At 71.4% G+C, this 48,623-nt stretch carries 43 protein-coding genes and 3 pseudogenes (1 of these 46 cut by a window edge); 27 read left to right on the forward strand and 19 right to left on the reverse strand.

Going from position 1 to position 48,623, the window contains the following annotated elements; genetic code table 11:
- The 10 genes from AMK24_RS26530 to AMK24_RS26575 all read right to left on the reverse strand — a co-directional run.
- On the reverse strand, positions 1-496 hold the 5' portion of the coding sequence (locus tag AMK24_RS26530; RefSeq protein ID WP_073771413.1) for a GvpL/GvpF family gas vesicle protein. Its footprint begins 335 nt before the window's first position; 496 of the gene's 831 nt are visible here — the first part of the coding sequence; it begins with the start codon at positions 494-496; its stop codon lies off the left edge, out of view.
- Positions 493-912: a gas vesicle protein gene (locus tag AMK24_RS26535; RefSeq protein WP_073771414.1), complete on the reverse strand. Its 420-nt coding sequence runs from the start codon at positions 910-912 to the stop codon at positions 493-495. Before AMK24_RS26535 ends, AMK24_RS26530 begins: the two co-directional genes overlap by 4 nt.
- The gene (locus AMK24_RS26540) at positions 909-2,048 is read right to left on the reverse strand and encodes an SRPBCC family protein (protein ID WP_073771415.1); all 1,140 of its coding nucleotides are present in this window, start codon (positions 2,046-2,048) and stop codon (positions 909-911) included. Before AMK24_RS26540 ends, AMK24_RS26535 begins: the two co-directional genes overlap by 4 nt.
- A 5-nt stretch (positions 2,049-2,053) precedes the next feature.
- Positions 2,054-2,929: a histone protein gene (locus AMK24_RS26545; protein WP_073771416.1), complete on the reverse strand. Its 876-nt coding sequence runs from the start codon at positions 2,927-2,929 to the stop codon at positions 2,054-2,056.
- A gap of 5 nt (positions 2,930-2,934) precedes the next feature.
- Positions 2,935-3,189, reverse strand: coding sequence for a gas vesicle protein GvpG (locus AMK24_RS26550; RefSeq protein ID WP_073771417.1), 255 nt, complete (start codon positions 3,187-3,189; stop codon positions 2,935-2,937).
- Between the two features lie 2 nt (positions 3,190-3,191).
- Entirely contained in the window at positions 3,192-3,950 is a 759-nt protein-coding gene (locus AMK24_RS26555; protein ID WP_073771418.1) for a GvpL/GvpF family gas vesicle protein, read from the reverse strand.
- A 3-nt stretch (positions 3,951-3,953) separates the two neighbouring features.
- A complete protein-coding gene (gene gvpJ, locus AMK24_RS26560) occupies positions 3,954-4,418 on the reverse strand; it encodes a gas vesicle protein GvpJ (RefSeq protein WP_073771419.1) in 465 nt (154 codons plus the stop codon).
- 37 nt (positions 4,419-4,455) lie between these two features.
- Positions 4,456-4,776: a gas vesicle protein GvpO gene (locus AMK24_RS26565; protein WP_073771420.1), complete on the reverse strand. Its 321-nt coding sequence runs from the start codon at positions 4,774-4,776 to the stop codon at positions 4,456-4,458.
- A gap of 246 nt (positions 4,777-5,022) precedes the next feature.
- The gene (locus AMK24_RS26570) at positions 5,023-5,730 is read right to left on the reverse strand and encodes a class F sortase (RefSeq protein WP_073771421.1); all 708 of its coding nucleotides are present in this window, start codon (positions 5,728-5,730) and stop codon (positions 5,023-5,025) included.
- A 58-nt stretch (positions 5,731-5,788) separates the two neighbouring features.
- On the reverse strand, positions 5,789-6,382 hold the full coding sequence (locus AMK24_RS26575) for a hypothetical protein (RefSeq protein ID WP_073771422.1): 594 nt from the start codon (positions 6,380-6,382) through the stop codon (positions 5,789-5,791).
- 228 nt (positions 6,383-6,610) lie between these two features.
- On the opposite strand from AMK24_RS26575, the gene AMK24_RS26580 reads away from it, so the two are divergent.
- Positions 6,611-7,765: a YihY/virulence factor BrkB family protein gene (locus AMK24_RS26580; protein WP_079190647.1), complete on the forward strand. Its 1,155-nt coding sequence runs from the start codon at positions 6,611-6,613 to the stop codon at positions 7,763-7,765.
- A 24-nt stretch (positions 7,766-7,789) separates the two neighbouring features.
- Here the strand turns inward: AMK24_RS26580 and AMK24_RS26585 are convergent, their stop codons facing one another.
- Positions 7,790-8,077, reverse strand: a complete 288-nt coding sequence (locus tag AMK24_RS26585) for a hypothetical protein (RefSeq protein WP_073771423.1) — start codon at positions 8,075-8,077, stop codon at positions 7,790-7,792.
- Between the two features lie 246 nt (positions 8,078-8,323).
- On the opposite strand from AMK24_RS26585, the gene AMK24_RS26590 reads away from it, so the two are divergent.
- From AMK24_RS26590 to AMK24_RS26680, 19 genes are all read left to right on the forward strand, one after another.
- The gene (locus AMK24_RS26590) at positions 8,324-8,623 is read left to right on the forward strand and encodes a gas vesicle protein GvpO (RefSeq protein WP_073771424.1); all 300 of its coding nucleotides are present in this window, start codon (positions 8,324-8,326) and stop codon (positions 8,621-8,623) included.
- A gap of 71 nt (positions 8,624-8,694) precedes the next feature.
- A complete protein-coding gene (locus tag AMK24_RS26595) occupies positions 8,695-9,135 on the forward strand; it encodes a gas vesicle structural protein GvpA (RefSeq protein ID WP_073771425.1) in 441 nt (146 codons plus the stop codon).
- Positions 9,136-9,137: 2 nt separating this feature from the next.
- The gene (locus tag AMK24_RS26600) at positions 9,138-9,848 is read left to right on the forward strand and encodes a GvpL/GvpF family gas vesicle protein (RefSeq protein WP_073771426.1); all 711 of its coding nucleotides are present in this window, start codon (positions 9,138-9,140) and stop codon (positions 9,846-9,848) included.
- A 54-nt stretch (positions 9,849-9,902) separates the two neighbouring features.
- The gene (locus AMK24_RS26605) at positions 9,903-10,160 is read left to right on the forward strand and encodes a gas vesicle protein GvpG (protein ID WP_073771427.1); all 258 of its coding nucleotides are present in this window, start codon (positions 9,903-9,905) and stop codon (positions 10,158-10,160) included.
- Between the two features lie 50 nt (positions 10,161-10,210).
- Positions 10,211-10,801, forward strand: coding sequence for a hypothetical protein (locus tag AMK24_RS26610; protein ID WP_073771428.1), 591 nt, complete (start codon positions 10,211-10,213; stop codon positions 10,799-10,801).
- Positions 10,794-12,053 (forward strand): SRPBCC family protein, encoded by a 1,260-nt coding sequence (locus AMK24_RS26615; protein WP_073771429.1) that lies wholly within the window; start codon positions 10,794-10,796, stop codon positions 12,051-12,053. Before AMK24_RS26610 ends, AMK24_RS26615 begins: the two co-directional genes overlap by 8 nt.
- A 119-nt stretch (positions 12,054-12,172) precedes the next feature.
- Positions 12,173-12,652 (forward strand): gas vesicle protein, encoded by a 480-nt coding sequence (locus AMK24_RS26620; protein ID WP_073771430.1) that lies wholly within the window; start codon positions 12,173-12,175, stop codon positions 12,650-12,652.
- Positions 12,649-13,506, forward strand: a complete 858-nt coding sequence (locus tag AMK24_RS26625; RefSeq protein WP_073771431.1) for a GvpL/GvpF family gas vesicle protein — start codon at positions 12,649-12,651, stop codon at positions 13,504-13,506. Before AMK24_RS26620 ends, AMK24_RS26625 begins: the two co-directional genes overlap by 4 nt.
- Positions 13,503-13,715, forward strand: a complete 213-nt coding sequence (locus AMK24_RS26630) for a gas vesicle protein (protein WP_053622820.1) — start codon at positions 13,503-13,505, stop codon at positions 13,713-13,715. Before AMK24_RS26625 ends, AMK24_RS26630 begins: the two co-directional genes overlap by 4 nt.
- A gap of 59 nt (positions 13,716-13,774) precedes the next feature.
- Positions 13,775-14,188 (forward strand): gas vesicle protein K, encoded by a 414-nt coding sequence (locus AMK24_RS26635; protein ID WP_073771464.1) that lies wholly within the window; start codon positions 13,775-13,777, stop codon positions 14,186-14,188.
- Between the two features lie 50 nt (positions 14,189-14,238).
- Positions 14,239-14,694 (forward strand): hypothetical protein, encoded by a 456-nt coding sequence (locus tag AMK24_RS26640; RefSeq protein WP_073771432.1) that lies wholly within the window; start codon positions 14,239-14,241, stop codon positions 14,692-14,694.
- 563 nt (positions 14,695-15,257) lie between these two features.
- Positions 15,258-16,622: a lysine N(6)-hydroxylase/L-ornithine N(5)-oxygenase family protein gene (locus tag AMK24_RS26645; protein ID WP_073771433.1), complete on the forward strand. Its 1,365-nt coding sequence runs from the start codon at positions 15,258-15,260 to the stop codon at positions 16,620-16,622.
- Between the two features lie 90 nt (positions 16,623-16,712).
- A complete protein-coding gene (locus AMK24_RS26650) occupies positions 16,713-17,774 on the forward strand; it encodes a FecCD family ABC transporter permease (RefSeq protein ID WP_073771434.1) in 1,062 nt (353 codons plus the stop codon).
- A gap of 14 nt (positions 17,775-17,788) precedes the next feature.
- The gene (locus tag AMK24_RS26655; protein ID WP_073771435.1) at positions 17,789-18,874 is read left to right on the forward strand and encodes a FecCD family ABC transporter permease; all 1,086 of its coding nucleotides are present in this window, start codon (positions 17,789-17,791) and stop codon (positions 18,872-18,874) included.
- Between the two features lie 37 nt (positions 18,875-18,911).
- Positions 18,912-19,790 (forward strand): ABC transporter ATP-binding protein, encoded by an 879-nt coding sequence (locus tag AMK24_RS26660; protein WP_073771436.1) that lies wholly within the window; start codon positions 18,912-18,914, stop codon positions 19,788-19,790.
- Positions 19,791-19,927: 137 nt separating this feature from the next.
- The gene (locus tag AMK24_RS26665; protein WP_073771437.1) at positions 19,928-20,980 is read left to right on the forward strand and encodes an iron-siderophore ABC transporter substrate-binding protein; all 1,053 of its coding nucleotides are present in this window, start codon (positions 19,928-19,930) and stop codon (positions 20,978-20,980) included.
- Between the two features lie 46 nt (positions 20,981-21,026).
- The gene (locus AMK24_RS26670) at positions 21,027-22,820 is read left to right on the forward strand and encodes an ABC transporter ATP-binding protein (protein WP_073771438.1); all 1,794 of its coding nucleotides are present in this window, start codon (positions 21,027-21,029) and stop codon (positions 22,818-22,820) included.
- A gap of 54 nt (positions 22,821-22,874) precedes the next feature.
- Positions 22,875-33,791: a non-ribosomal peptide synthetase gene (locus AMK24_RS26675; RefSeq protein WP_073771439.1), complete on the forward strand. Its 10,917-nt coding sequence runs from the start codon at positions 22,875-22,877 to the stop codon at positions 33,789-33,791.
- 4 nt (positions 33,792-33,795) lie between these two features.
- Entirely contained in the window at positions 33,796-35,496 is a 1,701-nt protein-coding gene (locus AMK24_RS26680; protein ID WP_073771440.1) for an ABC transporter ATP-binding protein, read from the forward strand.
- Between the two features lie 66 nt (positions 35,497-35,562).
- Here the strand turns inward: AMK24_RS26680 and AMK24_RS26685 are convergent, their stop codons facing one another.
- Together AMK24_RS26685 and AMK24_RS26690 are read right to left on the reverse strand one after the other, a co-directional pair.
- Entirely contained in the window at positions 35,563-36,666 is a 1,104-nt protein-coding gene (locus AMK24_RS26685; RefSeq protein ID WP_073771441.1) for an alpha/beta hydrolase-fold protein, read from the reverse strand.
- 165 nt (positions 36,667-36,831) lie between these two features.
- A protein-coding gene (locus AMK24_RS26690) for an IS5 family transposase (protein WP_392291321.1) occupies positions 36,832-37,679 on the reverse strand; the annotation gives its coding sequence in 2 pieces (ribosomal slippage) (positions 36,832-37,316 and positions 37,316-37,679; 849 coding nt in all).
- A 475-nt stretch (positions 37,680-38,154) separates the two neighbouring features.
- Between AMK24_RS26690 and AMK24_RS26700 the strand changes: the two genes are divergently transcribed.
- Together AMK24_RS26700 and AMK24_RS32755 are read left to right on the forward strand one after the other, a co-directional pair.
- Positions 38,155-38,709, forward strand: coding sequence for a hypothetical protein (locus AMK24_RS26700; RefSeq protein WP_073771466.1), 555 nt, complete (start codon positions 38,155-38,157; stop codon positions 38,707-38,709).
- Positions 38,710-38,841: 132 nt separating this feature from the next.
- Positions 38,842-39,063: pseudogene (locus tag AMK24_RS32755) on the forward strand (IS701 family transposase); the annotation flags it as partial.
- A gap of 146 nt (positions 39,064-39,209) precedes the next feature.
- On the opposite strand, the gene AMK24_RS26710 reads toward AMK24_RS32755, so the two are convergent.
- Positions 39,210-39,980: an SAM-dependent methyltransferase gene (locus tag AMK24_RS26710; protein ID WP_073771443.1), complete on the reverse strand. Its 771-nt coding sequence runs from the start codon at positions 39,978-39,980 to the stop codon at positions 39,210-39,212.
- A gap of 600 nt (positions 39,981-40,580) precedes the next feature.
- Here AMK24_RS26710 and AMK24_RS34925 point away from each other — a divergent pair.
- Positions 40,581-40,802 (forward strand): hypothetical protein, encoded by a 222-nt coding sequence (locus AMK24_RS34925; RefSeq protein WP_073771445.1) that lies wholly within the window; start codon positions 40,581-40,583, stop codon positions 40,800-40,802.
- 38 nt (positions 40,803-40,840) lie between these two features.
- On the opposite strand, the gene AMK24_RS26725 is transcribed toward AMK24_RS34925, so the two are convergent.
- Positions 40,841-41,254 carry a MerR family transcriptional regulator gene (locus AMK24_RS26725; protein ID WP_199876507.1) on the reverse strand — a complete coding sequence of 138 codons (414 nt, stop codon included), beginning with the start codon at positions 41,252-41,254 and terminating at the stop codon, positions 40,841-40,843.
- Between the two features lie 413 nt (positions 41,255-41,667).
- Between AMK24_RS26725 and AMK24_RS26730 the strand changes: the two genes are divergently transcribed.
- Positions 41,668-43,155, forward strand: a complete 1,488-nt coding sequence (locus tag AMK24_RS26730) for a SulP family inorganic anion transporter (protein WP_242435260.1) — start codon at positions 41,668-41,670, stop codon at positions 43,153-43,155.
- A gap of 183 nt (positions 43,156-43,338) precedes the next feature.
- Here AMK24_RS26730 and AMK24_RS26735 read toward each other — a convergent pair whose 3' ends face one another.
- Complete coding sequence (locus tag AMK24_RS26735; RefSeq protein ID WP_384579327.1) at positions 43,339-43,527, reverse strand: hypothetical protein; 189 nt, start codon at positions 43,525-43,527, stop codon at positions 43,339-43,341.
- Positions 43,528-43,533: 6 nt separating this feature from the next.
- Here AMK24_RS26735 and AMK24_RS34930 point away from each other — a divergent pair.
- Positions 43,534-43,719: pseudogene (locus AMK24_RS34930) on the forward strand (TetR family transcriptional regulator); the annotation flags it as partial.
- A gap of 402 nt (positions 43,720-44,121) precedes the next feature.
- Here AMK24_RS34930 and AMK24_RS26745 read toward each other — a convergent pair.
- On the reverse strand, positions 44,122-44,526 hold the full coding sequence (locus AMK24_RS26745) for a DUF1622 domain-containing protein (RefSeq protein ID WP_073771447.1): 405 nt from the start codon (positions 44,524-44,526) through the stop codon (positions 44,122-44,124).
- Positions 44,527-44,661: 135 nt separating this feature from the next.
- Between AMK24_RS26745 and AMK24_RS26750 the strand changes: the two genes are divergently transcribed.
- Together AMK24_RS26750 and AMK24_RS26755 are read left to right on the forward strand one after the other, a co-directional pair.
- Complete coding sequence (locus tag AMK24_RS26750) at positions 44,662-45,663, forward strand: magnesium and cobalt transport protein CorA (RefSeq protein WP_073771448.1); 1,002 nt, start codon at positions 44,662-44,664, stop codon at positions 45,661-45,663.
- Between the two features lie 63 nt (positions 45,664-45,726).
- Positions 45,727-46,164: pseudogene (locus AMK24_RS26755) on the forward strand (transposase family protein); the annotation flags it as partial.
- Between the two features lie 25 nt (positions 46,165-46,189).
- On the opposite strand, the gene AMK24_RS26760 reads toward AMK24_RS26755, so the two are convergent.
- Complete coding sequence (locus AMK24_RS26760; protein WP_073771449.1) at positions 46,190-46,984, reverse strand: nuclease-related domain-containing protein; 795 nt, start codon at positions 46,982-46,984, stop codon at positions 46,190-46,192.
- A gap of 936 nt (positions 46,985-47,920) precedes the next feature.
- Positions 47,921-48,623 (reverse strand): RICIN domain-containing protein (locus tag AMK24_RS26770; RefSeq protein WP_206780348.1); only part of this gene is annotated, 703 nt, incomplete at its 5' end.

Consider the following 48,623-nt stretch of genomic DNA (forward strand, 5'->3'; position numbering starts at 1 on the left):
CCGTCTCCGGCAGCGGTTCGCCGGTCTCGGGGCCAGGCTCCGGAGCCACGGGCCGGTACACCTTGACCCCCCATTCGGCGTGGTGTGCGACGCGCTTGAGCGCGGCATGGAAGCGGTCCGTCTCCTGGATCAGGCGGCTGCGGGCCCGTTCGTCGTCATGGTAGAGAGTGGCGAGCGGGAGGGGAACGACCGGACCGTGCGCGGACACGTTCGAGACCACCGTGTGGTGGGCCCGTGCGTACCGCTCGATCTGCGTCCGGTCGGACAGCCGTCGCTGCCAGACCTCGTCCGTGAAGTCGGCGGCGGGGACGGTCTGCACCACGGCGGTCAGCAGGCCCGCCGGGATCAGCCGGACCGCTCCGCCGCCGGGCATGCCGGCCTCCTCGTCGAGATCCAGCGCGCTCGCGGCGCGCGTGGCGCGGCAGACGGCGAACACATAGGTGGCCCCGTCGTCCGCGTCCGGGGGCGGCACCCGGGGGGCCGAAGGCTGGGTCATCTCCGCTCGCTCTCCTTCTTCCGGCCGGTCCGCTCTTCCGTTTCCGCCCGCTCCCCGCGGTCCGCGTTCCGAGGCGTCGGGCCCGCGGACGGCGTTCCGTCCTCGGCGGACGGTTCGTGTTCCCGCAGACGCTCCCTCAGCTCACGGTTCTCCTCCTCCAGAGCGTTGCGCGACGCCCGGGAGCTCAGCGCGGGGTCGGTCTCCCACCAGTCGATGCCCGCCTTCTTCGCGGTATCGACCGAGGCGACGAACAGACGGAGCCGGATGGTGAGCAACTCGATGTCGAGGAGATCGATCTTGATGTCCCCGGCGATGACGATGCCCTTGTCCAGGACGCGTTCGAGGATGTCGGCGAGGCTGGAGTTCGGAGGCCCCGGGACGGGCCGGCCGTCCTGCCGGAAGTCGAGGTCCGTCACCGTGAACCCTTCGCGCGACGCCTACGATCACGGCGGCTCGGGACGGGAGGCTCCTCTTCCTCTTCCTCTTCCTCTTCCTCATCCTCATCCTCGGACTCGTCCTCCTCATCCTCGGACTCGTCTTCTTCCGGCTCGTCCTCCCCCTCGTACTCGTCGTCCCCCGGCTCCTCGTCGTATTCGTCGCCGTCGTCGTCGCCGTCCTCGCCGTCCTCGCCGTATTCGTCGTCCTCGTCCTCGCCGTCCTCGCTCTCCCCGTCGTCCTCGTACTCCTCCTCCGGCTCGTCCTCGCCCTCCTGCTGCTCCGCTTCCTCGCGCTCGACGGCCTCCTCGTGGGAGACCACCACCTCACCGTCGCGGATCTCACCGCGCCAGCCTTCCGGCTCCTCCTCGGTGAGGGTCACGTAGCGCTGGAAGTGCTTGAAGTCGAGTCGCATCCGACGCCCCTGCGCGCGCCAGAGGTTGCCCGTCTTCTCGAAGAACCCCGAGGGGTAGTACTCCACCACCAGGATGATCCGGGTCAGCGTGGGCCCGAGTTCGTGGAAGCTGACCGCTCCGTTGACCGTTCCCTTGGCGCCTTCCGAGGACCACACGATCCTGTCGTCCGGCACCTGCTCCAGGACCGTGGCCTTGAAGCTGCGGGAGGAGGGACCGATCTTCACCTTCCAGTCGCTCTCCACCTCGTCACTCTTGGAGACGTCGCGGACCCCCTTCGCGAAGCTGCTGAACTCCTCGTACTGCGTCCACGCGTCATAGGCCGTACGCAGCGGCACACCCACATCGAGCACCTCGATGATGTTCATGACCTTGCTGCCGCTGGACTTGCGCTTGCTCCTGCCGCCACCGCCGAAGGTGTCCTTGGCCTTGTCCACCACGGCGTCCTTCGCTCCCTTGGCCTTCTCCGAGACGAAGGCCTTCACCGGGGACTCCCCCTGGAGCACGCGGGAGCCGATGGCGGGCAAGGAGCCGCCGTTCTCCGCGACGTCGTTCAACTGGCCGGTGAGGTCGGTGAGCTTGTCACCGGCTCTCTCGGCGAGCTTCTTCACCTGGGCGCCGGCGTACTTCGACAGCTCCTCCTTCAGGCGGTCGACCCCCGACTCCTGCGCCTCTTCCGGCTCGTCCCTGTCCGTCTTCACCATGACGTCTACCTCCCGCTACCGGAGCGCTTGGACGGGGTCCGCTTGGAGGGGGCCTTCTTCGACGAGGCCGACTTGGCGGACCGCTGCTTCGTCGTCGCCTTCTTCGCCGCCGTCTTCTTGGCCGGGGCCTTCTTGGCCGGGGCCTTCTGGGCGGGAGCGGACTTCTTCGTCTTCTCGGCGGGGGCCTTCTTCGCGGGGGCCGCCTTCTTGGCAGCGCCGGTCTTCTTGGCCGCCGTCTTCTTGGCCGGGGCCGCCTTCTTCGCGGCGGTCTTCTTGGCCGTCGCCTTCTTCGCCGGGGCAGCGGACTTCTTCGCCGAAGCGGAACTACGCGACGGAGCCCGCTTCGCGGGGGCGGTGGGCTCCTTTCCACGCCGGGGCCTCGGAGCGGGGGCCTCCTCCTCCGGTTCCTCGTCCTCGTCGTCGTCCTCGCCCTCGTCGTCCTCGCCCTCGTCGTCTTCGGGTTCTTCGTCCTCCTCGGATTCCTCCTCGTCCGGCCCCTCCTCCCCGTACTCCTCGTCCTCGTACTCCTCGTCCTCGTACTTCTCGCCCTCGCCCTCGCCCTCGTCCGTCGCGCCGAGACGCAGCGTGCGGTCGCCGATGGCGTCCGCCAGCGAGGCCATACCGCGGTTGGCGGCCGCTGTCACGGCCTGGCGCCCGGCGTCGAGTACCTCCCCCCTCAACTGCTCCTGCAACTCCGCCACCTGGGGCACCTGCCCGAGCCGGCGCACCCCCTCGGCCGCCAGTTGGCGGGGTTCGAGTCCGAAGCGTCGCCCTGCCAGGTAGGTCGCTACGCTCAGGGCCAGCCGGCCCTTCTTCGTCCGGCCCAGCACGTACCCGCCCACTACGGCGGCCGCCAAGGCCGCCTTGGCCTGGTCATCCATGTCTGTCACCTTCTGTGGTCGACGTCGCAGCGCATCTGAGCGGCGTGAAGCCGGTCGAGCAGCCGTTCCTCCTCGGCCTCGAACGTTTCGAGGTCGATGAGTCCTTCGTCCAGTTCGCGGTTGAGCCCGGCGAGTTGCGCACGGAGCACGCCGGGGTCGTACAGCTCGCGCTCGGCGGTCTCCTGGAGCTTCTCCGCGACCCAGACCACCCCCCGCGCCGGGGCGAGGGGCAGGAGCAGGAGTCCGGAGATCAGCCCCATCGTCAGCCTCCGGCCATCGCGCCCGGCCGGCCCGGGGCGTCCGCGTCACCGACGAAGCTGTAACAGGGCAGGGGGCCCGCGAAGCGGATCTCGACGCGGCTCCGGCGCGCTTCGGCCAGTCGCTCGGCCGCCGTACGGAATCGTTCGCTGTGGCCGCGCGGGACCAGGAAGGACGTGTTCAGCGCGCACCCCTGGACCTCGGGCCCGGGGACGGCCGCACGGGCCAGCGGGGCGAGTTCGCGCAGCACCTCCCGGCCCGCCTCGGCCGCGCGGCGTGTCAGTGCCGAGGCCACCGCTTCGCCCAGCCGGACGCTGGCCTCGTATCCGGGCCGGCGGCGCGCCTCGTCCCGCAGCCGCCGTACGACGGCGTCCTCGACCACCACTTCGGCCAGGGAGTCGGGAGCCGGCAGGGCCTTGACGTTGACCTCGACGTGTCCGTCCAACTGCTCCAGGGTGGCGAGGTGGCTCCTCCGCGCCCCGGCCAGGCGGGCGAGCAGGGTGTCCTCGTCCGGGGCCACCATCCCGAAACGCATCGGCAGCACGGGGCCGCCCTCCGCCAGGCCCATCAGGAGGTTCTGATGGGCCAGCAGGTCCCGCCGCCGGGCACGCAGGCGCGCGGGGGCGTCACTGACCACCGCGGCGATCCCGCCCGTGGTGACGGTGCGCGGAACACCGGGCGGGTCGCCCACGCCGCCCGTCCCCGCGGGCAGGGGGGTCCCGCGGCGCACCACGGCGTAGACGTACAGTCCGGCGCCGGCCACGGCTCACGCCTCCGCTCGGCGGCGCCGGCTCGCGCCGCCGCCGCTGCGGGCGGGGGCCCGGCGCTTCTTTGGACGCGGTTCCTCTTCCTCTTCCTCCACCTCGTCGGACGCGTCGTCCTGCCCCACCGCTCTGCGTACGGTGTCGCCCACCGTCTCCGCGGCCTTGCGCACCTTGCGCTTGCCGATGGACTTCGCAGCGCTGCCGCTGAGCAGTTCGGGGACGGTCGTGCTGCCGGAGTCCCGCTCCAGGTCCAGCCGGTTGCACGCCTCGGCGAAGCGGAGGTAGGTGTCCACGCTGGCCACGACGATACGGGCGTCGATCTTGATGATCTCGATGCCGACCAGGGAGATCCGGACGAACACGTCGATGACCATGCCCCGGTCCAGGATGAGTTCCAGAACGTCGTACAGGGTGCCGGCGCGAGGCGGACACGGAGCTATCTCGTCGGCGTAGGTCGTGGCCGTCATGAGGGTGGGTCCTTCCAGCTGATCGGACGGTCGGGGATCACTCGTCTGCGGAGCCGCGCCGGTAGCGACGGACCCGGCGGTACTCCTGGAGCTCTCCGGCTCCGTCCAGACGCACCTCGTAGGAGGCGAGCAGGCTCGTCGTGTCGGGGATCCGAGGCACCTCGAGGACGTCCACGACCACGCACCAGCCGTCGTCGTCCGAGCGCCGGACCGCGGAGACGCCTTCGGCGGGGTGGTCGATCAGCCCCTCCAGGCTCCGGCAGGCGGCCCGAGCGGCGTGCTCGGGCCCCTTGGTGGACGCCGGCTTCTTCCGGGTCCTGGCCGGGCCGGTGGCCCGTGCCGAACGTTGGTCTGCCATAGCGCCCAGTCTCGTCACATTCGGGCATTCCGCATCTCGGGCGGGCCGATGGTGCGGGACGTCTCCGCGCCGTGGGCGGGTCGCGGTTCTCCTTTGCGGCCCCCGGTCGGTCCTCCCGCCCGTGCGGACCGGCGGCCGGCCGTGCCCGGGGCGGCTTCGCCGGGCGCGGCCCCCCGGGAGAGTGAATCCCGCGGGGGCGTCCACGGTGGTCCCCGTGTGCGAGGCGGGCTCCGAGGGGCGCCCGCCTCATGCCTTCGCGACGCCGGTGAGATGCGCGAAGACGACGACGTTGGCCGCATAGCCGGCCTTCTTGTCGAAGCGTCCGCCGCAGGTGATCAGCCGCAGTTCCGGCCGTCCCCGCTCTCCGTAGACCTCTTTGTCGGGGAAGGACGCCTTCTGGTACGTGCGGACCGCGTCGACGGTGAAGACCGCCGTACGCCGGTCGGCCCGGGTGACCCGGACGGTGTTGCCGGGGCGCAGCATGCTGATGTTGAGGAACACGGCGGGCCCGGTCAGGGTGTCCCGGTGTCCGATCGCCAGCGCGGTCCCCTTCTCGCCCGGCGTCGGCCCGTCGCGGTGCCAGCCGACCAGCTTCGGCTTGCTGATGGGCGGGGTCCCCGGGTGGCCGGCCGGGTCGAGGGGGAGCCCCACGACCGGCGCCTCCAGCGACAGGGCGGGGATCGACAGTTTCGTCGCCGGCGACCGGGGGAGCGGCGACGGCGGGGGAGCGGATCTCGTCGGCTTCGCCGCCCGCTTCCCCGCCGCCCTGCTCCCGTCCGGGTGCCCGGGGTGCGCCGCCGGGGAGGAGGAGGGGCCCGCCTCCCGTCCCGGCGGCGCCTGCTGGGACACCTTTCCGTCGCCGGGGGCCGACGCGGTCGCGGCTCCGTGGTCAGGGGAGGCGCCGCACCCCTGGACCACGGTGGCCACGATCGAGAAGGTGACGCTCAGCGTCATGGTGAGACGGGTGGCGCGGCTCGGTCCGCGCCGCCGTCGCCGACGACGGTGAACCGTGTTACGCGGCGCCATGCGTGCGGCGGCGGGCGGAGCGGCGGGCGAGGAAGAGACCGAGGACGCCCACGCCCCCGGCGGCCAGCGCCGAGGTGGCGCCGAGCGACATGCCGCCGTCCCCGGCGGTGCTGCTCTCGACGGTCGGGACACCGCCGCCGCCCGCGGGCACGCCCCCGGTGGGACGGCAGTCGACGGTGAAGAGCTTCTCCTTGGGCGTGCCGCCCGGGAACGTCCAGGTCACCTTGTACTGGCCGTTGGGCAGCGAGTACTCCTGCGTGTTGCCGAGCCCCGCGGTCAGGGCGACGGCCGCGGTGAGCGTGGGACGGGTCGGGGTGGCCGGCTGGGGGGTGACGGTGACGTTGACCAGGGGCACGGTCTCGAAGTTGACGGCTGCCAGGGTGAAACGGCAGATCTTGATCTCGTCACGCGGGTCGCTGTTGGGCGTGCCCGGCTTGTGGATCTTGATCTCGCCGAGGTCGCCGGGGGCGGCGGAAGCGGTGGACGCGCCGGAGAGGGAGAGACCGGTGACGGCGACGGCGGTGACCGCGGCGGCGCCGAGGCGTCGGACGGAGGTGCGCGAGAGGGTGAACGACGACATGACGACTCCTGAGTGGTGAGATTGTCGTACTAATCGGGGTGCAGTTACAGAAATGCCACACGCATCCGATGACGAGACGTCACCGAGCCGACACGCGCCCGCATTTGCCCCGAAAGGAGCACACCGGTCAACGTCCGGGGCCGGGAACCGCGTGAGCCGAGGGTGCTCGCGCCTGCGGTGAAAGGCCCCACGCCTGCATAACGGCGCTGGTCGGGGTAGCCGCCGTTCATGGCAGACGAACAGCGCACCCAGCAGGGCTCCCGGTACGGAAAGGTCCCGGAGAGCCGCGACGGAACGGGACGGACGGAGGAGGGGCGCCTGCGTGGGCCGGCCGGCCCCGACGACGGGGCGGAGCGCGACACGCCGGACGCGGCGGCCGGCCCCGACGACCGGGTGAAGCGTGACGCGCCGGACACGCCGACCGACCTGCACAGGGCGTCCTGGTGGGCGGTCCTCAAGCGAACGGTGAAGGAGACCCAGCGGGACGAACTGACCGACCGGGCTGCGGGGCTCACCTACTACGGAATCCTCTCGCTCTTCCCGGCCCTCCTCGTCCTGGTCTCCCTCCTCGGGATCGCGGGCGAGTCGACCACGCGGAAGGCGCTGGAGCACGTCGAGAAGCTGGCCCCGGGAGCCGCCAAGGACGTGATCAAGAGCGCGATCACCCAGCTGGAGGGGAGCGGCGGCACCGGCTCGGTGCTGGCGGTCGTCGGTCTGCTGGGGTCGCTGTGGGTCGCCTCCGGCTATGTGGCGGCCTTCATGCGGGCGGCGAACGCGGTCTACGACCTGCCGGAGGGCCGCCCGCTGTGGAAGGTACTCCCGGTGCGCGTGGGGCTCACCCTGGTGCTCATGGTGCTGGCCGCCGTCTGCGCCCTGATGGTGGTGCTGAGCGGAGGAATCGCCCGTGAACTCGGCTCGCTGCTGGGCGTCGGCGACACCGCCCTGCTGGTCTGGTCGATCGCCAAGTGGCCCGTCCTGGTCGTCTTCGTGGCCGCCATGCTGGCGCTCCTGTACTGGGCGGCGCCGAACGCCAAGGGGCGGGGCTTCGCCTTCGGCTCCCTGGGCAGCGTGCTGGCGCTGCTGATCTGGATGGCGGCCTCCGCCGGGTTCGCGTTCTACGTCGCCAACTTCGGCTCGTACAACAAGACCTACGGTGCGCTGGCCGGCGTCATCGTCTTCCTGGTCTGGCTGTGGATCACCAACCTGGCGATCCTGCTGGGGCTGGAGTTCGACGCGGAGATGGCGCGCGAGCGCGCCATCCTGGGCGGTCTGCCTCCGTACGAGGAGCCCTACGTCGAGCCCCGCGACACCCGCTCCTGGTCCGAGGAGGACCGCCGGGCCATGGGCGAGACGGGCCCCTCCAGCGACCTGCGGTCCGGCTGAACGGCGCGCCCCGCCCCGCCGGCCTCACTCGCGCAGGCGCGGCTTCCGCTCGGTTCCGGCCAGCGCGCGGTCGAGGGCGGCCACGCCGAGGCCGGCCAGGACGATCTGGAGGAGCCACTCGATCCAGTCGACGCCCCGGGTGGCCGCCACTCCCGACAAGGACGCCAGCAGGGAGCCCAGGAGCGCGGCGGCGACGCCGACGACGAACGTCCACAGCACGCCGATGTGCTGGCGGCCGGGCAGGACGAGGCGCCCCAGCAGACCGACCGCCGCACCGATGAACACGGCGCTGACGACTCCGGAGATTTCCATGGCTGACCACTCCTTCGGGGACGGCGTGTCCGCCTCGCCTACCCCGCGCGGCGGCGAGAACCCCCGCCGCGCACGGGACGCGAACCCCCCTGCCGCCAGGGGGAGAGGAACCGGCGGCCGGATTCGGAAATCGCGGTTATCGATCGCTCCGTTCGCGCATATGTCCGGATCGCAGGGGCAGGCGGATGTCAGCCAAGGACGACGGAGACCGGTCAGTGAGCGGTCATCCCCGGCGACAGGTGAAGGATGAGCACCGAGAAGAAGACCGATGAAGAGCACGACGGAAAGCGCGTCGACGTTCCTACCGCCATGCGGCAGGCGTCCGCACAGCTCACGGAATTGCTCCAGTGCGAGCCCGGTTCTGTTTCCTCGGTGAAGGCCACCGAGAGCGGCTGGTCGGCGGACGTGGAGGTCGTCGAGCTGGAGCGGGTGCCGGACACCATGAGTGTGATGGCCTCGTACCGGGTCGAACTCGATCCCCAGGGAACGCTTTTGTCCTACGAGCGGCTGCGCCGGTATGCCCGCGGCCAGATCGATCGACGCTGACATTCCGTCGTCAGATGCAACGGAGATCGCCGAAAGGCGGTCTCGCGGAAGATCACCGAAAGGAGTTCCCCATGTCCCTCGTTCAACAGAGCAATGCGACGTCCGGTGGGAGCGGCTCGGGAAATCTCTACGACGTTCTTGAACTCATACTCGACCGCGGACTCGTCATCGACGCATTCGTCCGTGTCTCCCTGGTCGGTATCGAAATCCTCAAAATCGACGTACGGGTGGTCGTCGCGAGTGTCGACACCTACCTGAGGTTCGCCGAAGCCTGCAACCGCCTCGACCTGGAATCCGGCCGCAAGGCGCCGAGCCAGCTCACCGACCTGGTCGGCGACATGACCGAGAGCGGCGCCAAGGGCAAGTCGAAGGGCGCGCTCTCCGGCGCCGTGGAGGCCTTCACCGAATCGTTGCAGAGCAAGAACGGCGAGTCGGAGGAAGAGGAGCAGCCGCGCAAGCGCACTGCCCGTAAGACCACGTCCACCCGTCAGTCCCAGCGACGCGAGGAGTAGCGGTGCCCACCTACATCTACGCCATCACCGGAGCCGACCACCCCATGCCGCTGGAGGGCCTGCACGGCGTGGGCGACCCGCCCTCGGAGCTGCGTACCGTCCGCACCGGCCGACTGGCCGCCGTGGTCGGCGACGCGCCCGCCGGACTCCGCGCCAAGCGACGCGATGTGATGGCCCATCAGAACGTGCTGGAAGCGCTGATGGCGGGCGGCGCGACCCTGCCGATGAGGTTCGGCCTGGTGGGCCCCGGCGACGACGAGGTCACCGCGGCGCTGGAGCGGGAGGCCGACGCGTACGAGGAGCGGCTGGCGGAGCTGGACGGCCAGGTGGAGTACAACCTCAAGGCCGGCCGGGAGGAGGACGACCTCCTCCGGGAGATCATGACCGAGTCCGACGAGATCCGGCAGCTCAACGAGCGGGTCCGGGCCCAGGGCAGCCACGACGACCGGATCGCCCTGGGAGAGCTGGTGGCGCGCGAGGTGACCGCCCGCGGGCAGCGGGAGGCGGAGGACGTCGCGCAGCGACTGGCGGACGCCGCCACCCGCAGCTCGCACGCGGAACCGGCCCCGCAGCAGTTCCTCAACCTGTCCTTCCTGGTGCCCCGCGCGGAGACCGAGGGCTTCGTGGCGGCGGTCCAGAAGGAGGCCGACCGGCGCGGCGACGCCTACACGTTCACGCTGACGGGCCCGCTGCCGCCGTACAGCTTCGTCTGACCGCCGCGGCCCGCCCGTCCGTCCGGTCCCGGGAGCGGAGGTGAGACGTCCGCCATGGGCCTCATCAGCAGCATCCTGACCCTGCCGCTGGCCCCCGTACGGGGGACGGCCTGGGTACTCGACCAGGTCGTCCAGGCGGCCGAGCAGGAGTACTACGACCCGGAGCCGGTACGCGCCCAGCTGGCGCAACTGGAGCAGGACCTGAAGAACGGCCTCATCGACGACGAGGAGTTCGACCGGCTCGAGGACGAACTGCTCGACCGGCTGGACGAGATCGAGGCGTACCGGAACAGCACGCGGCAGGGGCCGTGAACGTCAGACGCCACCACACGTGACCGGGGGAGATCAGAGGTGCATCGCACATGACGAAGAACGCCAAGATAGGCGCGGCCCTGGTAGGGGGATACCTGCTGGGGCGTACGAAGAAGGCCAAACTCGCCCTGGGGTTCGGGATGTTCCTCCTCGGCAAGAAGATGGACCTCGACCCGCGGCAGCTCGGCAGAATGCTGGCCGACTCGCCGGTCCTGGGCTCGCTCAACGACCAGGTGCGCAAGGAACTGGTGGACGCCACCAAGACGGCCGCCACCAAGGCCCTCACCCAGCGGGCCGGCAGCCTCGCGGACTCTCTGCAGCAGCGCACGCAGGCGCTGGGGGCGGGATCCGCGGCCGAGGACGAGGAGACCGGCGAGGACGACGAGCCGGCCGAGGACGAGGAGCCGAAGAAGGACGCCCGCGCGGACCGGGACGAGGACACCGGCGGGAGCGGGAAGCGCAAGCGCGCCCCCCGCAAGACCGCCTCCTCCGAATCCTCCTCCAGGAGCGGTTCCTCGTCCGGCGCCGGCCGGTCGGGAAGCGGAAGCAAGTCGGCCGCCCCCGCCCGCAAGCGCGGCAGCGCCGCCCGCAAGACCGCGTCCTCCGGCGCCCGCAAGGCCCGGGGAGGCGACGATGCCTGAATCCGCGCTCAGCGGCATCAAGGACGACGTGGTCAAGAACCCGGCCACCGACCGTCTCAAGGACGAGCTGCAGAACTACCTCCGGGCCCGCGCCGAGCACGCCGTGACCCAGCTGGGGCACCGTCTCGGCGACTCGGTGTCCAAGCTCGCGGAGCCGGGTGGCGGGAGCGGCGCCCTGAAGAGCCTGGCCAAGGGCGGTCAGGCGCTCGGCGAGGGGAAGTCGCCCGGCCAGGCCGCCTTCAGCGCGGGCGCCTCCCACCTCAAGGACACCGTCAAGGACAAGGTCAAGGGCCTGTTCGGCAAGGGGCGCAAGTCCGGTGGGGGCAAGTCCAAGAGCGTCACCATCGTGGAGGACATCGACGTCGGTGTGCCGGTCCGCGAGGCGTACGACCAGTGGACCCAGTTCCAGGAGTTCAGCTCGTTCGCCAAGGGCGTCGTGAGCGTGGAGAAGGCGGACGACACCACCAGCAACTGGAAGGTGAAGGTCGCCAAGTCCACCCGCAGCTGGAAGGCGAACGTCACCGAGCAGGTGCCCGACGAACGGATCACCTGGACCACCGAGGGCGCCAAGGGCACCGTCAAGGGCGTGGTCACCTTCCACGCCCTCACCGACGACCTCACCCGCGTCCTGCTGGTCCTGGAGTACTTCCCCAAGGGGCTGTTCGAGAAGACCGGCAACATCTGGCGGGCCCAGGGCCGCCGGGCGCGACTGGACCTCAAGCTCTACCGCAAGTTCATCATGATGCGCGGTGAGGCGACCGACAGCTGGCGGGGCGAGATCCGCGACGGAGAGGTCGTCGTCAGCCACGACGAGGCGATCGAGGAGGAGGAGCGGGAGGGCGAGCCCACCGAGTCCGAATCCGAGGAAGACGCCGCCGAGGACGCGTACGAGGAGGACGACGAGCCCCGCGACGAGGACGGCGAGCCCGAGGACGAACACCTCGACGACCCCGAGGACGAACACCTCGACGATGCCGAGGACGACGAGCCGGTGGACTCCGACTACGACGAGGAGCCGCAGGACGAGGAGTTCGCCGACGAGGACGCCGAGGACGCCGAGCCGGGGGAGGAGTTCGCGGAAGAGGACGCCGAGGACGCCGACGCCGACGAGGACGCCGACGCCGACGAGGACACCGAGGACCTGGACGAGGCGGACGCCGACGAGGACGCCGAGCCGGCCGAGGAGGAGGAGGCGGCGGAGGAGCCGCGACCGGCCCGTGGTTCCCGTCGCCGGGCGGCCGCCGACCGGTGACCCTCCCCGCTCAACGGCCCGACGGAGGCCGGCGCCCGGGCACAGGCCCCGGGGCCGGCCCCCGGGGCCGTGCCGACACCACCACCCCACCGACACCCCACGGAAAGGCGTGAGAGACCGTGTCCGATTCACTGGCCGGCCGGCTGCCGGCCTCGCCCCGAGGGGCCGCCCCGGCATACGGGCAACAGGGCTCGTCGGCCAACCTCGCCGACATCCTGGAAAGGGTGCTGGACAAGGGCATCGTCATCGCCGGTGACATCCAGATCAACCTGCTCGACATCGAACTGCTCACCATCAAGCTCCGCCTGCTCGTCGCCTCCGTCGACAAGGCCAAGGAAATGGGCATCGACTGGTGGGAGCACGACCCCTCGCTCTCCTCGCGGGCCCGTCCCGCGCGGGAGACCGAGGCGGGAAGCGCCCCCGGCGCGGAGCTCGGCCCCCCGCGGGAGGCCGGGAGCGGCTCGGGTGACGAGGCGCTGGCCGAGGAGAACGAGCGGCTGCGCGCCGAACTGGCCCGTCTGCGGTCGGCGGCAGGGCTTCCGGGCTCCGCCGCGGCCGAGGCCCGGGCGGATCGGACCGGACAGGAGGAGGAGCGATGAGCACCGGACCGAACCCGCCCGCCGACGGTCCGGACGCGGGCGCCGGAGAGATGAGCTACGTCTACGCGGTCGGCCGTGAGGGCTCCGCCCTGGACGGGCTCGCCACCCGGTTGCCCGGCGTGGACGGCCGCCCGCTGCGCCCCGTGGCCGGGGGAGGGCTGTGCGCGCTCGTCTCCTCCGTACCGGCGGACGCGTTCAGCGAGCAGGGGCTCACCGCGCAGATGGAGGACCTGGACCGGCTCGAAGCCGTTGCCCGCGCCCACCACGCCGTGGTGGACGCCGCGTTCGCGGAGACCTCCGTCCTGCCGATGCGGCTGGCCACGGTCTACCTGGACGACGCCCGGGTGGCCGCCATGCTGGTTCGGCAACGCAGCGAGTTCCAGGAACTGCTGGGGCGCCTGGAGGGCCATGTCGAGCTGGGGGTGAAGGTGTACGCCGATCCCCGTGCGGCCGCCGCGACGGCGTCCGCCGGGCCGACCGCCGCGACGCCCCCGGACGCCGGGGCGGGCCGCGCCTACCTGCGGCGGCGGCAGGCGCAGCAGCGCGAGAGCCAGGACGTCTACCAGGCGGCCTCCGACCTGGCCGCCCGTGCCGCCCGACTGGCCGACGGGGTGGCCTCCTCCCGGGCGGTGCACCGCCCGCAGCAGGGGCAGCTCGCTGCCCGCGCCGGCGTGAACGTGACCAACGAGGCCTACCTCGTCCCCCGGGAGGACGCGGCGCGACTGCACCGCGAGCTGGCCGCGCTGGCCGGCGGCGCCCCCGGGGTGTCGATCGAGGTGACCGGGCCGTGGGCGCCCTACTCGTTCGCCACCGCCATGGTGGCGGAGGGGGCGGACGGCGGGGGCCCACGATGAGCACGGACCTCATCGGCGGCGTCCTCGGCGAGAGCGAACCCCGCAGCGGGCCGCCCGTCGCCCTCATCGACCTCCTGGACCGGCTGCTGAACGGCGGGGCCGTGCTCACCGGCGACCTCGTCCTGTCCATCGCCGACGTGGACCTCGTCCACATCAATCTGCGAGCGGTGATCCGTTCGATCACCGGTGAGGAGCCGGGGCCGTGGTGAGCCCGTCCCCGGCGGCTTACGAACGGGAGACCCCGGAGAACGGGGAGGAGGCGCAGACGATGACCGAGGACGCCCGCGCACGAGGCGCGCAGGGGACGCCCGCCGCGGCGGCCGAAGAGGTGGCGCGCGCCGCGGCCCGCGCGTTCGGGCTCAGCCCCGCGCCGCCCGAGGACGGCCGCGGCCCCTCCGCCGCGGCCCAGCGGCTGCACACCGACCCGGACACCGTGGAGCGCGACCTCATCAAACTGGTGCTCACCATCGTCGAACTGCTCCGCCAGCTCATGGAGCGCACCGCGATCCACCGCGTCGAGCAGGGCGACCTGAGCGAGCTCCAGGAGGAGCGGATCGGCATGACCTTGATGATCTTGAACGAACGCATGACGGAGCTGTGCGACCGCTACGGCCTGACGATGGACGACCTCAACCTCGACCTCGGACCGCTGGGTTCGCTGCTCCCGCACAACGGCGCCTGAACGCGCCGGTATCCAGGTTTGATCACATCGAGCACGGCAAGGAGGAGCCCATGACTGACGACAACGACGCAAAGAACTCCACCGGTAGCAAGGGCCGGACCGCCACCGCCCGCAAGACGGCCGCCTCGGCCGGCAAGGCGGCCGGCGCCACCGCAGGGAAGACCGGCACGCAGGCCCGGGACAAGAGCGGCGAGGCGCTGTCCGCGGCCGAGAGCGCCAAGGACTCGGCCTCGGAGGGCGTGCGGGCGGCCGGGGAGACCACCCGGCGCGTCGGCCGCGCCGCCGCCGCCGGTATCCAGAGCGGTCAGCAGGCCGTGGCCGCCAACGCGGCCAAGGCGGCGAGCGCGGCCGGCACGGCCTGGACCGTCGTCAAGCACCGCAAGGCGGTCGCCGCCGGAGCCGCGGCCGGAGTGGCCGGGATCGCCGGAGCGGCGTTCGCCATCGGGCGCTCGTCCGCCAAGCCTCCGATGGGTCCGCTGACCCGGCTGGCGCGCGGCCGGATCTGAGCGCGGTACGGAACAAACGAAGAGCGCCGGGGCACGACGGGCCCGGACGTGGGGCGGGGCCGGAGAGAACTCTCTCCGGCCCCGCCCCACGTCCGGGCCCGGGTGCTCTCTCTCCCTTCGTCTCCCGCTGCCGCGCCTCCCCTCCGCGTCCTCCGCCGACCGCCCTCGGCCCCGAGGCGTCCGGCCGGGGGCGGCCCGGCGCCGCGTCGGACTTCAGTCGTACGAAGGGGATGCCGCGCCCGCCCGTCGGGAGGAAGGCGTACGGGCCCTTTCACGCCAACCGTCGATGGAGCGTCCCCTCCGGGCGCGCCCGGGCGGAGTGTGGTGCCCCGCCGTATCCGGGGCCTGCGCGCCCGACTACGGGGATGTTTCGGCACAAGCGCCCTTTTCGAGCCGTGGCCGACCGTCCCCCTTGCCGGAGCCTCGCCCCATATGCCCTATCGACAAAGCGAATTGGCGAGCTTAGGCTCACCTAAGTTCGGGTGACCGCTTCGTCGGCGCGCCCGTCCTCCGAATCTTCCCCTCACGCCTGACAGGCGGACTTCCCGGACGATGGGAGCGACATGTCACAGGTTCTTCCTGGCGACACACCACCGGTCCACGACCTCATCGGCATCGGCTTCGGCCCGTCCAATGTGGCCATGGCGATCGCGCTCAGCGAGTACAACAGCACAGTCGGCAGGCAGGATTCGGTCACCGCTCACTTCTTCGAGCAGCAGTCGAGCTTCGGCTGGCACCGCGGCATGCTCATCGACGACGCCACCATGCAGGTGTCCTTCCTCAAAGACCTGGTGACGCTCCGGAACCCGGCCAGCGAGTTCAGCTTCCTGTGCTACCTGCAGAGCAAGGGCAGGCTGATCGACTTCATCAACCACAAGAACCTCTTCCCGCTGCGGGTGGAGTTCCACGACTACCTCGAGTGGGCCGCGGCCAAGGTCGACGACCAGGTCTCCTACGGCCACGAGGTCATCGGCGTCACCCCGTTCGTCGACGACGGCGCGGTGCGCCACCTCGACGTGACCGTCCGCTCCGGCGACGGGGTCACGGTCCACCGCGCCCGCAACCTCGTCATCGGGACCGGGCTGCGCCCCCTCATGCCCGAGGGGGTGCAACGCGGCGAGCGCGTCTGGCACAACTCCGACCTGCTGCGGAAGGTCGACGCCCTGGACGGCTCCTCGCCCTCGCGGTTCGTCGTCGTCGGCGCCGGCCAGAGCGCCGCCGAGAACGTCGCCTATCTGCACCGCCGCTTCCCCGACGCCGAGGTCTGCGCCGTCTTCTCCCGGTACGGCTACAGCCCCGCCGACGACAGCGGCTTCGCCAACCGGATCTTCGACCCCGACGCGGTCGACGACTACTTCGCCGCCCCCGAGGCGGTCAAGAGCAGCCTGATGGCCTACCACGCCAACACCAACTACTCGGTGGTGGACATCGACCTGATCGACGACCTCTACCGCCAGATGTACCGGGAGAAGGTCCTGGGCGCCGAACGGCTGCGCTTCCTCAACGTGTCCCGGGTCACCGGTGTGGTGGAGGAGCCCGGCGGCGTCCGCGCCACCGTGAAGTCGCTGGTGACCGGGGAGGAGTCGGAACTCGACGCCGCCGCCGTGGTGTTCGCCACCGGCTACCGCCCCGCCGACCCGCTCGGCGTGCTCGGCGAGGTCGGGGAGCACTGCCTGCGCGACGACACGGGCCGCGTCCGCGTGGAGCGCGACTACCGGATCGCGACCGGCCCCGGGCTGCACTGCGGCATCTACCTCCAGGGCGGTACGGAGCACACGCACGGCATCACCACGTCGCTGCTCTCCAACACGGCGATACGGGTCGGGGAGATCCTGGACTCCCTGCTCGGACGCCGGGTCAAGTCCACCTCCGACGCGTCCCGGCCGGTGGCCGGGGGAGCGGGCCGGGAAGTGCCCGCCGGGCACTGACCGGACGCGGCTCGTCGAACGCTCCGTCCGCCCGGCGGTCCGCCGGCGGACGGAGCGACTGTTGCGATCAAAGGGATATCGTTCTTCGACATGTTGACGACTGAGGTGGAGCGCCCCTCACCCGGGGGGACGACCGACACCCGCGGGCGGCGGCTGGCCGGGCTGGGGGTCCTCGCGGCCGTCCTGGTGATCGCGGCGGCGGCCTCCTTGGCCGTCGGAGCGCGCGCGTTGAGCCCCGGCGAGGTGTGGCACGGCCTGTTCGCGGACCCCGACCCCGACCGGAAGCTGACCGAGATCCGCCTCATCGTGCAGACCGTGCGCGTGCCCCGTACCGTCCTCGCGGTCGTGGCGGGGCTGGCGCTCGGCGTCGGCGGGGCGCTGATCCAGGGGTACACGCGCAACCCCGTCGCCGACACCGGGCTGCTGGGGGTGAACGCCGGAGCCTCCTTCGCCGTGGTGGCGGTGATCGCCGTGTTCGGGTTCACCGACCCCTTGCAGTACGTCTGGTTCGCCTTCCTGGGGGCCGGTGCGGCCGGTGTCGTGGTCTTCGGCCTGGCGAGCATCGGCAGGGGCGCGGGCAGCCCGTTGACCCTGGCCCTGGCCGGACAGGGCGTCACGGTCTTCCTCGCGGCGATGACCACGGCCGTGGCGCTCTCCGACAAGGAGTCGCTGAACGCCCTGCGGTTCTGGAACGCGGGCTCGGTGGCCGGCGTCGGGTTCGACGTCATCCGGCCGGTGACCGGCTTCGTCGTCGTCGGGCTGGTCCTGGCGCTGATCACCCTGCCCGCCCTCAACCTGCTCAACCTGGGCGACGACGTGGCGCGGGCGCTGGGAGTGAACATCGCGATGAGCCGGACCGTCGGCATCGCCGCCGTCACCCTGCTGGCGGGGGCCGCCACCGCGGCCTGCGGCCCCATCGCCTTCCTCGGGCTGATGGTGGCGCACGTGGCCCGCCACCTCACCGGCCCCGACTACCGCTGGCTGGTGCCGTACGCCGGTCTGCTCGGGGCCGTGGTCCTGCTGGTCTGCGACATCGCGGGCCGGCTGGTGGTGCGCCCGGGCGAACTGGAATCGGGCGTCGTGGTCGCCCTCCTCGGCGCGCCCTTCTTCGCGCTCCTGGTGTGGCGGGGGAAGTTCAGGAGCGCGGTATGAGGGTTCACGAGCACATGGAGCAGGCTCCGCGGCCCAGGGGCGGGGCCGAGGCGGAGCGGGCGTCGATGCCCCCGGGCGTACGGCTGGGAAAGGTGTCGTTCGTCTGGCGGCCCCGGCTCGTGCTGGTCACCCTGGTCCTCGCGGCGGCGGCCTTCCTGGTCTTCTGCCTCTCGATCGGCGTCGGGGACTTCCCCATCGGCCTCACCCGGGTCATGGCCACGCTCGTGGGGCAGGGGGAGCAGGTCGACGAGTTCGTCATCATGGACCTCCGCCTGCCCCGGGCGCTGGCCGGTCTGATCGTGGGCGTCGCCCTGGGCGTGTCGGGGGCCATCACGCAGTCCGTGGCCCGCAACCCGCTCGCCAGCCCCGACATCCTGGGGATCACCTCGGGGGCCGGCGCCGTCGCGGTGTTCCTGGTGACCGCGACGGGCGGGACCGCCGCGGCGGTCGCCGGCTCGGTCGGGCTGTCCTCGGCGGCCCTGCTGGGCGGGCTCGGCACGGGGCTGCTCGTGTACTTCCTCGCCTGGCGGCGCGGGATCGACGGCTTCCGGCTCGTCCTGATCGGCATCTCGGTCACCGCGATGATGCAGGCGGTCACGACCTGGCTGCTGGTCTCGGCCGACATCCGCGACGTGGCGCGCGCCCAGGTGTGGCTGGTCGGTTCGCTGGACAACCGGTCCTGGGACGAGGTCGGGGTGGCCTTCTGGTGCACGCTCGTCCTGTTGGCCGCCGTCGCCCTGGTGGCCTTCCCGTTCAAGCCGATGCACCTCGGCGACGACGTCGCGGCCGGGCTGGGCGTACGGTTCGGCCGGGTGCGGGGCGTCCTGCTGCTCTGCGCCGTCCTGCTGGCCGCGGTGGGGGTGAGCGCGGCCGGGCCGGTCCCGTTCGTCGCGCTGGTGGCCCCGCAGGTGGCGATGCGCCTGGGGCGGTGGCCCACACCGCCGTTGATCGCCTCGGGGCTGGTGGGCGCGCTGCTGCTGATCGGCTCCGACCTCGTCGCCCGCGCGGCGCTGCCGATCGGTCTGCCGGTCGGGGTGGTCACCGCGGTGATCGGCGGACCGTTCCTCGTCTACCTGTTGGTACGGGCGAACCTCCGGTAGATGGTAGAAGTAAGGCATACCTCAACAAGGGGGGCTCGTGGCCGCTCAGTTCACCGTTCGGACCGATGAGGACGTCAGGGGCGTCCCACGGCTCGCCGCCAGGGGCATCACGGTCGGGTACGGCGACCGCACGGTCATCGACGACCTGGACGTGACGATCCCGACCGGGGTGATCACCACGATCATCGGCCCCAACGGCTGCGGGAAGTCCACCCTGTTGCGCACCCTGAGCCGGTTGCTCAAGCCGTCGGGGGGCACCGTCGTCCTGGACGGCGAGGACATCGGCCGGCTCCGGACCCGCGATGTGGCGAAGAAGCTCGGGCTGCTGCCGCAGACGCCGGTCGCCCCGGACGGATTGACGGTCGCCGACCTCGTCGCGCGCGGACGCCACCCGCACCAGAGCTGGCTGCGGCAGTGGTCGTCGGACGACGCGGACGTGGTGCGGCGCGCCCTGGCCATGACCGGGGTGGCGGACCTCGCCGAGCGGCCCGTCGACTCCCTGTCCGGCGGGCAGCGCCAGCGCGTATGGATATCGATGACCCTGGCCCAGGGCACCGGCCTGCTGCTGCTCGACGAGCCCACCACCTACCTGGACCTGGCCCACGCGATCGACGTGCTCGACCTCGTCGACGACCTGCACGAGTCGGGCCGCACCGTGGTCATGGTCCTGCACGACCTCAACCTGGCCACCCGCTACAGCGACCACCTCGTCGTCATGCGGGCGGGAGCGGTCCTGGCGCAGGGGCACCCCCGGGACGTCATCACCGCCGAGCTGCTGCACGAGGCGTTCGGGCTGCGGGCCCGGGTGGTCGACGACCCGGTGGGCGACCGGCCGCTCATCGTGCCGATAGGCCGGGCGCACGTGCGCCCGGACGTGCGGCCCGAGGGGGAAGCGCGCTCTCCGTACGCCGGATGACCGGACATCACGTCTCAACTCGTTCCGGCCGGGCTAAAGTTGTCCAGTAAGGCTAGGCTGCCCTCAGTTGATCGGGGTACAGTCTGGCTGTCTCATACGGGGCGCAGTGGGCAGCGCGAAAGCAAGGGAACTGACGGATGCTTCTCCATCGAACGACGTCTGCGAAGCCGTGGCGGCGGCTGGCCGCGACCGTGTCCGCCGCGACCCTCGGCGTCGGCCTCCTCGCGGGATGCGCCGCCGACGCGGCGGACGGGAAGAAGAGCGACGACGCACCGGCCGCCGCCGGGGGAGCCTTCCCGGTCACCGTGGAGCACGCGTTCGGCTCCACCGAGGTGAAGCAGGCCCCGAAGCGGGTCGTCACCGTCGGCTACACCGACGACCAGGCCGTCCTGGCGTTCGGCGTCAAGCCGGTCGGCATGGTCGACCAGTACCCCAACCCGGCCGGACAGACGCCCGACGTCAACACCCAGTGGCCCTGGGTGAAGGACCGGTGGGGCGACACCCGCCCCGAGGTCGTCATGAAGAACGGCGACGCGGGCCCCAACTTCGAGAAGATCGCCTCCCTGCGCCCCGACCTGATCATCGCGGTCTACTCGGAGGTCGACAAGGCGGCCTACGAGAAGCTCTCCAGGATCGCCCCGACCGTCGGACGCACCAAGGGCGAGAAGGAACTCTTCAGCGCCCCCTGGCAGGACAACGCGGTGCACATCGCCAAGGCGCTCGGCAAGGAGAAGGAGGGCGCCGAACTGGTCGAGGGGATCCAGACCAAGCTGGAGGCCGCCAAGAAGGCCAACCCTCAGTTCGGCGGGCAGAAGGCCGTCGCGGTCTCCTGGTACAAGGACTCGATCTCGGCGTTCGCCTCCACCGACGTCCGCGGCCGCCTCATCACGGGCACCGGCTTCACCTACCAGGACGAGATCGACAAGGTCGCGGACGGCGGCTTCTCCACCGAACTCTCGCCCGAGCGCATCGACCTGATCGACGTCGACCGCATCTTCGTCATCAACGACAAGGCCGACACGGACGCGCTCAAGAAGTCCGAGCTGTTCGCCAACCTCCCTGCCGTCAAGAACGGCAAGGTCTCCTACCTGCTGGACAGCGAGGGCCCCGCGATCGGCGCGGCGATGTCCCAGGGCACCCTGCTCTCCCTGCCGTACGCGATCGACGAACTCGTCGAGTCGGCCAAGTAGAGATGACCGCCCGACGGCCCGTACCCCGGCGAGAAGCGGTCCCCGCGTGACCGCCGCCGACACCTCCGCCGCCCCGGCGGCCCTGCGCACGGCCACCGGCGGCGAGGCCGCCCGGTGGGTGACCTCGCACTGCCGCCGGACCCCGTGGCTGACGGCCTCCACCGTCCTGACCACGGTGGCCGGGGCCGCGCTCCAGGTGCTCCCCGTGCTGCTGCTCAGCCGGGTCGTCGACGGCGTGGTCGGAGAGGAACCGCGCTCGATCCTGCTCACCGTCGGCGTGCTGATGGTGGCCGCCGCCCTGCTCGGAGCGGCGGCCACCGCCGCCTCCACCTTCCTGATCGGCAGGCTCGGCGCCGAACTCCTCGCCCGGCTCCGCGAGGAAGCCGTTCGCGCCGTGCTGGGGATGCCCAGCGCCCGCGTCGAGGAGGTCGGCCGCGGCGACGTGCTCTCCCGCGTCGGCGACGACGTGGCCGTCATCTCCAAGGGCATCAGATCGGCCGTCCCCACCGTTTTCTCGGCGGGCGTCCTGGTCGTCATCGCGACCCTCGGCATGTTCGGCCTCGACTGGCGGCTCGGCCTGGCGGGAGCCGGCGCCCTGCCCGCGTACGCGCTCGCGCTGCGCTGGTACCTGCCCCGCTCCGCACCCCTGTACCGGCGGCAGCGGATCGCCCAGGCCGACCGGGCCCAGGCCCTGATCAGCGGACTCAACGGCATCGACACGGTCCGGGCCTACCGCCTGGAGGACGCCGTACGGGAGAAGGTCACGGGCGAGTCGTGGCGGGTGCGCAACCTCGGCATCGAGGTCTTCCGCTTCTTCGGCCGCTTCGTCGGCCGGGAGAACCGGGCCGAGTTCATCGGACTCGTCCTGATCCTGGTCGTCGGATACGCCCTGCTGGAGGCGGACGCCGCCACCCTCGGCGAGGTGTCGGCCGCCCCGCTGATGTTCCACCGGCTGTTCACCCCGCTGGGCGCCATCATGTTCACCTTCGACGAGGCGCAGAAGTCGGGCGCCAGCCTGGCCCGCCTGGTCGGGGTCTTCTCCGAACCCTCCGAGGAGCGGCTGGTCGGCGACGGCACGGTCGCCACGCCCGGCGTCGAACCGCACCCGGTCACCGTACGCGGCCTCACCTTCACCTACCCCGGGGCCGAGGAACCTGTGCTGCGCGAGGTCTCCCTGACCATTCCGGCCGGCGGCTCGCTCGCCCTGGTCGGCGCGACGGGCGCGGGGAAGTCCACCCTCGCCGCGCTCATCGCGGGCATCGGCAGGCCGCAGGCCGGATCGGTGCGCATCGGCGCCCACGACCTCGCCGCCCTGGACGAGGCCGGAGCCCGCGCCCTGGTGAGCATCCTGACCCAGGAGACCCACGTCTTCTCCGGCCCGCTCGCCGACGACCTGCGGCTCGCCGCACCGCTCGCGAGCGACGCCGAGCTGATGGAGGCCCTGCGCACGGTCGGCGCGGGGGAGTGGGCCGCACAGCTCCCCGAGGGACTGGACACCCCGGTCGGCGAGGGCGGCGAACGCCTGGACGTCACCAAGGTCGCCCAGGTGGCCCTGGCCCGGCTGGTGCTCGGCCGGTCGCCCGTGGTGGTGCTCGACGAGTCGACCGCGGAGGCCGGCAGCGAGGGCGCGGCCGAGCTGGAGCGCGCCGTGCTGGCCGCCTGCTCCGGCCGCACCACGCTGTTCGTGGCCCACCGGCTGACCCAGGCGATGGCCGCCGACCGCATCGCCGTCCTGGACGGGGGCCGCGTGGTGGAGGAGGGGACACACGGCGAACTGGTCGCGCTGGGCGGACAGTACGCCCGGCTGTGGCGTGCGTGGCGAGAGGGAAGTCAGACGTGACCCCGCCGAGGAGGCGGGCCCACGTGCCTACCGCGAAAGGTTGCTGAGACGTCGATGGCGGAACCGAGTGCTCCTGGCATACAGCTGTCCCCCACCCGGCTGGCCGCCCTGCGGCGGCGGACCGGCGACCACGACGACCGGACCCTCGTCGGGGCATGCGCGGCCGGGCTCGCGTACTGGGCGGCCGGCGCGGCCCCCGAGGGCACGGACCTCGCCCCCACCACCCCCTTCCCGGACCTCATCGCCCCTCGCCACGCGGCCGGCGGCGCCAACGCGGGGTGGGAGATCGACGAACGGACCCTCGCCATCACCGTGCCGCCCGGCGTGGACCGCGCCGAGGCGCAGCGGACCCTGGACGACCTGGCCGACTTCCCCGACCGGCCCCTCGGCGCCATCGGCCCGTCCGACGCCCGGCAGCGGGCCGAGGAACTGGCCCGCTGGAACGACACCCGGGCCGACCGCCTCCGCCCGACCGTCATGGAGCTCTTCCGCGAGCAGGCGCGCCTGCGGCCGGACGCCGTCGCGATCGTCGACGAGCACCGCTCCCTGACGTACCGCGAAACCGCCGAGCTGTCCGCGCAGCTGGCCCACCACCTGATCGAACGCGGGCTCGGCCCCGAGGAGGTCGTCGGCATCTCGCTCGGCCGGTCCGCCGAACTGGTCGTCGGCCTCCTCGCCGTGCTCCAGGCCCGGGGCGCGTTCGTCCCCCTCGACCCCCAGTGGCCCGCAGGCCGCCGGGCCACCGTCGTCGAGGACGCCCGAATCGTGCTCCAGCTCAACTCCACCGGCAAGGCCGACGCCGGGGAACCGGACGCCGTCGCCGTGGACCTCGGCGACTGGAAGTACGGCGCCCACCCGGCGGACGCACCCGAGGCCGCCCTCTCCGGCGACGCCCTGGCCTACGTGATCTTCACCTCCGGCTCCACCGGACGCCCCAAGGGGGCCATGATCCGGCACGAGGCGATCAGCGAGCGCCTGCTCTGGCAGTCCGGCGAGATCCTCCACTTCGGCCCCGACGACGCCTCCCTCTTCAAGGCCCCGCTCTCCTTCGACATCTCCGTCAACGAGATCTTCCTGCCGCTGGTCACCGGCGGGCGGCTCGTGGTCCTGCGGCCCGGAGGCGAACGCGACCCGCACCACCTGCTCGGCGTGATCGCCGAACAGGGCGTCACCTTCACCTACCTGGTCTCGTCCATGCTGGACGTCCTCCTGGAGATCGCCGGCGACTCCGGCCGCCTGGACAGCCTGCGCCACGTCTGGTGCGGCGGCGAGGTCCTCACCCCCGAGCTGTACGAGCGGTTCCGCGACCGCCTCGACATCCCCCTCTACCACGGCTACGGCCCCGCCGAGACGACCATCGGCGTCTCCCACGTCATCTACCGCGGAGCCGCCGAGCGCCTGTCCACCTCGATCGGCAAGGCCAACCCCAACACCCAGCTCTACGTCCTCGACGAGGAACTGCGCCCCGTCCCGGTCGGCGTCGGCGGTGAACTGTACGTCGGGGGGCTCCTGCTGGGGCGCGGCTACGCGAGCGCGCCCGGTCTCACCGCCTCCCGCTTCGTCGCCAACCCCTTCGCCTCGGACGGATCCCGGCTCTACCGCACCGGCGACCTGGCACGGTACGCCCCCGACGGGTCACTGGACTTCCTCGGCCGCGCCGACAACCAGGTCAAGATCCGCGGCATGCGGCTGGAGATCGAGGACGTCGAGGCCGCTCTCGCCGAACACCCCGGCGTCCGGCACACCTGCGTCGTCGCGAAGAAGAACACCGCGGGCGGCACCTACCTGGTCGGCTACGTCATCCCCGCCGGCGACCACCAGGACCTGAGCGCGGACGAGGTCAAGGCGTGGGCCGCCGCCCACCTCGTCGAGTACATGGTGCCCGCCCGCCTCGTCGTCCTGGCGGAGTTCCCGCTCACCGCCAACGGCAAGATCGACCGGAGGGCGCTGCCGGAGCCCCTCGTCTACGCCGGCGCCCTCGTCGCGCCCGCCACCGAGAACGAGCGCCTGGTCTGCGAGGCCGTCGCCTCGGTGCTGCGCCTGGACGCGGTCGGCACGGACCAGGACTTCTTCCAGCTCGGCGGCGACAGCATCCTCGCGATCTCCCTGCTCGCCGCCCTGCGCGACGCCGGCCTCCACGTGACGGCCCGACAGATCTTCGCCCACACCGTCGTCGGGGCGCTGGCGGCGGTGGCGAGCCGGGAGTCCGCCGCCGTGGACCACGGGGACGTCGCCACCGGCGCCGTCACGGGGTCGCCCATCCTGCGGTGGCTCGGCGAGACCACCGACGCCGTCGACGGCTTCGTCCAGTCGGTCGTCCTCACCACCCCGGCCGAGCTGACCGCCGAAGCGCTCGACACCCTGCTCACCGCCGTGCTCGCCCGCCACGACATGCTCCGGGCCAGGCTCGTACGCGGCGAACACTGGGGCTTCGACGTCCCCGAAGCCTCAACGGCCCCCCGCTGCTGGGAAGAGAGCGACGCCCCCCTGGAGGAATGCGTCGCCCGCGCCACCCGAGCACTCGACCCGGACAGCGGCGTCATGCTGCGCGCCGTCTGGCGCCGCGCGGCACGCCGGCTCGTCCTGGTCGCCCACCACGTGGTGATCGACGGTGTGTCCTGGCGTGTCCTGATGGACGACCTGGCCACGGCCTGGCACCGGCACACCATCGGAGAACCCGTCGAACTGCCCCCGGTGGGCACCTCGTTCCGCCGCTGGACCCAGCTCCTGGAACGCACCCCGTTCGACGCGCACCGCATGTACTACACCGCCCCGCCGCCCGCCCCCGACGCGCCGCTCGGCAGGCGCGCCCTCACCGACGCCGACACCGTGGAACGGGAACGGACCCGCACCGTCTCCCTCGAACCGGCGCCCACGGCCGCACTGCTCGGCGAGATCCCCGCCGCCTTCCACGCGGGCGTCAACGACGTCCTGCTGACCGCACTGGCCGTCGCCCTCGCCCGGTGGCGCCGCGACCGGGGACAGGACCAGACGTTCGCCCGCATAGAACTGGAAGGCCACGGCCGGGAGGGCCGCTTCATCGCGGAGGCGGCCGGATTCGAGCCCGAACTCTCGCGCACCGTCGGCTGGTTCACCACCCTCTTCCCGGTCACCGTGGACCCCGGCGCGGCCCCGGACCTCACCGACCCCGACTACCTCGTCACCGCCCTCAAGGCCGTCAAGGAAGACCTCGCCCGGGTGCCGGCCAACGGCCTCTCCTACGGCGTCCTGCGCCACCTCGGCGGCGACCTGCCGGCCGGCCCCGCACCGCAGGTGCTCTTCAACTACCTCGGCCGATTCGGTGCGGGATCCGATGGTGACTGGCAACACGCCTCGGACGTAGGGCAGTTGGGCGAGAAGCGCGACCCGAGGATGCGACTGCCGCGGGCCCTGGAGTTCAACGCCGTCGCCGAAGCCGGCCCGAACGGCTCCTACCAACTGGTCACCACCCTCTCGTGGCCCGAGGGCGTGTTCACCGAGGAGGACATCACCGCCCTCTGCGACCACTTCCACTCCACCCTCACCGCGCTCGCCGCGCTCGACGGCGGCGGCCACACACCCGGCGCCTTCCCGCTGGTGCCGCTGACGCAGGCCGACGTCGACGCCCTGGACAGCCCCGCGCTGTACGACATCCTGCCGCTCACCCCGCTCCAGGAGGGGCTCTACTTCCACTCCGTCTTCGACGGCGAGGCCACCGGCGCCTACGTCGAACAGCAACTGCTGAGCCTGGACGGAGAGGTGGACGCCGACCGGCTGGAGACGGCCGCCGCCCGGCTCCTCACGCTCCACCCCAACCTCGCCGCCCGCTTCACCGCCCTCGCCGACGGCCGGGTCGTCTCCGTCGTCGAGACGGGCGCCCGCCCGGCCTTCACCGTGCTGGACCGCCCCGGACTCACCGACGAGGAGCTCCGCGACCTCGCCGAGCAGGACCGCAGGGCCGGCTTCGACCTCGCCGCCGGGCCCCTCATGCGCTTCACGCTCGTCCGCGCCGGCGCGGGCCGTACGACCCTGGTGCAGACCGTGCACCACATCATCGCGGACGGCTGGTCGGTGCCGCCGATGCTCCGTGCGCTGCTGGCCGAGTACCACGCCCCCGGATCGGTCCACCCCCTCGGCGGCTACCGCGACTACGTGGAGTGGCTCGCCGGGCGGGACCGGGAAGAGAGCGACCGGGTGTGGCGTGAGGAGCTGGCCGCCCTGCCCGGCCCCTCCCTGGTGGCCGAAGGCCACACCCCCTCCGGACGGTTCGCGGACGTCTCGGCCGACTTCACCGACGACGTCGAGTCCGCCGCCCGCTCGGCCGGGGTCTCCCTGAGCGTGGCCGTGCACAGCGCGTGGGCGGTGACCCTGGGCGGTCTCCTGGGCGGCAGGGACGTCGTCTTCGGCTCCACCGTCTCCGGGCGTGACGCCGAGGTTCCCGGCATCCGCGACCTGGTGGGCCTCTTCATCAACACCATTCCGGTACGCGCCCGTTGGTCCGCAACCGACACGGCCGCCGACCTGCTCGACGCCGTGAGGCTCCACCAGGGAGCGGTCCTGGCCCACCAGCACGTCTCCCTGGCGCGGATCGGGCGACTGAGCGGGGCGGGCTCCCTGTTCGACACCCTCGTCGTGTTCGACGTCCCGACCGACGTGGCCGCGCTGCGCGGACCCGACCACACCCTCGTCATCACCGGCATCGTCAACGAGGGTGCTCCGCACTACCCGTTGACCCTCGTCGTCGAACGCGTCCCGGGCGGCCGGTCGCGGTTCCAGCTGATCTACGACGGCGAACTCCTGCGCCCCACGAGCGCCGAGGCGATCCTGCACACCTTCACCCGGGCGCTCACCGACCTGCTCGACCGCCCGGACGAGCAGGTCGACGCCCTGGTCCAAACGCCCGGCAGGCTCCCGGCACGCCGGGAACCGACCACTCTCGGCGAGCTGTTCGACGCGGCCGTCCGCCGCGACCCGGCCGCCACCGCCGTCACCCAGTGCGCACTGGACGGCGGCGAGCGCTCCCTCACCTACGGCGAACTGGCCGCCGCGAAGGACGCGCTGGCCGCGACGCTGCGCGCCACGGGGGTCCGCCCCGGGCAACGGGTCGCCGTCGCCGTGCCGCGCTCCGTGGAACAGGTCGTCGCCCTGGTCGCCGTCGTCGCCGCCGGAGGCGCGTACGTACCCCTGGACACGGCCTATCCGGACGAACGGCTGGAGTACATCCTCGCCGACGCCGCCCCGCAGGCCGTCCTCGTGGACCGGGAGCAGCGGGACCGCTTCACCCGGCTGCTGGACCGGTCGGGCGTGACGGCCCGGATCCTCGTTCAGGGCGAGGAAACCCCGCCCGCCGAACATCCGGTGGGCGAAGAGCCGCCCGCCGCCCGCCCCGGGGATCCGGCGTACGTCATCTACACCTCCGGTTCCACCGGCCGGCCCAAGGGCGTCCTCGTCCCGCACTCCGCGGTGACGACGCTCCTCGCCAACACCCGGGCGGACATGGAGTTCGGCCCGGACGACGTCTGGGTCCAGTTCCACTCCTTCTCCTTCGACTTCGCGGTCTGGGAGCTGTGGGGCGCGCTCGCGCACGGCGGCGAACTGCTGGTGCCGGAGTACGGGCTGACCCGTTCACCGGTCGACTTCCACCGGCTGCTCCGGGAGCACGGCGTGACCGTGCTCAACCAGACCCCGTCCGCCTTCCACCGGTTCGCCGAGGCCGACCTGCACGCCGAGCAGCCGGTCACGACGCTGCGCCGCATCGTCTTCGGCGGCGAGGCGCTCGACCCGGGCCGGCTGCGCGGCTGGGTGGAGCGGCACGGGACGGCCTCGCCCGAGCTGGTCAACATGTACGGCATCACCGAGACCACCGTGCACGTCACCCACCGGGTGCTGACGGAGGAGGACTTCGCCCGGGACGACGACGCCAGCCCCATCGGCGGACCGATCCCCGGCCTGACCGTCCATGTGCTCGACGACCGGCTGCGGCCGGCGCCGCCGGGCCGGGTGGGCGCCGTCTACGTCGCGGGCGACCAACTGGCCCTCGGCTACCTGGGCCGCCCCGGCCTCACCGCCGGGCGCTTCGTCGCGAACCCCTTCGCGGCGGACGGCTCCCGCATGTACCACACCGGAGACCTCGCCCGCCGGACCCTGGACGGCGACCTGGAGTTCGCCGGCCGCGCCGACGACCAGGTGCAGCTCAAGGGGTTCCGCATCGAACCGGGCGAGGTCGAGAACGCGGTGCGGGAGGTGGACGGCGTCGTCGACGCGGCGGTCACCGTGGCGGACGGCGGCGACCACCTCGTCGCCCACGTCGTCGGCGACCCGCCCGCCGACCTCACCGCCCGGCTCGCCGCCAGACTGCCCGCCCACATGGTGCCGGCCCGCGTGCTGCCCGTCGAGGCGCTGCCGCTGACCGTCAACGGCAAGCTGGACCGCAAGGCCCTCGCCGAGCGGGCGGCCCGACAGGACGCCCCGCCCCCGCAGACCGCGCCGGACGACGCCGGCGGCTCGGCGCTCACCGCGCTGACCGGCGTCTTCGCCGAGGCTCTGCCCGGCGCGGCCGTCGACGCCGACACGGACTTCTTCGGCGCGGGCGGCGACAGCATCGTCGCCATCACCGTGATCAACCGCGCGCGGGCGCTCGGCCTGCCGATCGCGCCCCGGGACGTGTTCCTGTTCCGGACGCCGCGCGCCCTCGCCGACCACCTCGCCACCTGCGCCCCGCAGGCGGCCTCCCCGCCGTCCACCCGCCGCGAGGACGGCCCGCTGCCGCCCACGCCGATCATCCTGCGCCAGCGGGAGCTGGGCGCGCCGCTCGCCGGATTCGCCCAGGCCAGAGCGGTGCCGGTCCCGGAAGGCGCCGGTCTCGCGGACATCCGGCGCGCGGCCGACGCCGTCGTGGCCGCACACCCGGTCCTGAGACTGCGCCTGCACGTCGAGCACGGCGTGTGGTCCCTGCGCACCGAACCGCCCCGCGCGGCCGTCGTCCTGCCCGAGCACACCGGCGACGCCGAGGCCGCCGCGAACGGCGCGGCCCGCCGCCTCGACCCGGAGGCCGGGGAGGTCATCGCGTTCTCCTGGCTCGCGGCGAGCCGCACCCTGGTCGTCACCGTCCACCACCTCGCCGTGGACGCGGTGTCCTGGCTCGTCCTCCTCGACGACCTGGCCACCGCCCTGGACGGAGCCGCGCTACCCCCGCCGACCACCTCCTACGCGGCGTACGCCGAAGCGCTCGCCGTACGGTCCGCCGAACGGGCCGACGACCTCGGCCACTGGATCGCCACGCTCCGGGCCCCGGCCCTCCTGCCCGCCGTCCGGGGACTCAGGGAGACCACCGTCGCCCTGGCGCCCGGCGTGAGCGACCAGGTCACCCGCACCGCCCCCGGGGCGCTCGGCATCGGCCTCACCGAGCTGCTGTGCGGCGCCCTGCGCACCGCGTTGACGCGCGTCCAGGCCACGCCCACCGACCTCGCCGTCGAGCTGGAGCGGCACGGCCGGACCCCGGTGGCGGAGCACCACGACTACTCCCGTACCGTCGGCTGGTTCACCTCCATCGCCCCCGTGCGCCTGGCCGCCCACACCGACCCCGTCGCGGCGGCGCGCGAGGTCGCCGAACGCCAGCCGGACGAGAGCGGGCACGCCGCCTACGGACGGCTGCGGTACCTCAACCCGCAGACGGCCCCGCTGCTGACCGCCCGGCCGCAGATCCTGTTCAACTACCTCGGCCGGGGCAGCGAGTCCGAGGCCCTGCGGATCACCGGCGCGACCCCGGCGAGCAGCCCGTACGCCGTCGAGGTCAACGCCTGGACCGACGAGGCCACCGGCCGCCTCCACGCCGGCTTCACCCTCGCCGAAGGCGTTCCCGACGCGATCACCGGACACTGGCTGGCCGCCCTGGAGCAGATCGCGGACGCGTCCGCGACGGCGGAGCGCACGGCGCCGGTCACCCCGCTCCAGCGGGGCCTGTACTTCCAGTCCCAACTGGCGGGCGCGGCCGGGCACTACGTCGCCCAGAGCTACTTCGCCTTCGACCGGCCCCTGGACGCCGACGCCCTGTCCGAGGCGATGGCCCGGGTGATCTCCCGACACCCCGTCGTCGGCGCGGGCTTCACCACCGACGACGACGGCAACCCGGTCCAGCACCTCAGGGCCGGCCGCCGCGTCGCCGTCCGCACCGTCCACCTGAGGACCCGGGCCGAGGCGGAGGCCCTGCGCACCGAGGACCGCGAGCGCGGATTCGACCCGGGGGAGCCGCCCCTGGTGCGGATGACCGTGGTGCGCGGCCTCGAAGGCGGCGACGGCCTGCTGCTCAGCTACCACCTCCTGCTCTGGGACGGCTGGTCGCGCGAGATCCTGCTGCGCGACCTGTTCGACGCCTACGAGGCCGTCGTGGCGGGCCGGCCGTGGGACGCCTCACCGGCCGTGCCCGGCTTCGAGGAGTACGCCCGGGCCCTCGCCGCCAAGGACCCGGCCGCTTCCGAGCGCTTCTGGGCCGACCACCTGGCGGGCCTGCCGGGGCCGACCCTGCTCGCCGGGCCGGCCCCCGTCCTGCGGGAGGAGCTGCCGCAGCCGCTCACGCGCACGTTCCCGGCCGACCTGTCCCACCTGCTGCGCGAGACGGCCCGGACCCGGGGCGTCACCCTGAACTCGGTGCTGACCGGCGCCTTCGGCCTCCTCCTCGGAGCCCGCACCGGACGCTCCGACGCCGTCTTCGGCGTCACCGTCTCCGGCCGCGAGGGCGACGGGCACGGCGGCATCGTCGGCGTCCTGCTCAACACGGTCCCGATGTGGACGCGCGCCCGCCCCGACGACACCGTCGACGCCTACCTGTCGTCCGTGCAGGAGGCGCGGGTGGCCGCCATGGAGCACGAGCACCTCGGGCTCGGCGAGATCCAGCGCGCCGCAGGACACGACACCCTCTTCGACAACCTGTTCGTCCTCCAGAACTTCCTGGACCCGGACGCCTTCGCCGAGATGAACGCCCGCCACGGCATCACCTCCGTACAGGCGGACGACTCCACGCACTACCCGTACACCTGGGTCGTCACGCCCGGCGACCGGCTGACCGTCAAGCTGGAGCACCGCCACGGCGACGCCGACCACGCCCGCCGCCTGCTGGACGACTACCTGCGCGTCCTTGAGGACCTGGCCACCGCCGCCGGCCCGGTGGGCGCGCTCCCCGGCCTGGCGCCGGCCCCCGAACTCGCCGTACGCACCGGGATCGGCACCGACACCGTCGTCGACCGGTTCGACCTCGCGGCGGGCCGCCACCCCGACCGGACCGCCCTCGTCGCGGACGGCGCCACCCTGACCTTCGCCGAACTCCGCGACCGCAGCCGGGCCGTGGCGGGCGTCCTGGCCGCCCGCGGCATCGGGCCCGAGACCACGGTGGGGCTGGCGATCCCGCGCTCCCTCGACTGGATCGCCGCTCTGTTCGCGGTCCTGCGCGTCGGAGCCGCCTACGTGCCGCTGGAACTGGACCACCCCGACGAGCGGATCGCCGCGATCGTCGAGGACGCCCGGCCGGAGGTGATCCTCACCGTGAGCGCGGTCGCGCCCCGGCTGAGCGGTGAACTGATCGAGCTGGACCGCCCGTTGCCGCGGGCGGAGCCGTACACCACGTTCGCCCCGGACGACCCGGACCGGCTGCGCCACCCCGCGTACACCATCTACACCTCCGGATCGACCGGGAAGCCCAAGGGCGTGGTGACCGAATACGCCGGTCTCACCAACATGCTGATCAACCATCAGCGACGCATCTTCGCGCCGGTCCTCGCCGAGCACGGCCACCGGACCTTCCGGATCGCGCACACCGTCTCGTTCGCGTTCGACATGTCGTGGGAGGAGCTGCTGTGGCTCGCGGACGGCCATGAGGTCCACATCTGCGACGAGGAGTTGCGCCGTGACGCCCCCCGACTCGTCGCCTACTGCGCCCGGCACGGCATCGACGTCGTCAACGTGACGCCCACCTACGCCCAACAACTGGTGGCCGAAGGCCTGCTGGAGGACCCCGAACGGCGGCCCGCACTCGTGCTGCTGGGCGGCGAGGCCGTCACCCCGACGCTGTGGCAGCGGCTCGCGGAGACCGGGGGAACGGTCGGCTACAACCTGTACGGACCTACCGAATACACCATCAACACCCTCGGCGTCGGCACCTTCGAGTGCCAGGACCCGGTGGTCGGCGTGGCCATCGACAACACCGAGGTGTACGTCCTCGACCCCTGGCTGCGCCCGCTGCCCGACGGGGTTCCCGGCGAGCTGTACGTGGCGGGCGTCGGGATCGCGCGCGGCTACCTCGGCCGGAGCGCCCAGACCGCCCACCGTTTCGTCGCCTGCCCCTTCGGCGCGCCCGGAGAGCGCATGTACCGCACCGGCGACCTGGTGGTCCGCCGCCCCGACGGGAACATCGCTTACCTGGGCCGCACCGACCAGCAGGTCAAGATCCGCGGCCACCGGGTCGAACTCGGCGAGGTCGAGGCCGTGTTCGCGGCCCACCCGGCGGTCCGCCTCGCCGCCGCCGTCGCCCAGCCCGACCCGGGGGTCGACGGGGCGTACCGGCTGGCCGCCTATCTGGTCCTGGCCGACTCCGCCGACCTCGGCCAGGTCGCGGCCGAGGCCGGCGCCGGGCTGCCGGACTTCATGCGGCCCACGCACTACGCCCGGGTGGACGGCATCCCGCTCACCGTCAACGGGAAGGCCGACACCAAGGCGCTGCCCGAGGCCAGGCCGCTCGGCGCGCTGACCACGGCGGGCGAGCGCGGACCGCGGACCGAGACCGAGAGGACGGTCTGCGAGTTCTTCGCCGAGGCGCTGGACCTGGACGACGACGAGGTCAGCGCGGTCGGCGACTTCGTCGCCCTCGGCGGCCACTCCATGCTGGCGGTCCGGCTGATCGGACTGCTCCGCCGCGAGTACGGTCCTGTCATCACCGTCCGCGACCTGTTCACCCTGCGAACACCGGAAGCACTGGCCCGCCACCTCGATGAGAACTCCTGAACCGATGAAGAACCCCGATACCCAGCGGCCCCGCCCCGGGGCCGCCATCCTGCGGACGGCCCTGCGCCGCAACGTCGGAGCCATGGCCGCGGGCACCGTCCTCATGGGCCTGTACCAGGCGGCGGAGACCGCGTTCCCCATCGCCCTCGGGCTCATCGTCGAGCACACGATGCGGGACCGCGGCCTCGGCTCGCTCGGCGTCTCGATCGGCGCGCTGGCCGTGATCATCACGACGGTGTCCCTGTCGTGGCGGTTCGGCATGCGCGTGCTCCAGAAGGCCAACACCACCGAGGCCCACCGCTGGAGGGTCCGGGTCGCCGCCTGCGGACTCCAGCCGGTGGCCCGGGACGTGGACCTCAAGTCCGGTGAGATCCTGACCATCGCCACCGAGGACGCCGACCAGACCGCCGACATCATCGAGGTGGTGCCGCTGCTGATCAGCTCCCTGGTCGCCGTCGTGGTGGCGGCGGTCGCGCTGAGCCTCGCCGACCTGAGACTCGGCCTGCTGGTGATCGCCGGGACCGTCGCGATCCTGTCGGTCCTCGCCGTGATGTCCCGGCGGATCGGGGCCAGTACGCAGGAGCAGCAGGCCCGGGTGGCCCGGGCGGGCGCCAAGGTCGCCGACCTCATCATCGGCCTGCGCCCCCTGCACGGGTTCGGCGGCAACCACGCGGCCTTCGGCTCCTACCGCGAGGTCAGCACGGACGCGAAGCGCCAGGCGATCACCGTCGCCCGGGTGAACGGCGCCTACGCGGGGACCGCGCTGGCCCTGAACGCGGTCCTCGCCGCGGCCGTCTCCCTGACCGCGGGCTGGCTGGCGTTCGAGGGGCGGATCACCGTCGGAGAGCTCGTCATGGCCGTGGGTCTCGCGCAGTTCATCATGGAACCGCTCAAGCTGTTCTCCGAGATGCCCAAGTACGTCATGATCGCCCGCGCCTCGGCCGAGCGCATGGCGCTGGTCCTAGGCGCGCCCCCCGTGGCGACGCCCGGTACCGAACGCCCCGGGCCCGGCGGCGCGCTGGAGGTCGAGGACGTCCGCCACGGAACGCTCCAGGGGGTCACGTTCACCGTGGCGGCCGGCGAGTTCGTGGCGATCGCCTCCTACCAGCCCCGCGCCGCCGCCGACCTGGCCTCGGTCCTCGCGGTGAACGCCGCTCCCGGGACGTACGGGGGAGCGGTGCGGATCGGCGGCCGGGAGATCGGCGACCTGTCGGTCGAGGCGGTCCGCGAACACCTGCTGGTGAACCCGTACGACGGGGAGGTCTTCGCCGGCACCCTGCGGACGAACATCGACCCGTCGGGCAGCGGGCGGTCGGTGGAGGCGGCCGTCGAGGCGTCCCTGCTCACCGACGTCGTCGCCCTCCACCGCGAAGGGCTCGACCACCCGGTCCGCGACCGGGGAGCCAACCTCTCCGGCGGGCAGCGGCAACGGCTTTCGCTGGCCCGCGCGTTGGCCGCCGACAGCGAGATGCTGGTGCTGCACGACCCGACGACGGCCGTCGACGCCGTCACCGAGCAGCTCATCGCGCGCAACGTCGCGAAACTGCGCAGGGGCCGGACGACGCTGGTGATCACCAGCAGCCCGGCGCTCCTGGACGCCGCCGACCGGGTGCTCGTCCTGGACGGGGGCGTCGTCACCGCCGAGGACACCCACCGCAACCTTCTCGCCGGCGACGCGGCGTACTGCCGGGCCGTGGCGAGATGACCGGGCGGGCGGTTCCCGGGACGCCCACCGGGGCATCGCCGGAACCGCCCCCCAAAGCCCCTCGGCTCAGCCGAGGACCCAGGCGACGTCCCGGAGCAGGGCGTGCCGCCAGCCCGCCCGGTCGTGGTCCGAAGCCGAACGCGACACCCGCACCGCGGCGCCGGCCCGCTCGGTCAGCGCCTCGACCGCCTCGCAGTGCGGCAGCATCGCGGCCTCGTGCTCGCCCACGTCGAACGCGCACCGTACCCCCGACAGATCGGCGCCCCGCCGCAACCGCTCCGCCAGGACGCCGCCGGCCGGCCCGCCCAGCGGGTCCGGCAGGTCACCGGCCCCGGGCGCCCACCAGAAGGACCCCGACTGGCAGGCGACCCCGGACACCAGCCCCGGGAACTCCAGCGCGGCGTACAGCGCGCTCAGCCCGCCCAGACTCTGGCCGGCGACCACCAGCCGGTCCGGCTCCGCCGCCACCCCCGACTCGGCCACCAGGGGCAGCAGTTCGTCCCGGACGGCTTCCCACAGCTCGGGACGGCAGACGAACTCGGCCTCCCGGTCCTTGGCCGGGAGGAACACGAGGGTGACCGGGGGCAGATCCCCGGCGGCCACGGCCGCGTCGAAGGCGGTCACGGCCGGATGCAGGTACAGCCAGTCGTCCCCGTCGAGCAGCAGCACCACCGGGCCGCCGCCGCCCGCCGGATGGACGCGCACGGTACGCCGCCCGCCGAGCCGGTCGCTGCTCCAGCGGATCCGGGTCCGGGGGAGGGGCGGCACGTCGTCCGGGCCGAGCGCGGGCCAGTGCGGCTGGGGCGGGGCGTCCGGTGTCGCGGCGATGGACCGGTCGGCCCCGGCGCCCACCGGGTTGAACGGATCGGCGTGGGCCGCGCCCTCCGCGAGGAAGCGGTACGTCACCCGCAGCCGCGCGGGCATGGACACTTCCGCGTACCAGCAGTCCGTGTCCCGCCAGCGCCGCAGCGGCACGGGCGGCGACCAGCTCTCGAAGTCGAGCACGGCCCCGGAGCCGCGCCACAGGAAGAGGGTCCGCCAACCGCCGTCCGCGGGCGCCGAAGCGGGCGTTCGCGCCGCCTCCCAGAACGCTTCGGTGCCGGGGAGGCCCCGCAGTCCGAACGCGGCGAAGGGGGCGTCGCCGCCGGCCCGCTCGATCACCGGCCCCATGGGCGTCTCCTTGCGAGAGAGGAGGGGGCGGCTGGTCCCCCGCCGTGTAAGGGGAGCCTAACCCATAGGCCCTGACGGGTGATCGGGAGAGTGCGCCCCGGCGGGAGAGGAGCCGAGGGCGCACGGGGAACCGCGGCTGTCAGCCCTGGGGATCGTCTTCAAAGGTCAGATCCAGAGCAGGGGTGAGGCGATGGTGACGGCGGCCAGGTAGGACTCGCGGGTCTTGTCGTAGCGAGTGGCCGGCCCGCGCCACTGCTTGAGGCGGTTGAAACAGCGCTCGACGACGTTGCGGCGACGGTAGACGCCTCGGTCGAAGCAGGGTGGCCGACCGTCGCGCGTGCCACGGTTCAGCCGGCCGAGGATCTGATCGGAGCGTTCGGGGATCGTGTGCCCGACGCCACGCCTGCGCAGGTAGGAACGAATCTTTCGAGAGCTGTAGCCCTTGTCCGCGATCACATGGTCGGGCCGGGTCCGCGGACGGCCGGGCCCGACCCGGGGCACGCTGATCGAGCCCATCACCTGCTCGAAGCGGGTGCGGTCGTTGGCATTACCGCCCGACAGCACGAAACCGAGAGGGCGCCCGAGTCCGTCGCAGGCCAGGTGGACTTTCGTGCTCAGTCCGCCGCGGGATCGACCGAGGGCGTGATCACCCGCTTCGTCCCGGTCGACCACCCCCTTTTGCCGCCGGCGGCGTGCTGATGGGCCCGCACGATGGTGGAGTCGACCGATATCAGCCACTGGATGTTCCCGGCCGCGTCCTTCTCCGCCCGAAGGGCCCGCAGCGTGCGGGAGAAGGTGCCATCCAGGGCCCACCTGTGAAAACGCGTGTACAGGGTCTGCCAGGAGCCGTACCGTTCCGGCACATCGCGCCAGGCCGATCCGGTCCGCAGCTCCCACACGATCCCGTTCAGCACCACCCGGTCGTCCGAACGAGGACGCCCCGCGGTCCCTGAACTCGGCAGCAACCGCGACAGCACAGCCCACTCGGCATCCGAAAGCTCATGGCGACGCACCACGGCAAGCATGATCCCTCATCACTCGCCCACCTTTGAAGACGACTCCTAGGGCGGGTTTCGAAAGTCCCGCCTGTTCGGCGACGCCCGGCACGCACGCTCGCCGCGTTGTCGGGGCCGCCCCGATACATCCGGTATCGGGGCGGCCCTCCGCCTTGCGGTCGCACGCACCGGACGCCGCCGAACCCGCCCTCCGGGCGGACGGCGCTACTTTCGCAACACGCCCTAAAGGTTGTTGCAGAAGGAGAGCAGAGACCGCGGAGCACTTCACCGCCAGCGTCACGAGCACCCGCGAAAGCGGGCGAACCGACGCTCGTGAGGACTCGGATCATGGCGGGTAATCAGCGTTCGTCCAGTTCTGCAACAACCTTTAGTACTCCAGCCGCAGATCGTGATCTTGGGTGCGGGGCTGGAATCGGGCGGCCGGATCGATATCGGATCGCGTGCGATGGTCGCCCGCTGGCACTCTGCCCCTATGGATCACGCAGAAGTACTGCTCATCGGAGGACGAGCTGGTGTCGGCAAGACGACGGTGGGGTGGGAGGTTTCCGCGCTGCTGCGCTCCGAGGCAGTCGCTCACGCGATCGTCGACGGCGACTTCATGGGGCAGGTACATCCGGCACCAGAAGGAGACCCTCACCGCGCGGAGATCACCGAGAGCAACCTGACTGCCGTGTGGGCGAACTTCGCACAGCGCGGCTACCGACGCCTGATCTATACGAACACCATGAGCGTGCTGCCGGAAGCGACGGGCATGTTCGAGCGTGCCATGGGGGCCGGAGCGGGGATCATACGAGTCCTGCTCACCGCCTCCGACGCCACCGCCCGCGAGCGACTGGTGGGCCGAGAACTCGGCTCAGGGCTAGAACACGAACTGGCAGGAAGTATCCGCAAGGCACGGCTTCTGGACCAGCGGGCCCCCGCACAGACCGTGCGAGTGGCGACGGACGGACGGCTCGTCACTGACATCGCGCGGGAGGTAGTGGCGGCCACCGGTTGGGCCGGGCCTCACTTCGTCCGCAGGCCATGACCGTGTTGGCAGGCTAATCGGGGAACAGGTACGGCCCTCGGCGATCACCAGGGTGTGAAGACAGAAGATCATACGGTGGCTGCAGGTCAAAGCATGGACCCTGCCCGTTGGCAGGACACGTTCGAGTCCGTGATGGGCCGCATCGCGCCGCGGTTCGCGCCGGTGGAACCGCGACGCCGGGCACGGAAGTCCGTCCTTGGCCTGTTGTCGGATCTGCCGCGCCAGAACTGCTGGACGCTCGCCGAGCACGCCGGGAACGCGACTCCGGATGGCTTGCAGCCCCTGCTGTCCAGGCCCAGGCGGGATGCCGATGCGGTCCGCGACGACATCCGCGGCTTCGTTATCGAGCAACTGCAGAGGAACGCCAGCGACCGCCCCCAGTGCGGGCGGTAATCGCCGATGGAGGCGGCGAGGCACACGAACAAGAAGGGCATCAGGCCGTACTAGGTTCTGTCTCTCCCATCACGACCAGAGAAACACACCGTCGACGTGGCGTCTGCTCAATTCTCATGTGCGGTTACCAGAGCGAAGGAGAGGAGTTCTCCGCGGTCTGTGGTGAGCATGTCGATAACGGGCTGGTTCGCGCTCTGGCCGTCGGGATGGTGTTCAGCGCCAGCCCGGGCCCACAACAGCCAGTCCTGCCAGGCGTTCTGCTGCAACCGCGCGGATGTGACCTTCACCAACTCGGTGATGTCCCACTGGAAACGCCACCACTCCGCCGTGTGCCAGGCCATCGCTTCCCAGCCGACCACTTTCTTGATGTGGGGCGGTATCACCCCGAGTTCACGGATCTCCTGTGTCATGGCCGGGGTCGCCATGCCCAACTGTCCCCCGGGTCGGAGGAAGCGCAGCAGGTAGGGCAGAAAGTTGTCCGCCGTACCGAAGTATTCGAAGGCGTCCACGCTGACGATCGCGTCGAAGCGCTGCTCCTCGAACGGCAGGGCGTGCGCCTCCGCTCGCACGGCCTCCACCTGGTCACTGACGCCCGCCTCGGCGAAGACCGCTGCCGCCTGTTCGGGAGCGATCCACAGGTCGGCCGCGACGACGTCGACTCCGTACTCGCGGGCGAGGAACACCGACGTGGCGCCCTTGCCGGAGCCGAGGTCGAGAACCCGCATGCCCGGACGCAGGTCGAGATCGTGGGCGAGGTCTTCCAACAGCCACAACGGGTTCGGCCCCATGACGAGGTCGAGCAACCAGGCGGGGTCATACCGGGAGGAGCGCGGATAGCGGTCCGGACGTATGAGATCGTTCAAAGCAGTCACGATCATGCACCCAAACCGATCACATGCCCGGTAGCAACCCGTTTTGGCCCTACTGCGTCGGCTCTCGATCCCCGTCCGTCCCATCCTCCGGACGGCGGCGCCGACTCGCTAGAGGAGCTGTGCTGGCTGGTCCAGCGGTTCCGTGCGTCCCTCACCGACGCAGTGATCTGTGAGGCGGTCTGTGCCATTGAGCCGGTCATGGCCCGCCAGCGCAAGCTGCTGTGGGCCCTGGAGGGCTTTCCCGAACTGCTGCCCGGCCAGGACCACACCTACGTCGCCGAGATCGCGCACCGCAGCGAACGGCCTAATGGCTGTCCCAGAGCTCGAAGAGCCGGACAGACCCTGAGCAGACGACCGGTGGCCATCCCTGAAGGTGAGGTCCCGCCACAGGCCGCCACCGTCAAGGATGCGCCTCATGACCACCGATCAGAACCTCACCCCGCTCCGCCCAGCGCATTCCGCACCCGTCGTCTTCGGCGCCGGTGCCGCGATGGGTGGGATAGCCGGCCTGGGCAGCGCCGAATTCCGGCTGCCACCCCTGGTCGGCCTGCTCGGGTCCGCCACGCTCTCGGCGGTCGTCCTGCAGCGGGAAGCCAGTCCCTGCTGGTGTCGCTGCCGACCATACTGGTCGCCTTCGCCCGCTACAGCCGTGACGGCAGCTTCGTGGTGCTCGGCGGCCCTCTCCGCTTCATGCTGGTCACGGCGGCGGGCTCAATCGTCGGTGAGGTGCTGGGCGCCTGCTGCTGGGTGTTCTCGAAGCTGGTGCTCATTCCGGAGCTGGCCGTGGCCCTGCTCGTCTCCTCGATCGAACTCGCCCCTCACGCCTGACTGCGCACCCTGGCCCGGGGTGGGACGGTGCCGCAGGTTCAGGTACGCGGGGCAGGGACGTTCTGCTCCAGACGGGCGCCCAGAGTGGTTGCGAAGTCCTCGGCGCGAGAGAGCTGGACTCTCAGCTTCTCCACCTGTTCCTTGGCGGCCTGCCGGTAGGTCCGCACGCGCTCCAGCAGCGCCTCGCGCTCGCCGTCGTCGAGAGCGGCTTCGCTGTCCAGGCGGTCGGTGGCGGCCAGCAGGTCGCGCATCTGCTCCAGCGTGAACCCGAGCGGTTTCATCCGGCGGATCACCATGAGCCGGGAGACGTCGGTCTCGGTATAGAGGCGGAAGCCGCCCTGGGAGCGGGCCGAGGGGGTGACCAGGCCGGTCTCCTCGTAGTGCCGGATGGTGCGCAGGGACAGCTCGGTGCGGGTGGCGACCTCGCCGATCTGCATGTGCTTGTCGTCCACGCCCATGTGCCTGGCCTTTCTGCTCGTGGCGGGCCGCATCCCGTGCGACCCCACCGATCTCTACTCTAACGTTAGGGTAGAGTTGACGAAGGTGAGGGTGGTCCGGCTGCCCCGCTGCTGCCGTTCCGGGGCCTGTGCCACCCCCGGCGAAGATCCGATTCTTGCAGGAGAGAGCGTGCCCGAGCCCATGACGCCGATCGCCGCCGCCTGCCCGCCGTGACCCTTCGCCCTCGAACGTGACCGTCCGGCCGGGTACCGCCCCGGCCACCGGCTCACGTCCTTCACGACTTCCCGGCCCGCATCGGGCCGCCCGCGGGATGCCGGCCGGTCTCCCGTGCCTCCTCCCGCACCCCCGGCCCTGCCCGCGGTGTGCCCAAGCACGACAGGTACGCATCTCCTTGTCTTTTGCCGCTGTGACTCCCGCCGCGCGGTTGCGCGGTCTCAAACCCGACTGGCTGAACAACCCCAAGGTCTGGCGCACCGAGATCCTCGCCGGCCTCGTCGTCGCCCTGGCCCTGATCCCCGAGGCGATCTCCTTCTCGATCATCGCCGGGGTCGACCCGGCCATCGGCCTGTTCGCCTCCTTCACCATGGCCGTGACGATCTCAATCGTCGGCGGCCGCCGCGCCATGATCTCCGCCGCGACCGGTGCCGTAGCCCTCGTCATTGCTCCCATGAACCGGGAACACGGACTGGGCTATCTGATCGCGACCGTCATTCTGGCCGGTGCCTTCCAGGTCGTCCTCGGCGCTCTCGGCATGGCGAAGCTGATGCGGTTCGTACCCCGCTCGGTGATGGTCGGCTTCGTCAATGCCCTCGCCATCTTGATCTTCATGGCTCAGGTCCCCGAGATGCACGACGTGCCGTTGGCGGTGTACCCGCTGCTCATCGGCGGGCTCGCGCTCATGGTGTTCTTCCCGAAGGTCACCAAGGTGATCCCGGCCCCGCTCGTCTCGATCGTCATCCTGACCGTCATCACCGTCGCGGCCGGCATCGTGGTCCCCACCGTCGGCGACAAGGGCTCACTGCCCTCCTCCCTGCCGGTGCCCGGCCTGCCGGACGTGCCGTTCACCCTGGAGACCCTGTCGACGATCGCGCCGTACGCGTTCGCGATGGCCCTGGTCGGCCTGATGGAGTCCCTGATGACCGCCAAGCTCGTCGACGAGATCACCGACACCCACTCCTCCAAGACCCGTGAGTCCATCGGCCAGGGCGTCGCCAACATCGTCACCGGCTTCTTCGGCGGCATGGGCGGTTGCGCCATGATCGGCCAGACCATGATCAACGTGAAGGTGTCCGGGGCCCGCACCCGCCTCTCCACGTTCCTGGCGGGCGCGTTCCTGATGGTGCTGTGCATCGCCTTCGGCCCGGTGGTCTCCGACATCCCGATGGCCGCCCTGGTCGCCGTCATGGTCATGGTCTCCTTCGCGACGTTCGACTGGCACTCCGTCGCCCCCAAGACGCTCAAGCGGATGCCCGCCGGGGAGATCGCCGTCATGGCCATCACCGTGATCGTCGTCGTCGCCACCGAGAACCTCGCCATCGGCGTCGTCGTCGGCTCCATCACCGCCATGGTCATCTTCGCCAAGCGCGTCGCCCACCTCGCTCGCGTACACGGCGTCCTCGACCCCGACGGCACCACGGTCGTCTACCACGTCACCGGCGAGCTGTTCTTCGCCTCCTCCAACGATCTCGTCGGCCAGTTCGACTACGCGGGCGACCCCGAAAAGATCGTCATGGACCTGTCCGGGGCCCACGTCTGGGACGCCTCCTCCGTGGCTGCTCTGGACGCGATCGAAACCAAGTATGCCCAGCGCGGCAAGACCGTGGAGATCACCGGGCTGAACGACCTGAGCGCCGACCTCCACGGCAGGCTCACCGGCGAACTCCCCAGCCACTAACCGCAGTACTCAGAACGCAGTAGGATCCCGACCGCTGGAGCGGAAGGCCGGTCGGGGTCCTACTGCGTTCTCACCAAGAAACATCTGTGAGAGTTCTGAGAGAGCCTCGCGAGCGATCACGTGAATTCAGGCAGCAGACGGCGAGCACTTCGGGAGGCGCCACCACCCGACGCTGCAGCACGATCACCGAAACGGCAATGTGCAGAGCGCGGGGTCCAGCATGTTCTCGATGAGGTCAACAGCGCGCAGTGTGCCGTCCTCGGCCCGGGCGGCGGCCTGCAGCTGCTTGGACCGGTCGACGCGTTCTGGATCCGTGACCAGAACGTCTAGCGCCGCGCGAAGGGTCTCGGCGGGGGCGTCAGCGGTGTCCACACGGGCGGTGAACTCCCCGCACAGCACACGGACGCGCGAAGCTTGCTGATCGCCGCCACCGCACCCCTGTACCACCAGCTAGTGCTCCTGCATGCCGATCCGGACCCCCAACTCCCTCAACGGGCCGCGAAGGCGGCAGTCCTGGCGGCTGCCGCGGGCGCCTTCACCGTCCGTCGGGAAGAGAGCCTGTGATCGAGGAGACAAGGAGCGGACGCAAGCGCGGGTGTGGAGGATGTCGTAGCGGGGCACGGCGTCCATCCGGGCCACTTCCTCCACTGCACTGAGCGTCCACCGGCCCGGCGTGCCCGCCGGGCCGGTCACGCGTCAGGCTTGCGGCCTTGTCTGCCTCTCCTTGCCGCGCCGGCCCTCGGTGGCCGCCGACGGCGGCAGCCGAGTCCAGCCACCCGGCGTCAAGAAACCGCACCGTTTCCCGAGGATCGGCCGCCGGCCGCCGAAGGACTGTGGCACCTTCGACGGCTTCCTCAAAGACCGCCCCCTCCCGAACTGGCCCACACCCTTTGACGAGCGGTGGGTTCCGCGAGCCCGTACGGCAGCCCTCACCCCCCGACGCGCGATACGGCCGGATGCGCATGCTCACAGGGCCGCGGGGCCTGCCGAGGTTTGCTTCTGGTCGCGCTCGATCTCTGCCCGTTCCTGGGCGATCTCCCGGGTGAGGAAGAAGTTGAGGACGGTCCGGATGGCGGCGATGGCTGCCAGCTGGCCGATCTCGGTGAAGCTGGGCGCGACCGCTGTACGCAGGACGTCACCGGCGAGCTGGAACTCCAGGCCGAGTACCAGGAAGCGTCCGAGGCTGAGGCGGATCTTGTTGAACTCGGTGATCAGAGAACGTCTCCGAAGTCCGGTGCTGGTAAACCGGGCGAAAGCCCAGATGGCGCCCGTGAAAATGATCAGTGCTCCGGCGGCTTCGATCACGTGGACGAGCCACCCGATTACGTCCCGCACCGTCGACTCGGACAACAGTTCTGCTGGCAGTGACATACCGGCCCGTCTACCCGCCCCCCTCCCGGCATACCGGTGCGCCACAGGGGGCTGCGCAGGCGGGAGCGACCAAGGGGATCCGAGCGGGGGTGGCCGGTGGCGCATGAAATCGGCGTATCGAAGCATACGCATGAGATGGAATGCGTCATGTACGAGGAACGCTCCGGCCGGTCGGAGACGGTGGAGTGCGGCATGGAGGACGAGACCTGCCAGCTGGTGTTGAAGCGGCTGCGTGACCTGGGAGAGGGCGAGTTCGGCTGGGTGCGCCTGGTAGACCCAGCGGAAGCCGAGCTTATGCAGCTGGCGGAGGAGCTGGGCCTGCATCCTTTGGCGGTCGAGGACGCGGTCCAAGCGCAGCAGCGTCCCAAGCGCGAGCGTTTCGGTGATGTTTTGGCCGTCGCGGTCAAGACCCTCTGGTACGTCGATAAGGAGGCGGCAGTGGAGACCGGGGAGCTGATGGTCTTCGTCGGCCCCCGCTACGTGCTCACCGTGCGGCACGGCTCGGTCGATCCGGCCGCCGAAGCCGCCCGCCGACTCGAAGCCGACCCCGACATGCTGCGCTTCGGTCCGCTGTCCGTGCTGCACGCCGTCCTCGACGTCGTCGTGGACGCCTACAGCGACGCCGCGGACAAGGTGCGAGCCGCGCTCACCGAACTGGAGGACTGCGTCTTCTCCACCTCCCGCGTCGACCACACCGAACAGATCTACTCCCTCAAGCGTGAGGTGCGGGAGTTCCGTGACGCCGTACAGCCCCTCGTGCCCGTCCTGCAGGGGCTCCTGACCGGGCGAGGCCAGAACGGGCAGGGGCATCCGCCGAAGGTACTGCCTTACCTCCGCGACGTGGCGGACCACCTGGGCCGTACTGACACCGAGGTACGCACCCTCGATGAGCTGCTGAACTCGGTCCTGGACGCGCAGCAGGCGCGGGTAGGGACGTGGCAGAACGACGATATGCGCCGCATCTCGGCTTGGGCGGCGATCTTCGCGATCCCCACCATGGTCGCCGGTGTCTACGGGATGAATTTCGAGCACATGCCCGAGCTGCGGTGGAGTTTTGGCTATCCGCTCGCGCTGGGGCTCATGGCGATAGCGTCGGGGCTCCTCTATCGAGCCTTCCGCCGCAACGGCTGGCTCTAACGAGCTGGTGCGTGGTTGTAGTTGAAGAATGGTCAGGTGGGGGGGAGCCATCCTGTGCTGATCATGGTCGACTGGCGCGTTCTCGCGCTTCAGCTGTTCACAGGGATCTGTCGGCGGCATCTGGCTTGCCTGGTAGGGGAGTTGGCCGACCCGTGACAGGCCGTAGTCGAGGGCCACCGTCGCAAGACTCGCGGCGGGGCCCGGAAACGTGAGGCGGGGATCGGTGCCCGGCATCGGCTGCTGTTCGTCGACCGGCTGGTCGTCACGCTGCCCCACCTGCGGCACGATCTCCCGCATTCCGTCCTCGCTCTGCTGGCCGGTGCCGACCGTTCCACCGCCACTCCTGCGATCGGAGAGATGCGCGGGCTCCTGGCCGAGCGTTGATGTACGGTCCCTGAACATCTGGGCCTGCGGCTGCGGACCCTGGCGGATGTGTTCGCCTATGCCCAGGCCGAGGGTGTCGAGTTTCGTCTGGACGCCACCGAGATCCAGGCCCACAGGCTCATCGACCCATTCACGGCGTGCTTCATCGGCGTCGTGATCCACGGCACTGCGCGTGGAAGGTGTGGTCGCGGCGTATCAGCCCAGCGATCTTGTGGCAGCTACCGGCGTCGAAAACCGTTCCCTGGGCCTGGATGGAGTCCAGCAGGTAGTGCGTGCCGATGCTCACCACATCGATGGGGCAGTTGTCGCAGACGCCCAAGCTTGCCCGGTCGTTGATGACCGCGACAGCTGTGTGGACCGTGGTGTACACGCCGCGCGTGGCGAGGAAGGTCTGCAGGGCGGAGGCGGGCTCACTGACCTGACGGCCCCAGCTGCGACCTCGGCGGTCAGTCAACGCTCCCTGGCCGACGAGATTTCCGTACCGGTCATACTTTTCATAACTCCAGTAGTCGCCCTGTATGTGGACGCATACGCTGCGTCCTTTGACCTCAATCGCCCAGACCCCGCCCGGTCCGACGAGGAGGTGGTCGACCTCGCCGCTGCGGTTGGTGTACCCGCGGAACAGGAGCCATTCGTCCGACAGTGCTTGGAGCGCGTGGGTCACCGTGTCCTCGGCGAGCACTCCTGCTTCCTGCTGCGCCTGGCGGTGGAGGAGCGCCGGATCGATGACTGGTGCTCTGGCCTCCAGCTCGCGCACCTCAAGGTACTGCGTCAGCCGCTTGCCGAACTGCCACCACCGCCGTGACGCGGCGTGTCGTGCTCGAAGGTCCGTGACAGCCGCTAAGTGTTCGACGACTTCGCGATGGTGGCGTTCGATCGCCCCCTCAGTCTTCCGGAGTTGGCGGCCGGGGTGGTCGGAAAGCACTTCAGTCAGCATCGTCGCAGTCTATGAATCCGTGAATGCGCTTGGCTACGAAAGCGCGATGGCTTCGCGCCGGGTGGTGCGAGGGATCAAGGCACTGGGATTCGCAGGCCAGAGGCGGGGTTCCGCCGCGCGGACGGTCCGACTCGCCTCAGCAGGGCGCATCGTGGGCCGCCGCTTCCGCGGCGGCGGTCAGGGATTCAAATCGGAACGCGCAACCCTTGATCCCCTCCACCACATGCGGGACACGATCCGCGCTCGCCGATCACAAACCCTGGAAACAGCTGACCCCCTGGACCCACCGGCGCGAAACTCTGCCCGACACCTACCGGGCCATCGCCGGGCTCGTATCCGACCGCGCCGCCCACGGTGCACCGCGCGTACGACGCGGCCAGCCGGGAGAACGGGGTGGCGAACGTTCGGCGCGGCCAGTCCGCCGATCCGCAAATGAATCGCCGGCCCACCAGGCGGATCACCATGCCCTGTTCAGCGAGCGGAAGGTCCTTCAGCCTGCGCTGGTAACGGTGGTGGACCCCGTCCGCGAAGCGGCTGTAGTCCGGACATGTGGCGCGGCCTCCTGCTACCCCTCGACCCTACCGAACGTGACCGTAACTGCCTCGACCTCCAGCTCGTCGATCCTGTCGAACACCAGCGAATCCCAGAACGGTGCATCGGTCCGCATGACCAGAACCATCACTGGCCACGGTCAGCCGGAGGAGCGAACGGAATGCACCTGAGGGGGCGTCACTTCCGGTCGTCAGGCGACAAGGCGTACGCCGTCTCGTGCGAGCCAGGCCTTCGTAATCGAACAACGATGTCACGCTTCGCGACGGTTCCCCAAGATCTGTGACAGAACCGAGTTTTGATGTCACTCGGGTGCCCGTGGCCGCTCTTGCTGTTCCGTCCCAGCCCGGGGTTCTCGGAAGCCCCAGCCATCCGAGGTACGGGTGATCAGTCCGCTCGGATGAGGAAGCGCTGGTCGGCTGCTCCGGTACATGGTTCTTCGATCGCTTCGGCCCCCTCGGTGGTGTCGTTGGCGAGAATGCCGATGCACCGGCTGTTGTGGGCCGGGCGGAGCCGGAAAGCCCCGGCGCTGTCAGCGGCGGTGGGTTCCAGGCGGAACAGAGTGCCTTGCGTGCAGTCATCACGTGGTTCGAGCATGCCCTTGATCTGGTCGGCGCCCATGACCGTCAGGCATCCCTTTCCCATCTGGGGGTGGTGCCACTGGATGCGATAGCGGCCCTCGCCGATCGGTTCGAGATAGGTGCGCGGCACGGCGGCCTGGGCGCAGGGCAGTTGGACGGCGATGGCGCTGTTGTAGGTGCCGTCGCGGTCGCGCCCGTCGGTCAGGCAGAGATCGGGTGCGGGGGCGGGGCGGATGGTGACCCAGCCGCCGGCGGGAGTCCGGGAGGCGGCGGCTGCAGCAGCCGGTGCGCCTGCGCCCGGAGTTTCGTGGCCGTCGGCGAATAACACCCAGGCGGCCGGGGCGAGCAGCGGGACCATGAGCGCGGCCGCGAGCGCGACCGTGCGTCGCTTGGTCCAGTGGGGCTGCGAACCCGTGGATTCCTCGGTTTGCAGGTGAACCCCGGCCGTGGCATCGACTTCGGACACGGAACTCGGCGCCGTGGAAGACTGAACTTGCTCCGCTTTGACG

This window comes from Streptomyces sp. CB02366, from assembly GCF_001905905.1.
In the GTDB taxonomy this organism is placed as follows: domain Bacteria; phylum Actinomycetota; class Actinomycetes; order Streptomycetales; family Streptomycetaceae; genus Streptomyces.

Coding starts and splice junctions, on each gene's coding strand:
- AMK24_RS26540 (WP_073771415.1), bottom strand. CDS start 2,048: ATGGTGAAGACGGACAGGGACGAGCCGGAAGAGGCGCAGGAGTCGGGG.
- AMK24_RS26545 (WP_073771416.1), bottom strand. CDS start 2,929: ATGGATGACCAGGCCAAGGCGGCCTTGGCGGCCGCCGTAGTGGGCGGG.
- AMK24_RS26550 (WP_073771417.1), bottom strand. CDS start 3,189: ATGGGGCTGATCTCCGGACTCCTGCTCCTGCCCCTCGCCCCGGCGCGG.
- gvpJ (WP_073771419.1), bottom strand. CDS start 4,418: ATGACGGCCACGACCTACGCCGACGAGATAGCTCCGTGTCCGCCTCGC.
- AMK24_RS26565 (WP_073771420.1), bottom strand. CDS start 4,776: ATGGCAGACCAACGTTCGGCACGGGCCACCGGCCCGGCCAGGACCCGG.
- AMK24_RS26570 (WP_073771421.1), bottom strand. CDS start 5,730: ATGACGCTGAGCGTCACCTTCTCGATCGTGGCCACCGTGGTCCAGGGG.
- AMK24_RS26575 (WP_073771422.1), bottom strand. CDS start 6,382: ATGTCGTCGTTCACCCTCTCGCGCACCTCCGTCCGACGCCTCGGCGCC.
- AMK24_RS26580 (WP_079190647.1), top strand. CDS start 6,611: ATGGCAGACGAACAGCGCACCCAGCAGGGCTCCCGGTACGGAAAGGTC.
- AMK24_RS26585 (WP_073771423.1), bottom strand. CDS start 8,077: ATGGAAATCTCCGGAGTCGTCAGCGCCGTGTTCATCGGTGCGGCGGTC.
- AMK24_RS26590 (WP_073771424.1), top strand. CDS start 8,324: ATGAGCACCGAGAAGAAGACCGATGAAGAGCACGACGGAAAGCGCGTC.
- AMK24_RS26595 (WP_073771425.1), top strand. CDS start 8,695: ATGTCCCTCGTTCAACAGAGCAATGCGACGTCCGGTGGGAGCGGCTCG.
- AMK24_RS26605 (WP_073771427.1), top strand. CDS start 9,903: ATGGGCCTCATCAGCAGCATCCTGACCCTGCCGCTGGCCCCCGTACGG.
- AMK24_RS26610 (WP_073771428.1), top strand. CDS start 10,211: ATGACGAAGAACGCCAAGATAGGCGCGGCCCTGGTAGGGGGATACCTG.
- AMK24_RS26615 (WP_073771429.1), top strand. CDS start 10,794: ATGCCTGAATCCGCGCTCAGCGGCATCAAGGACGACGTGGTCAAGAAC.
- AMK24_RS26625 (WP_073771431.1), top strand. CDS start 12,649: ATGAGCACCGGACCGAACCCGCCCGCCGACGGTCCGGACGCGGGCGCC.
- AMK24_RS26630 (WP_053622820.1), top strand. CDS start 13,503: ATGAGCACGGACCTCATCGGCGGCGTCCTCGGCGAGAGCGAACCCCGC.
- AMK24_RS26635 (WP_073771464.1), top strand. CDS start 13,775: ATGACCGAGGACGCCCGCGCACGAGGCGCGCAGGGGACGCCCGCCGCG.
- AMK24_RS26640 (WP_073771432.1), top strand. CDS start 14,239: ATGACTGACGACAACGACGCAAAGAACTCCACCGGTAGCAAGGGCCGG.
- AMK24_RS26645 (WP_073771433.1), top strand. CDS start 15,258: ATGTCACAGGTTCTTCCTGGCGACACACCACCGGTCCACGACCTCATC.
- AMK24_RS26650 (WP_073771434.1), top strand. CDS start 16,713: ATGTTGACGACTGAGGTGGAGCGCCCCTCACCCGGGGGGACGACCGAC.
- AMK24_RS26655 (WP_073771435.1), top strand. CDS start 17,789: ATGGAGCAGGCTCCGCGGCCCAGGGGCGGGGCCGAGGCGGAGCGGGCG.
- AMK24_RS26665 (WP_073771437.1), top strand. CDS start 19,928: ATGCTTCTCCATCGAACGACGTCTGCGAAGCCGTGGCGGCGGCTGGCC.
- AMK24_RS26675 (WP_073771439.1), top strand. CDS start 22,875: ATGGCGGAACCGAGTGCTCCTGGCATACAGCTGTCCCCCACCCGGCTG.
- AMK24_RS26680 (WP_073771440.1), top strand. CDS start 33,796: ATGAAGAACCCCGATACCCAGCGGCCCCGCCCCGGGGCCGCCATCCTG.
- AMK24_RS26685 (WP_073771441.1), bottom strand. CDS start 36,666: ATGGGGCCGGTGATCGAGCGGGCCGGCGGCGACGCCCCCTTCGCCGCG.
- AMK24_RS26700 (WP_073771466.1), top strand. CDS start 38,155: ATGGATCACGCAGAAGTACTGCTCATCGGAGGACGAGCTGGTGTCGGC.
- AMK24_RS26710 (WP_073771443.1), bottom strand. CDS start 39,980: ATGATCGTGACTGCTTTGAACGATCTCATACGTCCGGACCGCTATCCG.
- AMK24_RS26745 (WP_073771447.1), bottom strand. CDS start 44,526: ATGTCACTGCCAGCAGAACTGTTGTCCGAGTCGACGGTGCGGGACGTA.
- AMK24_RS26750 (WP_073771448.1), top strand. CDS start 44,662: ATGGAATGCGTCATGTACGAGGAACGCTCCGGCCGGTCGGAGACGGTG.
- AMK24_RS26760 (WP_073771449.1), bottom strand. CDS start 46,984: ATGCTGACTGAAGTGCTTTCCGACCACCCCGGCCGCCAACTCCGGAAG.